This window comes from Dyella psychrodurans, assembly GCF_003363265.1.
Taxonomy (GTDB): domain Bacteria; phylum Pseudomonadota; class Gammaproteobacteria; order Xanthomonadales; family Rhodanobacteraceae; genus Dyella_B; species Dyella_B psychrodurans.
In genome coordinates this window covers 115,344-173,014 of record NZ_QRBF01000007.1, presented here as the reverse complement: position 1 = coordinate 173,014, position 57,671 = coordinate 115,344, and the positions used below count along the sequence as shown (strand labels likewise).

General features: G+C 62.4%; 39 protein-coding genes and 1 riboswitch (2 of these 40 cut by a window edge). Of the genes, 23 read left to right on the top strand and 16 right to left on the bottom strand.

Annotated elements, in window-relative coordinates; genetic code table 11:
* A protein-coding gene (locus DWU99_RS17370; RefSeq protein ID WP_115479340.1) for an efflux RND transporter periplasmic adaptor subunit crosses the window boundary here: on the bottom strand, positions 1-1,170 show its 5' portion. It extends 87 nt beyond the left edge of the window; only the first 1,170 of its 1,257 coding nucleotides appear in the window; it begins with the start codon at positions 1,168-1,170; the stop codon falls past the left edge of the window.
* A gap of 143 nt (positions 1,171-1,313) precedes the next feature.
* Here DWU99_RS17370 and DWU99_RS17365 point away from each other — a divergent pair, with 143 nt between their 5' ends.
* Positions 1,314-2,288 carry a LysR family transcriptional regulator gene (locus DWU99_RS17365; protein ID WP_115479339.1) on the top strand — a complete coding sequence of 325 codons (975 nt, stop codon included), beginning with the start codon at positions 1,314-1,316 and terminating at the stop codon, positions 2,286-2,288.
* Between the two features lie 6 nt (positions 2,289-2,294).
* On the opposite strand, the gene DWU99_RS17360 is transcribed toward DWU99_RS17365, so the two are convergent.
* On the bottom strand, positions 2,295-3,092 hold the full coding sequence (locus DWU99_RS17360; protein ID WP_115479338.1) for an undecaprenyl-diphosphate phosphatase: 798 nt from the start codon (positions 3,090-3,092) through the stop codon (positions 2,295-2,297).
* Positions 3,093-3,374: 282 nt separating this feature from the next.
* Here DWU99_RS17360 and glnA point away from each other — a divergent pair, with 282 nt between their 5' ends.
* The 6 genes from glnA to DWU99_RS17330 all read left to right on the top strand — a co-directional run bounded on the left by glnA (position 3,375) and on the right by DWU99_RS17330 (position 12,047).
* Positions 3,375-4,784 (top strand): type I glutamate--ammonia ligase, encoded by a 1,410-nt coding sequence (gene glnA / locus DWU99_RS17355; protein ID WP_115479337.1) that lies wholly within the window; start codon positions 3,375-3,377, stop codon positions 4,782-4,784.
* Positions 4,785-5,159: 375 nt separating this feature from the next.
* Positions 5,160-6,800: a multicopper oxidase family protein gene (locus DWU99_RS17350; RefSeq protein ID WP_115479336.1), complete on the top strand. Its 1,641-nt coding sequence runs from the start codon at positions 5,160-5,162 to the stop codon at positions 6,798-6,800.
* A gap of 229 nt (positions 6,801-7,029) precedes the next feature.
* On the top strand, positions 7,030-9,066 hold the full coding sequence (locus DWU99_RS17345) for an alkaline phosphatase family protein (protein ID WP_115479335.1): 2,037 nt from the start codon (positions 7,030-7,032) through the stop codon (positions 9,064-9,066).
* A gap of 74 nt (positions 9,067-9,140) precedes the next feature.
* A complete protein-coding gene (locus DWU99_RS17340; protein WP_115479334.1) occupies positions 9,141-9,608 on the top strand; it encodes a DUF3617 domain-containing protein in 468 nt (155 codons plus the stop codon).
* 206 nt (positions 9,609-9,814) lie between these two features.
* The gene (locus DWU99_RS17335; protein ID WP_115479333.1) at positions 9,815-11,161 is read left to right on the top strand and encodes a hypothetical protein; all 1,347 of its coding nucleotides are present in this window, start codon (positions 9,815-9,817) and stop codon (positions 11,159-11,161) included.
* Between the two features lie 418 nt (positions 11,162-11,579).
* On the top strand, positions 11,580-12,047 hold the full coding sequence (locus DWU99_RS17330; RefSeq protein WP_115479332.1) for a hypothetical protein: 468 nt from the start codon (positions 11,580-11,582) through the stop codon (positions 12,045-12,047).
* A 21-nt stretch (positions 12,048-12,068) separates the two neighbouring features.
* Here the strand turns inward: DWU99_RS17330 and DWU99_RS17325 are convergent, their stop codons facing one another.
* Positions 12,069-13,724 carry an MASE1 domain-containing protein gene (locus DWU99_RS17325; protein WP_115479331.1) on the bottom strand — a complete coding sequence of 552 codons (1,656 nt, stop codon included), beginning with the start codon at positions 13,722-13,724 and terminating at the stop codon, positions 12,069-12,071.
* Positions 13,725-14,149: 425 nt separating this feature from the next.
* Complete coding sequence (locus DWU99_RS17320) at positions 14,150-19,450, bottom strand: putative Ig domain-containing protein (protein ID WP_115479330.1); 5,301 nt, start codon at positions 19,448-19,450, stop codon at positions 14,150-14,152.
* A 209-nt stretch (positions 19,451-19,659) separates the two neighbouring features.
* Between DWU99_RS17320 and DWU99_RS17315 the strand changes: the two genes are divergently transcribed.
* The 4 genes from DWU99_RS17315 to DWU99_RS17300 all read left to right on the top strand — a co-directional run bounded on the left by DWU99_RS17315 (position 19,660) and on the right by DWU99_RS17300 (position 21,915).
* Positions 19,660-20,166 carry a phage tail protein gene (locus DWU99_RS17315; RefSeq protein WP_115479329.1) on the top strand — a complete coding sequence of 169 codons (507 nt, stop codon included), beginning with the start codon at positions 19,660-19,662 and terminating at the stop codon, positions 20,164-20,166.
* Between the two features lie 41 nt (positions 20,167-20,207).
* Positions 20,208-20,753: a phage tail protein gene (locus tag DWU99_RS17310; RefSeq protein WP_115479437.1), complete on the top strand. Its 546-nt coding sequence runs from the start codon at positions 20,208-20,210 to the stop codon at positions 20,751-20,753.
* A gap of 53 nt (positions 20,754-20,806) precedes the next feature.
* Positions 20,807-21,349 (top strand): phage tail protein, encoded by a 543-nt coding sequence (locus tag DWU99_RS17305; protein ID WP_115479328.1) that lies wholly within the window; start codon positions 20,807-20,809, stop codon positions 21,347-21,349.
* A gap of 86 nt (positions 21,350-21,435) precedes the next feature.
* A complete protein-coding gene (locus DWU99_RS17300) occupies positions 21,436-21,915 on the top strand; it encodes a GNAT family N-acetyltransferase (protein WP_158543346.1) in 480 nt (159 codons plus the stop codon).
* On the opposite strand, the gene DWU99_RS17295 is transcribed toward DWU99_RS17300, so the two are convergent.
* The 4 genes from DWU99_RS17295 to DWU99_RS17280 all read right to left on the bottom strand — a co-directional run bounded on the left by DWU99_RS17295 (position 21,897) and on the right by DWU99_RS17280 (position 31,043).
* Positions 21,897-22,190 (bottom strand): DUF6916 family protein, encoded by a 294-nt coding sequence (locus DWU99_RS17295; RefSeq protein WP_115479326.1) that lies wholly within the window; start codon positions 22,188-22,190, stop codon positions 21,897-21,899. The genes DWU99_RS17300 and DWU99_RS17295 overlap by 19 nt on opposite strands.
* A gap of 74 nt (positions 22,191-22,264) precedes the next feature.
* Complete coding sequence (locus DWU99_RS17290) at positions 22,265-25,435, bottom strand: efflux RND transporter permease subunit (protein WP_115479325.1); 3,171 nt, start codon at positions 25,433-25,435, stop codon at positions 22,265-22,267.
* Positions 25,436-25,722: 287 nt separating this feature from the next.
* Positions 25,723-28,887, bottom strand: coding sequence for an efflux RND transporter permease subunit (locus tag DWU99_RS17285; protein WP_115479324.1), 3,165 nt, complete (start codon positions 28,885-28,887; stop codon positions 25,723-25,725).
* Positions 28,888-29,129: 242 nt separating this feature from the next.
* Positions 29,130-31,043: a TonB-dependent receptor domain-containing protein gene (locus DWU99_RS17280; RefSeq protein ID WP_233511201.1), complete on the bottom strand. Its 1,914-nt coding sequence runs from the start codon at positions 31,041-31,043 to the stop codon at positions 29,130-29,132.
* A gap of 133 nt (positions 31,044-31,176) precedes the next feature.
* Positions 31,177-31,409: riboswitch (cobalamin riboswitch) on the bottom strand.
* Positions 31,410-31,522: 113 nt separating this feature from the next.
* On the opposite strand from DWU99_RS17280, the gene DWU99_RS17275 reads away from it, so the two are divergent.
* Positions 31,523-33,352 (top strand): alpha-L-fucosidase, encoded by a 1,830-nt coding sequence (locus tag DWU99_RS17275; RefSeq protein ID WP_233511200.1) that lies wholly within the window; start codon positions 31,523-31,525, stop codon positions 33,350-33,352.
* A gap of 103 nt (positions 33,353-33,455) precedes the next feature.
* Here DWU99_RS17275 and DWU99_RS17270 read toward each other — a convergent pair whose 3' ends face one another.
* Together DWU99_RS17270 and DWU99_RS17265 are read right to left on the bottom strand one after the other, a co-directional pair.
* The gene (locus DWU99_RS17270; protein WP_115479323.1) at positions 33,456-36,329 is read right to left on the bottom strand and encodes a ligand-binding sensor domain-containing diguanylate cyclase; all 2,874 of its coding nucleotides are present in this window, start codon (positions 36,327-36,329) and stop codon (positions 33,456-33,458) included.
* 288 nt (positions 36,330-36,617) lie between these two features.
* Positions 36,618-37,370 (bottom strand): GntR family transcriptional regulator, encoded by a 753-nt coding sequence (locus DWU99_RS17265; RefSeq protein ID WP_115479322.1) that lies wholly within the window; start codon positions 37,368-37,370, stop codon positions 36,618-36,620.
* A gap of 191 nt (positions 37,371-37,561) precedes the next feature.
* Between DWU99_RS17265 and zwf the strand changes: the two genes are divergently transcribed.
* The 6 genes from zwf (at position 37,562) to DWU99_RS17235 (ending at position 44,652) form a co-directional block, all read left to right on the top strand.
* Positions 37,562-39,049, top strand: a complete 1,488-nt coding sequence (gene zwf / locus DWU99_RS17260) for a glucose-6-phosphate dehydrogenase (RefSeq protein WP_115479321.1) — start codon at positions 37,562-37,564, stop codon at positions 39,047-39,049.
* 5 nt (positions 39,050-39,054) lie between these two features.
* Positions 39,055-39,744 carry a 6-phosphogluconolactonase gene (pgl, locus tag DWU99_RS17255; protein ID WP_115479320.1) on the top strand — a complete coding sequence of 230 codons (690 nt, stop codon included), beginning with the start codon at positions 39,055-39,057 and terminating at the stop codon, positions 39,742-39,744.
* Positions 39,745-39,940: 196 nt separating this feature from the next.
* Positions 39,941-41,752, top strand: a complete 1,812-nt coding sequence (gene edd, locus DWU99_RS17250; protein ID WP_115479319.1) for a phosphogluconate dehydratase — start codon at positions 39,941-39,943, stop codon at positions 41,750-41,752.
* A gap of 55 nt (positions 41,753-41,807) precedes the next feature.
* Positions 41,808-42,461: a bifunctional 4-hydroxy-2-oxoglutarate aldolase/2-dehydro-3-deoxy-phosphogluconate aldolase gene (gene eda, locus DWU99_RS17245; protein WP_115479318.1), complete on the top strand. Its 654-nt coding sequence runs from the start codon at positions 41,808-41,810 to the stop codon at positions 42,459-42,461.
* 145 nt (positions 42,462-42,606) lie between these two features.
* On the top strand, positions 42,607-44,190 hold the full coding sequence (locus DWU99_RS17240; protein ID WP_115479317.1) for a S10 family peptidase: 1,584 nt from the start codon (positions 42,607-42,609) through the stop codon (positions 44,188-44,190).
* A gap of 90 nt (positions 44,191-44,280) precedes the next feature.
* Positions 44,281-44,652, top strand: a complete 372-nt coding sequence (locus DWU99_RS17235) for a nuclear transport factor 2 family protein (protein ID WP_115479316.1) — start codon at positions 44,281-44,283, stop codon at positions 44,650-44,652.
* A 9-nt stretch (positions 44,653-44,661) separates the two neighbouring features.
* On the opposite strand, the gene DWU99_RS17230 is transcribed toward DWU99_RS17235, so the two are convergent.
* The 6 genes from DWU99_RS17230 to DWU99_RS17200 form a co-directional block, all read right to left on the bottom strand.
* Complete coding sequence (locus tag DWU99_RS17230) at positions 44,662-45,060, bottom strand: VOC family protein (RefSeq protein ID WP_115479315.1); 399 nt, start codon at positions 45,058-45,060, stop codon at positions 44,662-44,664.
* A 46-nt stretch (positions 45,061-45,106) separates the two neighbouring features.
* A complete protein-coding gene (locus tag DWU99_RS17225; RefSeq protein WP_115479314.1) occupies positions 45,107-45,634 on the bottom strand; it encodes a dihydrofolate reductase family protein in 528 nt (175 codons plus the stop codon).
* 42 nt (positions 45,635-45,676) lie between these two features.
* The gene (locus DWU99_RS17220; protein WP_158543342.1) at positions 45,677-46,057 is read right to left on the bottom strand and encodes a VOC family protein; all 381 of its coding nucleotides are present in this window, start codon (positions 46,055-46,057) and stop codon (positions 45,677-45,679) included.
* Positions 46,058-46,100: 43 nt separating this feature from the next.
* A complete protein-coding gene (locus DWU99_RS17215) occupies positions 46,101-46,613 on the bottom strand; it encodes a GNAT family N-acetyltransferase (RefSeq protein WP_199535846.1) in 513 nt (170 codons plus the stop codon).
* On the bottom strand, positions 46,600-51,171 hold the full coding sequence (locus DWU99_RS17210; protein WP_115479433.1) for a DEAD/DEAH box helicase: 4,572 nt from the start codon (positions 51,169-51,171) through the stop codon (positions 46,600-46,602). The genes DWU99_RS17215 and DWU99_RS17210 overlap by 14 nt, the downstream gene beginning before the upstream one ends.
* A gap of 324 nt (positions 51,172-51,495) precedes the next feature.
* Positions 51,496-52,305: an AraC family transcriptional regulator gene (locus DWU99_RS17200; RefSeq protein WP_115479312.1), complete on the bottom strand. Its 810-nt coding sequence runs from the start codon at positions 52,303-52,305 to the stop codon at positions 51,496-51,498.
* 303 nt (positions 52,306-52,608) lie between these two features.
* Here DWU99_RS17200 and DWU99_RS17195 point away from each other — a divergent pair, with 303 nt between their 5' ends.
* The 5 genes from DWU99_RS17195 to DWU99_RS17175 form a co-directional block, all read left to right on the top strand.
* Positions 52,609-52,866: a hypothetical protein gene (locus DWU99_RS17195; protein ID WP_115479311.1), complete on the top strand. Its 258-nt coding sequence runs from the start codon at positions 52,609-52,611 to the stop codon at positions 52,864-52,866.
* A gap of 86 nt (positions 52,867-52,952) precedes the next feature.
* Positions 52,953-53,411, top strand: coding sequence for a MarR family winged helix-turn-helix transcriptional regulator (locus DWU99_RS17190; RefSeq protein ID WP_115479310.1), 459 nt, complete (start codon positions 52,953-52,955; stop codon positions 53,409-53,411).
* A gap of 26 nt (positions 53,412-53,437) precedes the next feature.
* Complete coding sequence (locus DWU99_RS17185) at positions 53,438-54,877, top strand: efflux transporter outer membrane subunit (protein ID WP_115479309.1); 1,440 nt, start codon at positions 53,438-53,440, stop codon at positions 54,875-54,877.
* A gap of 25 nt (positions 54,878-54,902) precedes the next feature.
* Positions 54,903-56,093, top strand: a complete 1,191-nt coding sequence (locus DWU99_RS17180; protein WP_115479308.1) for an HlyD/EmrA/EmrK family protein — start codon at positions 54,903-54,905, stop codon at positions 56,091-56,093.
* A gap of 97 nt (positions 56,094-56,190) precedes the next feature.
* Positions 56,191-57,671, top strand: partial view of a DHA2 family efflux MFS transporter permease subunit gene (locus DWU99_RS17175; RefSeq protein ID WP_115479307.1) — the 5' portion only. Its footprint extends 40 nt past the window's final position; the window shows 1,481 of its 1,521 coding nt (coding positions 1-1,481); it begins with the start codon at positions 56,191-56,193; its stop codon lies beyond the right edge, outside the window.

Here is a 57,671-nt window from a genome sequence, read left to right as displayed (position 1 = left end):
CAGCGCCTTGTCTTGCGGATCGAGGCGCGCATCCATGGCGACCTGGGTCGGTGCCACCTCGGCGCCGGGCCGCACGTGCTGCAATCCGTTGATCACGACAACCTCGCCGGGGCTGATCCCGTTCTCGATCACGCGCAAGCCGTGGAACAGCGCACCGGTATCGACCTTGCGGTACTCCACCTTGTGTTGCCCATCCACCACATAGACGAACTGATTGCTCAGATCGGTGCCGATGGCGCGGTCGTCGACCAGCAGACGCGGATGCGGCTGGCCGCTCTGCAAACGCACATGCGCATACAGGCCTGGCGTGAGCAAACCGTCTTCGTCGTCGAACACCGCGCGCAAGCGCATGGTGCCGGAGCCGACACGCACCTGGTTGTCGACGAAGTCGATGCGTCCGATGTGCGGATAGCCTTGCTCGTCGGCCAGGCCCATCGTCGCCTCGATACGCGCGGTGCGACCGTTGCGGGTGGCGTCGCGACGCAGGCGGTCCAACTTCAGCCAGGTCTGTTCGTCCACGTCGAAGTACACGTAGATCGGATTCACCGACACCACGCTGGTAAGCACATCCGAACTGCTCACCAGATTGCCGCGCAGGATGCGCGCGTTGCTGACGCGGCCGTCGATCGGCGCGCGCACCTGCGTCCAGTCGAGATTGAGTTTCGCGTTGGCCAACGCAGCCGTAGCGGCAGCCAGCGTGGCCGCGGCACTCTGCTCGCCTGTGTTCAAGCTGTCGGCATCTTCCTGCGAGATCGCGTGCTGCGCGAGCAGTCGGCGGGCGCGTGCGGCATTGGCCTGCGCCAGTCCGAGCTGAGCCTGGGCCTGGGCGCGATTGGCGCTCAGGCGGTCGACCTCGGCCTGGAACGGACGCGGGTCGATGCGGAACAGCACATCGCCCTGGTGCACCTCGGCCCCTTCCTTGAACTGCACGGCGTCCACATATCCACCTACGCGCGGACGCACGTCGACGGTGTCGACCGCCTGCAGCTGGCCGGTGAAATCGGCGCTGTCGCTGATCGGCCGAAGCATGGCCTGGGCGACGGTGACTTCGGGCAGGCCGTTGCCTGCGATGGCGGATTGCGCCTGGGCGCCGCCGTGATGGCCTAAAAGGGCCCAGCTGCCGGCAATGGCTGCAACGACGAGGCCGGCAAGGATCGTTTTCTTCAACATCGTTTCGCTCCCTGGAGAAGGTCGTGCCGCAATGCAGCACGGTGGGGGAAACGGATAATGGGTGTACTGTCCAGTTTAGAAAATCCGTTTCTTGCGCAAGCCACTCGTGACAGCCAGTCACGAATAGGCGCATAATCGACCCCATGGAAGACTTTTCAGCTATATCTGCCTTTGTCCGCGTCGTCGAGGCGAAAAGTTTTGCGAGCGCGGCGGCCCAACTGGGCATGACTCCGTCCGGCGTCAGCCGGGCCGTATCCCGCCTGGAAGAGCAGCTGGGTGCCCGGCTGCTGTTCCGCTCGACCCGCGCGTTGCGGTTAACCGACGATGGGGCCTCGTTCTACGCACGTTGCAAGGAGATCCTCGCCGATCTCACCGAAGCGACCGAGGCGCTGGGCTACGCCAACCGCAAGCCGAAGGGCAAGTTGCGGGTGGGCATGTCGGTGTCCGTGGGCCGGGCGGCGATCATCCCCCAGCTCAACGACTTCGAGCGCCGCTACCCCGACATCCGCCTTGAACTGATGATGTGCGACTACCCCTACGACCTCAACGAGGAAGGGGTGGACTGCGCCATCCGCATGGGCGAGCTGGAAGACTCCAACCTCATCGCGCGCAAGATCGGCTATTTCCGCAACGTGCTGCTGGCCTCGCCCGAGTACCTGCAGAAACACGGCGCGCCCGGAAGCATCGAAGATCTCAAGAACCACCGCTGCATCAACTATGTGTATCCGAACGGCCGGCCGCGGCAGTGGCAGTTCGATACGCCCGGTGGACGTCTCGAAGTCGACATCGACGCGCACATGCTGATCAACGACGGCGAATCGGTGATCCAGGCTGCCGTCGCCGGACTCGGCATCATCCAGGCACCGCACGTGCTCGCCGCATGCATGCTCGACCTCGGCAAGCTTGAGCCCGTGATGACCGACATCCCCTCCACCGGCAAATCGGTGTGGATCGTCTATCCGCAAAAGAAGCACCTGTCCGCGCGCGTGCAGGCATTCATCGAATGGGCGCGCGGGTTGTTCGAGCGCCCGTTCGAATCGATGGGGTATATCGTGCCGCCGGTTGTCGATGGGTTCCGGCCATCTTCACGCGAGAAGCAGAGTTCGCGCGCGCAGTAGCCGTCATCAGGCGCTGGCTGGAATCAGCAACAACAAGGCTGCACCCAGCGCGATGCGGTAGATCGCAAACCAGGTGAAGCGGTGCGTGCGGATGTAGCCGAGCAACCATTTCACCGCGATAAACGCCACGATCAGCGACACCACGAAGCCGACGATCAGTGCGTTCCAGTCTTCATGTGCGGCGCCGCTGCTCTTGAGCACTTTCAGTAATTCATAAGCGGTCGCCGCATACATCGTCGGTATGCCGACGAGAAATGAAAACTCAGTCGCGGCAGGACGGTTGCCGGTGCCCGCAAGCATCGCCGTGAAGATCGTGGCACCCGAACGGGATGTGCCGGGAAAAATACCCGCGACGATTTGCGCGATGCCGACCAGGATCGCCACGCGCCATGTCACGGTTGAGCGTTCGACTTGTTTCGCGGCGATCGCTTCGGCAGCCAGCATCCAAAAGCCGCCGATCAACAGTGCCCAGGCAATGGGCGCGATCGTCTCCGGCAATTTGAATCCGTAATGCGTCACGATCGCGCCGAGCACGCAGGTGATCAGGAACGCGGCAAGAAGTTTGAAGAGATAGTCGCGCTGGCTGGGTTCGCGCCACTGCGTGAGCAATTGCCAGATGCGTTGCCAGTAGATCAGCGTGATCGCCAGGATCGCACCCGCCTGGATGCCCACGTTGAACAAATCCGAGCGCGCGCCCAGCCCGAATTTTTCCGCGATCAGCAGATGCCCGGTACTGGAGATCGGCAGGAATTCGGTAATACCCTCGACGACGCCTAGCAGCATGACGCGGATCAGGTCAGGCATGGGAATAGGGCTCCGGAAGGTTGCGCGAGTTCACGTGCAGTCGGACACGAAACGGCATAGCTTAGGTGGAATGATCAACGGAAGACGGCTGGGCTCGGGGTGGGCGGGAGGATGCGGAAAATTGCACCATCTCGATGCAAAGCTCGCAACAAAATGGTGCGTCACGAGCCTCCGTTCGTGACATATCAAACATCAAGTAATTGATACATCAGCACTTTTTGACTTGGTACAGTGCTTGCAATCATGCACGCGCGATCAACATCCTGACCCCGAGGTTTATCCATGTCCGCCAAGAAAGTACTCGACCTGATCCAAGAACATGACGTCGAGTTCGTCGACCTGCGTTTTGCCGACATGCTCGGCAAGCACCACCACGTGACCTTCCCCGCCCACGCCATCGACGAGTCGACCTTCGAGGACGGCAAGATGTTCGACGGTTCGTCGATCTCGGGCTGGAAGGGCATCAACGAGTCGGACATGGTGCTGTTGCCCGATCCGAACACGGCTTACCTCGATCCGTTCAGCGGCCACACCCAGCTGGTTCTGCATTGCGACGTGCTGGAACCCAGCACCATGCAGGCCTATGGCCGCGATCCGCGCTCCATCGCCAAGCGCGGCGAGGCGTTCCTGAAGTCGACCGGCATCGCCGACACCGCTTTCTTCGGCCCGGAGCCGGAATTTTTCATCTTCGATTCCGTGCGCTGGCAGAACGACATGGGCCGCGTGTTCTACGAAATCGAATCGCAGGAAGCCGCGTGGAGCTCGCGCTTCAAGTACGACGAAGGCAACAGCGGCCATCGTCCGGGCGTGAAGGGCGGCTATTTCCCCGTTAGCCCGGTCGACTCGTTGGGCGACCTGCGCGCCGACATGTGCAAAGTGCTCGAATCGCTCGGCCAGGTGGTGGAAGTGCATCACCACGAAGTGGCCAATGCCGGCCAGTGCGAAATCGGCACCAAGTTCAACACGCTGGTGCAGAAGGCCGACGAGCTGATGACGATGAAGTACGTCATCAAGAACGTGGCGCACCAGAACGGCAAGACCGTCACCTTCATGCCCAAGCCGATCGTCGGCGACAACGGCAGCGGCATGCACGTGCACCAATCGCTGAGCAAGGACGGCAAGAACCTGTTCTCGGGCGATCTCTACGGCGGCCTGTCGCAGATCGCGCTGTGGTACATCGGCGGCATCTTCAAGCACGCCAAGGCCATCAACGCGTTCGCCAACTCCACCACCAACAGCTACAAGCGCCTGGTGCCGGGCTTCGAAGCGCCGGTGATGCTGGCTTACTCCGCACGCAATCGTTCGGCGAGCTGCCGCATTCCGTTCGTGTCGAATCCGAAGGGCCGCCGCATCGAAGTGCGCTTCCCCGATCCAATGCAGTCGGGTTACCTCACCTTCACCGCGCTGATGATGGCCGGCCTCGACGGCATCCTGAACAAGATCGACCCGGGTGCGCCGGCCGACAAGGATCTCTACGATCTGCCGCCGGAAGAAGAGAAGAACATCCCGCAGGTATGCTCCAGCCTCGACGCCGCACTGGAAGCGCTCGACAAGGACCGCGACTTCCTCAAGGCCGGCGGCGTGTTCACCGACGACTTCATCGATGCCTACATCGAACTGAAGATGCAGGAAGTGACGCGTTACCGTGCCAGCACGCATCCGCTGGAGTTCCAGATGTACTACGCGATCTGATCGCGGAGGCATCGATGGTGTGAAAGACGACGGGCGCTTCGGCGCCCGCTGTTGTTTGTGCATAGGGTACCGCTCCGCTCCACGCTTTTCGCCCGTCATTCCGGCGCAGGCCGGAATCCAGTAGCGAGAGCGTATGGGGAGTGATCGCGTTTCACATGTTCTCTCGTCACTGGATTCCGGCCTGCGCCGGAATGACGGTGAAGGGAGTGGGTGGTGAGGGTATATAAGCCGTAGCTAAAAACTCGCCGCCACATTTCTGTCATCTAGCCACTTTAGGGTGAGTGGAATGACTCACGCATTCCACGCTTGCGGGCAGTCCGCTGCCTGTCGTCGTACGTTTGTCGCTGCAAAATGCGGCAGTCCGGGAGACCGGTCATGGCGCTGACGCGACGCGGATTCCTGCGCACCACGAGTGGCTTGCTCGGCGCATACGCGTTTGCAGGCATCTGGCGGCCAGCGCGGGCGCAGATGAAGATGCCCATGCGCACCGCGGCGCCGACCTTGGCTGCACCCAAGGTTCCGCTGATCAATCCCAAGTCGCTGGCGCGTTTCGTCGATCCGCTGCCGATACTGCCCGTCGCACGCATGGCGGGAAAACGCCCGGATCCCACGCAGCACGGTCATGAGCTTCCGTACTACCGGATGGAAATGCGCGCGTTCAAAGCAAAACTCCATCGCGACATTCCTTCCACGCCGCTGTGGGGCTACGACGGCCTGTTTCCCGGCCCCACGTTTGAAACCCAACGCGACGAACCGTTGTTGATCGAATGGGTCAATGCATTGCCGACGAAGCATTTTCTCCCCATCGACCACAACATCCACGGTGCCGAACGCGACAAGCCCGAAGTGCGCGCGGTGACTCACGTGCACGGTGCACGCGTGCCGGCGAATGCCGATGGCTATCCGGAAGACTGGTACGCACCGGGCCGCTCGGCGCTCTATCGCTATCCGAACGGGCAGGACGCCGCCACGCTGTGGTATCACGATCACGCCATGGGCATCACCCGGCTCAACATCTATGCCGGACTGGTCGGTGCCTTCATCGTGCGCGATAAAGAAGAGCAGGCGCTTGGCCTACCCTCGGGCGATTACGACATTCCTCTGATCCTCTGCGATCGTCTCGTCGCGCAGGATGGTCAGTTGTATTACCCCGTGTCGGACGATCCCGATGCGCCGTGGGTCATGCAATGCAACGGTAATCTTCCACTCTGCAACGGCAAGATCTTCCCGTATCTCGACGTCGAGCCGCGACGCTATCGGTTCCGCATCATCAACGTAGCCAACACCAGCTTCTTCGATCTATCGCTTTCGCAGGAGCAAGCGTTTCAGCAGATCGGCACCGATCAAGGCCTGTTGCCCGCCCCGCTCGAGCGCACGCGCGTGGAGCTGTATCCCGCCGAACGCGCCGATGTGATCGTCGATTTCTCCAAGCTCGCCGGGAAATCCGTGCAGCTTCGTCACCAGGCGCAAGGCATCGTGGAATTTCGGGTGCGCGGCCACGGTGGTCGCGATACGTCTGTATTGCCAACCACGTTGCGCAAGGTTCCGCGCATCGATCCCGCCAGCGCCACGCGCGAACGCATCCTGACATTGAACGAAATCGACGACGCCAGCGGCAACGCGTTGACGATGTTGCTCGACGGCAAGCGCTGGTCCGATCCGATCACGGAAAATCCGCGCCAGAACGCCGTGGAGACGTGGAGCTTCGTCAATCTCACCGGCGATGCGCATCCCATCCATCTGCATCTGGTGCGCTTCCAGATTCTGGATCGGCGGCCCTTCGACCTCTTCGCGTGGAATGCGCACCGCACGCTCACGTTCACCGGACCCGCACAACCGCCCGAATCGCATGAAGCGGGCTGGAAAGACACCGTGCGCGCCGATCCCGGCATGGTGACGCGCATTGCCATGCGCTTCGAAGGCGAGCCGGGCCGCTACGTATGGCATTGCCATTTCCTGGAACACGAGGACAACGAAATGATGCGGCCTTACGAGGTATTGGCCGCGCAAACGTAAATGCGGCGTCAATGCGCAGTGGTGCGCACGATCACGTTTGTCGCATCACTGTCATCACACGGTGACGATATGTCGCGGCGCTGCCAACGCCGCGTCATCTAGCAGGCTCACACTTCTGGGCGGTCCGCGGGGACAGCGACGACACGCTCTTGCGCGCGGACCGTAATCCAAATCAGGGGGATTACGCGATTGCAGGCTCTCGTAAGATCGCCAGCAGGAGACACCAGTCATGCCCACGAAGTTTGGCCGTACCCGGTTGAAACCCTTTGTACTAGGCGCGCTCATCACCAGCCTTGTCGGACTGGCCAACGCGCAATCCACTGATCCATCCAATGACGCCGGTTTCCGCACGAATGTACCGAACTCGGCGACCAGACCCGTGAACGGTCAGCCTGGCGGCGTCGTCACGCTCTACAGCCCCGGTTCCAATCGGGACAACAGCAATCGCACACGCACGCCCATCAAGCACGTCATCCTGCTGATCGGCGAAAACCGCACTTTCGATCATGTGTTCGCCACCTATACGCCGCCGGCCGGCCAGAAGGTGAACAATCTGCTGTCCGAAGGCATCGTGAATGCCGACGGCACGCCGGGTCCGAATATGGCCAAGGCGCAGCAATGGCAGGCGAACCAGTCGGGCGACTACACGAACTCGCCGACGCACACCAGCGCCTATGCCAACCTCCCGCAGATGAATACCGGCGGTGCGCCGACACAGCCGTACCTCGCTTCGGTCGCGCAGGCTGAAGCCATCGAACCGGCACTGCCGACCGCTTACTATCCGTACCTCGCCGAAGGCGGCACCGGTCTGCCGAACGATGTGGTCGACACGCGCTTCCCGTCGACGCTGGTCAATGCACCCGTCGATATGCATGCGTCGATCAGCTACAACGATTACGCCAACAGCCCGGTGCACCGCTTCTTCCAGATGTGGCAGCAGCTGGACTGCAACGTGAGCAACGCAACGAGGAAAAACCCGAGCGGTTGCCTCGCCGACCTGTTCCCCTGGGTGGAAGTGACCATGGGCGCGGGCAACAACGGCAAGACGCAGCCCGCCGGCTTCACGGATGAAAGCACGGGCGAAGGCTCCACCTCGATGCAGTTCCTCAACATGGCTCAAGGCGATGCGCCGTATTTCAAGCAACTCGCCCAGCAGTATGCGTTGAGCGACAACTTCCACCAGTCGGTGATGGGCGGCACGGGTGCCAACCACATCATGCTGGGCTTCGGCGATGCGATCTATTACGCGGACGCCAACGGCAACCCCGCCGTGCCGCCGACCAATCAGATCGAAAACCCGAACTCGCAATCCGGCACCAACAACTGGTGGGTACAGGACGGCTACAGCGGCGGTTCCTACGTGAACTGCGCGGATGATACCCAGCCGGGCGTCGCTTCGGTCCGCGGCTATCTGAAGAGCCTGCCGTATCGCACCTTCCATGGCACGGATTGCAAATCGGGTGCGTACTACCTCGTCAACAACTACAACCCTGGCTACTTCGGCGATGGCACGCCCGCTCCGCTGGGCTCCACGCAGTTCACCATTCCGCCGACCACGCAGCAGAACCTCGCGCTGTTGCTGACGCGTCATAACGTGAGCTGGAAGTACTACGGCGAAGGCTGGGCCAATGGCACGGAAGACGGCGAAGCCGGCACCTTCTGCAACATCTGCGATCCGTTCCTGTATTCCAAGCAGGTCATGACCAACGCGACCCTGCGTGCGAACAACCAGGACATCAACAACCTCTACAGCGACATCCAGAACGGCACGCTGCCGGCGGTCTCCATCGCCAAGCCGGACGGACTGCTGGACGGCCATCCGGCTTCGTCCAAGCTGGAGCTGTTCGAAGGCTATGCGCAGAAGATCATTCAGATGGTCCAGGCCAATCCGCAGCTGTGGGATAACACCGCCGTCATGATCACCTTCGACGAAGGCGGCGGTTACTACGACTCCGGTTACGTGCAGCCGATCGACTTCTTCGGCGACGGCACGCGCATCCCGCTGCTGGTGGTGTCCAAGTACTCCCAGGGCGGTCGCGTCGTGCACACGTACTACGACCATGTGTCCTTCGACAAATTCGTCGAAGCCAACTGGGATCTCGACGAGACGATCTCGCACCGCAGCCGCGACAACCTGCCCAATCCGGTCCAGTTCCCGAACAATCCGTATGTGCCGGTCAACGCACCTGCGATCGGCGACTTGATGGATATGTTCAACTTCCGCGGATGGAACCGCGACGTCAACGTTGCTGCAACACAGAACTGAGTATTCTGCCGACATGCCCCGCCCGCGCTGGCGGGCGGGGCATCTTGTTTCTGCTGATGGGAACGATAAAGACGATGAGTTCGCTCGCGCATTCCACCGCTCGCTGGCACCGCTGGTCCAATCCGATTGCCGCGCTGGTGCTGCTTGGCGCATCTGGCAGCTTCAGTCCGCGCGCGCATGCCGATCCTGGCGATTTCCAGGCGATGCCGGGCCTTTGGAAGATCACTTTGCACACGCTCAAAGACGGGCGTCCCGGTCCTGATTCCGTACACTGGAAATGCCTGTATGACGGCGGCGATCCGTGGGCGACGTTTGTCGATGCGATGGTTGCGGACAAGCAGTGCCAGCGCAGCAGTGAACACCGCACCAGCACAGCGCTGGCGTGGAACGTCAGTTGCAACAGCACGCCGACGCAGGCGGGTCATGGCCGCATCCAGCTGGATTCGCCCGAGCACTACACCGGCGAGGTGAAGCTGGACGGACACGATGTAGTTCAGGTCGAAGGCAAGCGATACGCCGCCTGCACCAGTCCTAGCGATTGAAGCATCCCACTGGGTTCGTTGGCGTATCGGCGCAGCAAACGCTGTCGCCCGCCCATCGTTTCATTCACGCCATCCCCACACCCCCCAAGTCAACGTAGCCGCGCTGGATCGTGAATGGCCAGTCCGGGCCAGTGTCACACCGGACACGGTCGTACAGGGCGCAACACCCTGATACGGACTTACGTATTCAGAAAGGGGGTTCGATCATGCTTTTTGGAAAAAGCAGGATCACGAGTGCCTTTGCGGCATTCGTGATGATGACCGGTGCTGCATATGCAGGCACTTTTCCGGATTACGGCTATCAGCCGCCGGACAGCTACAAAGGACCGATATTCCAGTTGAGTCAGGATTATCCGAAGACTTTGCCGAAGGAACCGCTGCCCGCGTTTTTTAGATTGCTTCCACCCAAGCTGACCAACGATTTCGAACAGTGGCGGCCGTACGTGGATGCGGTGAAGAAATACTGCCTGGAAGGCAATGTCGAAAGCGACTGGTACGTGCAGAAGAACACAGTTCGCAAGTGGTACCACGCGCCGTGGCAGCATTACGGACCGCTGGGCCGCGAAGGCATTCACGGCCTCACCAAGGAAGCGCAGATCCAGTCGCAGCAACTCGCCCCGACGCAGACCACCACCGGACAAACCTTTGCCGTCGGCATCTATAACGACATCGGCGGCTACACCATCGGCCAGGTGTGGAAGGATCCGCAGAATCCCGATCCTTCGGTCACGTCAAAGCCCAACAGCTTTCATGACGGCACGGTGGTGTGCAAACCGCTTTTCGCCGATGTGGATCTGAAGCAGGTGCCGTTCCTGGCCAATCCGGTGTTGTGGCAGGCCTACGTCACTGACGATTTCAATTCGGCCAACCGCGAAATCAAGAACGTAGCGCTGATCCAGATGGATTTCGCCGTGCGCGACACGCGAATTCCCGGAACCGGCTGGATCTTCGGCACCTTCCAGTACAACGGCGCGATGAGCGACAAGCCCAGCTGGGACAACCTGGTGCCGGTCGGTGTGATGTGGGGCAACGATCCGGAAAACACCGGCAACGACTACACCAATCCCAAGCCCTCGGTGACCAAGATCAATCCGAAGATCCTGGAGTCGGCCATCAACGCCAAGACCTCCGAATTGCCTCCCACACACCTGGGCTGGAACGGACGTCTGGACGGCCCGGTAGACAATCCGGTCAGCGCCTGCATGAGTTGCCACATGACGGGTGAAAGCCCGCAGCTATCCATCATGAATCCCACCTTCCAGGCTCCGGACAAAGTCCCGCCGGTGGGTTCGCCGGCATGGATGCGCTGGTTCCAGAACGAACCCGCAGGCGTGCCCTTCGACGCCGCCGCGCTCAGCACCGACTACAGCCTGCAACTTGCCGGCGGCATCCAGAACTTCTACGACTGGAAGTGCACGCAGGACGGTGTCTTTGTGAACGGTGGCAACGCCTGCCAGCAGCGCGAGATCAAGCTCAAGCTGCTGAAAGCGGCGAAGCCGCCGGCCAAGATCTACAAGGTCGAACGCGATCCCGCGCTCAACAACATTCACTGAGCCGTCGCACGACGATCCAGCATCGCGTCGGAACGGATTGCCCAGCAATCCGTTCCGGTGCCGATCCAGCCCTAGAATTTCTTCTGCACGTTGATCAGGACCGACTGATCGTTCTGATCGCCCGCGTTGATCTGGTTCTGATACTCCAGCCGCAGCAGCCATCAATGCTGCGATTGCGCGCGACGGGGCCTTCCATGGCGGTGATCGCTTCCGCTTCTTTCTGATAGTGGCACCGCCAGCAAGCGACGCAGTCTTGTTTGTCTTATCGGATGCATCGGCCGAAGGTGTGCTGAGTTACGCCTCATCGCTGACAGGGAAAACGTACGCGTTAGCACTGCCGAATCTTCTCTGCAGTGTGCCTTTCCGCTGCTAGGGTCTTGCCTAACAGGGGAAACCATCCTTCCATTGAGGGCGCACCATGTCTCGCATTCGTCGCACTTTGTTTTGCCAAACACTCGTGTTGGGTTTAGCCGCTTTGGGCTCCACCACGGCCACCCTTGCACAAACCGCCGCGCCCGCCACCGGCCTGGGCCAGGCGTGGCCCAACGCCAAGGATCACAGTCGCAGTCCGTACTGGCATGTGTACGTGTTCGAGCGCGATGGCATGCGCTATATCCAGATCAACGATCGCCAAGGCACCGTGCATGCCGCGCTGGGGCGTGCGGGCGACATGGTCTTTGCGTTGCCGGTGGGTGTGGACGCCGCCGACGTGACGATGTCGTCGTCGGAACAAACCAGCACGTCGGCACTGCCGATTTATCAAGATGAGGCGATCAGTGTGATGGCGGTGCCGCAAAGCAATGGCACTGTCCAGATCACCGTGCAAATGACGGGATGTGAACCCGTGGGCTGCATAGGCGGTAGCGTGGCCGCGCAAGCCCAATAATTCGCGCCTGGCCAGCACGGCTCACTCCACCCATAACCGGATCGGCGCCGCGGGCACGGTGGCATTCGGTGCCTGGTCGTACAACAACAGGGAAATGCGTTTGCCGTCCGGCACCGTACGCAAGTCCAGCAGTCCGTCGAACAGACGGACCAGTTGGCGGGCTTCCTCAACGGTGCGAAGGCTCGCGCCCAAGGCGGTCGCGATGCCTTCGCGCGAGCGGCCCTGCACCATGGCCGCTGCCACGCGCTGGGGGTTTTCCATGCTACGGATGCGCAACACCACCCAGCGTCCGCTGGGACGGCGCCCGGTACGTATCCCCATGTGTAGGCCGATGCAGGCCGGCGACGTGCTGAGCGCCGTCACCGCATCGCAGGCTACGCGGTAAAGCACAGACTGACAGGCCGGACTGAGAAAGCGCAGCTCGCGTCCGACCGTGTCGCAGTCGTAGGTGATGTCTGCCTCGCGCAAGACCTTGCCGAGGGTTTCGTGCAGCGCCGCGCCCAGCCCACGTTCCCGCCACGCGCTGGGGTACAGGCTCTCGGCCAGGTGTCGCACATGCCTGCGCAAGTGCTCGGCCTCTTGATGAAAGGATGTGTACTCCTCCGGCGGTACGTAACGCGTCAGCACATCCATGTAGTCCATACGCAACAGCGTCGCCAGATAATCCAGCGCCTGGGACGTGCGCTGCAGGCGTGCTTCGCCCAAGGCCAGTGCACTGCGCGCCACATCCTTATCTTCACGAGCATCCTGACGGGCCTGACCATACGCGCGCCCCTGCTCGGAAATGCGCGCACCGAAGAAATACAAACTGGTGATGGCCATGTCCATCAACGTCTCTGCTTGCAGGTGGTAGGCATCGGAGGTCCACATTAACAGGTTGCTTGCACAGGCTAATGAGACAAGCGATAGCGTTCCGCCTAAAACCGACGCTCGCCACCCATGCTTAAGCGTCAGCCACACTGCAGGCAGGAACATGGCCATTAAAGGGGTCGATTGCGTGTCAGTGCCGGCGACGCGATACCAGCCCATCAGTCCCAGGAGGATCAGCAGCGCAACTCCTGCATCGCGCACGAGTGGATGCGTCATCTGCGTACGTAACGGCAGTAGCGGCCAAAGGTGCCTACGCCCGCGAATACGGATCATGATGACCCAAGGCACCACTAAAAGTAGGACTGTGTAGATGCCAATGGCATACTTCCACGCCGCGCCTTCGGGGATGTGATATGGCCCCGAGGGTAGATGCACCGTTGAAAGAATGGCGTATTTGATCGATGCCCACAGCGCCGACAACGCCAGCATGCAACCAAGCAGCCGCGTCAGATTGACCATCCCCGGCGTGGGAAACAGGCCGGCGCGATTGCGGAACCAGCTTATGACTGGCATGCCTACGGCAATAAGTGGCATGGAATTTAAAACCATGGCCAACAGCCCAAAGTCATCCAGGCATAGGGCATTGAAATACGCCAACGGAATCACTTCACCCACCACCAGCGCCGGCCAGTAGCGGCGTGGCGTGAGCATCAAGCAAGCCACGCGCAAACCGAAAACAAACGGCCAATACGTCACCGAAAAAGGCCGTACCGTCACATAGGCCAACGCATACCCCAACGCCACCGCTACATGCATCAGCCAACGCTTGTTGGTACTCGAACCTGCAACACTCTTCGCCTCGCTCATACGCTCCCCACGATGATGATGGAAAGCCTTGCCGCCCACCCTCCGTCGGCGCAGCTTCCCGGCCTTTATGTTGAAGGGCCAGCATGGTGGCGCGTGTTTTGAGCAAGTAAGTCGGATACGGCGCGTTGTGTTATCAGGCAATGCTGATGATGGGTGCGGGCGCGAAGGGTGGCTTCGATCCTTTGCCTCTGTTTCAGGCCGTCGATGCCAAATGCAGTTCGGTTATCCGAAGCGGCTGGAAGCTATCTCAAAGGCGAAAGCGCTTGCGTGAATGTATGTTCCGTAGCCGTATGTTCCGTCGCCCCGGCGAAAGCCGGGGCCCAGTGTCTTGAGTGGTGCAAAACTGAAGTCGCTGGGCCCCGGCTTTCGCCGGGGCGACGGTGCTGTTTCATGGCACGGCCGATGTTGGGCTACTTCGAAACGTTCTAGAACTTCTTCTGCACGTTGATCAGGACCGACTGATCGTTCTGATCGCCCGCGTTGATCTGGTTCTGATACTCCAGCCGCAGCAGCCATTGATGGACGAGCTGCCAGTTCACGCCGATGCCGATCGTGAAGTGGTTCTGGGTGAGCGGATCGACCTGCGCGCGATAGATGGGGCCTGCCAGCAAATCGGCATACGTCATCGTTGCCTGGCTGGAACCCTGGAAATCGTGTCCGTACTCCAGGCGCAGTTGCGGCATCACCGTGCCGTAATCTTCCTTGATCAGGTAATTCATGCGCACGCCGAGGCTGGCAGTCGTCGTCCTGACCATTTCGTTGCCGTAGCTCAATGCGTAGATCGCGTCGCCCTGTTCGGTGTACCGATCCAGCCGTGCGGATGCGTCGTCGATGCGACCGTACGGCGATATCAGCCATTGTTCGTTGCGATATTCGTAACCGGCGGCAAGCGATGCGAATACCTGGTGACCGTCGCGGCTGCCGTTCACCATGTTGCCGTCGGCGGTGACATAGCGGCGTGCATCGAACGACAGCCATTGATAGCTGACAAGCCCGTCGATAAAGGTCGATTCGCTCGGGCTGAAGCTGCCGTACCACGCGACGTTGTAGCTGTCGGCCGTACTGCGGCTGCCGTTGTGGCCGACATCCGTATCGTCATGGCCGTAACCGACGCCCACGCCCATCGCAAACGACGAGGATATGCGCCGATCGACGCCCACGCTGATCCCTGCGGTGGTGAAGTCGAAACCGCTGGCCGTGGCCGTGGTATCGCGCGATCCGAAATTCACCGCGCCACCGGTCCACAGCACGAAACCGTCCGGCAACGGCGAGGACGATGTGGTCGTCGGGTTGGCCGGCGTCTGCGGATCCACCAGATAGCGGCGGTTGAGATTGCCCGCCATGTTCTGCGTGTTGTTGTAGGGCCACTGCGGTGCGAGCCCGGCGTTGTTGCTGTCGCCGGACATGAAGGTCAGGTTGTTCTGGAAGCCGCCGTTGCTGCCGCCACCGCCGCCATGCAGGTTTTCCAGGCGTTGCTGGAAGTTCTCGATCTGGCCTTGCGCGAACTCCCTCGTCGCGTCGGCTTGCGCGCCGAGCACACCGAGCACTTCGGCGTCCTTCGACGGATCGGGCCGCGCGGTCACGGCGATGGTGATGGTCGCGGGCGCCGACGTCGCATACGCATTGCTCAGCGTAAAGGTCACCACCGCAGCCCCGCTGAATGTCGGCGCCGCCGTGAAGTCGAGCTGGTAGCCGCCCGCGCTTTGCACGATCTGCGCCGTGCCTGCCGAAGCCGGCGACAGCGATACCAGCGTTGCCGCCGTGAACGGTCCGCCCGTCGCACCCTGGGTGAGGTTGACTTGCACCGATCGACCGGCGATGGATGAAATGTTTTGCGAAGCGATGCCAGGCCTCGGATCGACCGTGATCGTCGCCGTCGCAGGCAGCGAAACGCCGAATGCATTGGCCAGCGTGTACGTGAACGTGACTTGCCCCGAGCCGCTCGGATCGGCGCTGTAGTTGATCGCACTGCCCGCCACGGTAGCCGTGCCGGACGATGGCGCCTTGACGATGGCGATGGCCGTAAACGGTCCGCCGGTAGCACCCGCCGTGGGATTGATGCTCACCGCGTTGCCTGCCAGTACCGTCGCGCTTTGCGCGGTGACCGTGGGCACGGCAAGCGGCGTCACCGTGATCGTGACCGTCGCCGGCGCGGACGTACCGCCCGGACCGGTCGCGGTATAGGTCAACGTATCGGTGCCGTAGAAATCGTGCGTCGGCGTGTAGACGATCGCCATGCCGCTTACCGTCGCACTGCCGTGCGATGGCGACGAAGAAATCGCGATGCTGGTGATCGGACCCGTATCCACCGAGGTGACATTGATCGTTACCGCCTGATTCGCCGGCGTGCTCGATGTGTCGTTGCGTGCGATGGGCTTGGGCTGTTGCGCGCTGACCGTATAAGCCTGCGTGCCCGAGAAGTTCAGGCTGTCCTTGGCCGACACGCTAAAACTGTAATTGCCCGCCGTCGTGGGCGTGCCCGATAGCAAGCCCGACGTACTCAAGGTCAAGCCGGGTGGCAGGGCACCCGCGCTGATGCTGAAACTGTAACTGCCATTGCCGCCGCTCGCGGTGAGCTGCTGACTGTACGCCGCAGACACTTGCAGATTCGGCAACGTCGTCGGGCTGATGGTGACGCTCGGTGCGTTGATCTGCAGCGTGTACGACACGGTGGTGAAGAACGGCGCACCGGTGCCGGTACTGCTGTCCGTGCTGCGCACGACGAAGGTGTACGAACCCGCCGCCGTCGGCGTGCCGCTCAACACGCCGGACGTGCTCAAACTGAGTCCTGGTGGAAGCGAACCACTCGCCAACGTATACGTATACGGTTGCGTGCCCCCGGTCGTGGTGAAGCTTTGGCTGTACGCCGTTTCTGCCGTGGTGGAAGGCAACGTCGACGGGCTGAGCGTGAGTGTCGGCGCTGCCACCGAGATGCTGTACGGTTGCGTGCCACTTGCATTGTTTGCATCGGTGGCCTGTACGGAGAAGTTGAACGTGCCCGCCGAGGTTGGCGTGCCGCTGAGCGTGCCGGACGAACTCAGCGTCAATCCTGCAGGCAAACTGCCGGAACTGATCGCATAGTGATAAGGCGCGATGCCGCCGCTGGCGGTAAAGGTCGTACTGTTGTAGGCCGTTCCGATCGATCCCGAAGGCAACGTGCTGGGCGTGAACGTGATCACCGCCGTGCTGACGTTGAGCGTGTACGTTTTCGAGCCGGTGAAGGTGCCGCCCGTGCTGTGATCCTGCGCGTTGATGGTGAAGGTAAAGGTACCCGACTGAATCGGCACGCCTGACAGCGTTGCCGTGGCGGCGTTGAAACTCAATCCGGCGGGCAGCGGGCCGCCCGACAAGGTGTAGGTATACGGTGCGGTGCCGCCGCTCGCCGTAAAGGTCTGCGTATACGCCTGGCCGTAAGCAGCATTCGGCGTGACGGACGGCGACACGGTGATGACGGGAGCGGCGACCGTGCCGGAATACGTCTGCGTGGCGGTATACGGTCCGGTGCCGGTACTGCTGTCTCTCGCCTGGATGGTGAAATTGTAGGAGCCCGAATAAGTGGGCGTACCCGACAACGTGCCGGTGCTTGCATTCAAGCTGAGGCCGGCCGGCAGACTGCCGGATGACACCGAGTACGTGTAAGGACTGTTTCCGCCTGACGCACTAAACGTCTGGCTGAAGGCCACGCCATCTTGCATCGGCGGTAGCGATGTTGGAGAAAGCGTGACCGTTGCGGCGTTGATGGTGAGGTTATAAGCCTGCGTACCGGTTTTCGTAGCAGCATCCGTCACCAGGACGGTGAATGCATACAACGTACCGCCCGCCGTTGGCGTACCCGACAGCACACCACCGCTGCTGAGCGTCATGCCAGGCGGCAAGCTACCCGCGCTCAAGCTAAACGAATACGGCGGCGTTCCTCCGCTGGCGGCGATGGTCTGGTTGTAAGCCGTTCCGTCCGTGCCTGCCGGAAGGGTGGCGGTAGTGATCACCGGCGACGCGGAAATCACGGTGAGCGTGTAATTGATTTGCCGAGTGTAAGGTCCCGTGCCGGTACTGCTGTCGACAACGGTTACCGTAAAGGGGAACGCGCCATAGACGGTGGGCGTGCCGCTCAGCACGCCATTCGACGACAGCGTCATTCCCGTCGGCAGCGCGCCGCTCGACACTGCGTAGGTATACGGCGCAGTGCCGCCGCTGGTGGTCATGGTTTGACTATAGGCGGCGTTCTGCGTGGCATTCGGCAACGTTGCCGGCGATGTCGACAACGTTGGCGCGGCGATTGTCATCGAGAAGGTGCTTGAGGTAATCGACGCACCATTCGCATCGGTCACCTTGAATGCGACACTGAACGTGCCGCCGGCGGTGGGCGTACCTGTGATCGCGCCGCTCGCACTGTTCAACGACAAGCCCGCCGGCAACGAACCGCTGCTGACGCTATACGTATATGGCGTGCCGCCGCCGCTCGCCGTTGCCAATGTGGTGCTGTATGACAGGCCGACCGTGCCGCCGGGCGGGTTGCTTGGTGCCCAGCTCAATGGCGGATCGATCGTGATGCTGTAGTTCGCTGCGCTGGAAGTAAAACCGTGCGCATCCGTGGCGGTGACGCTAAACGAGAACGTGCCGCTGCTGGTAGGCGTGCCGCTCAGCACGCCGCTGCTCGATAGCGTCATGCCACCTGGCAACGAGCCGGAGGTAATCGCAAAGGTATACGGCGATGTTCCGCCGCTGGCGGTCAGCGTTTGCGAAGGATACGTTGCGTTTTGCTCGCCGATTGGCAGTGTGGGCGACGATAGGGTGATCGTCGGCGCTACGACCTGCAGCGAATAACTGAGCTGCGTCGAGATGCTGGCGGAATCGGTCACTTCCACCGAAAAGGTAGTGGTTCCCAGCACGGTGGCGGTACCGGATATCGTTCCGTTCGAGCCGATCGTGATGCCGCTGGGCGGTGCGGTTCCGGGGACTTGCGCATAGGTGTATGGCGCGGTGCCGCCGCTGGCAGCAAGCGTCACGCTGTAGGCCGCGTATGCCGTGGCGTTCGGCAAGCTGGAAGGCGTAACACTGATCGTGCCGCCGTTGATGACCAATGTGACGGTTTGTTGACCGACATTGTTCGCCGAGTCGGTTGCGGTTTCGGTGAAGGTGAAACTACCGCTCTCGGTCGGCGTACCTGAAATGAGCCCGGACGAGTTGTCGCTCACGCCGGCCGGCAGAACGCCCGAACTGATGACATACGTGTACGGCCCGCCGACGCCGCCCGATGCAGTGAACTGCAGTGAGTAAGCTTGACCGAGCGTACCGGCGGGTGCCGTCGTGGGGCTGATGGTCACGGGCGTTACCGCGCCGATGGTGACGGCGACGGTGATCGCCTCGCCTTTGTCGTCGTACCACGCGAAAGAGTCGGACGTCGCGCCATCGCCATTGTTGGTGTAGCTGATATCCGCGTCGTTCGCGCTGACGGTAGCCGAGCCGTGCGATGGCTGTGTTGCGATGCCGGGAGTGCCCGGCGCATTAGCGCCGGTGGGAGAACAGGCAGGCACGGCAAACGTGTACGTTTGATTCGATGGCGCGGTGATCGACATGTTGGGACATTCGTTCGCACGCGCGACAGCGGGAATCAGATTCGCGCAAATCAACAGCACGAACATCAACAAGCTACGCAACAAGAACGCACGACGGCGCGCAGCCTCGTGCGGACGCATAAGCGTCGCCTTGCACAGACGAATCATCATCCCCTTGTCCCCTGACTTCGCCGCGGCACTTTACATTCGCCGCGCGTCGCGCGATAAACGTTAACTGCAACTCAGTTTGCTGGCGCGACTCTATCACTAACGCATCACGTCCGTTGATGTCCCAACGGCGCGCGGTGTGAAGGTCGCGTGAAGACGTCTATATGGTTGTCTATGTGACAGTCATGGGTTCGACCACAGGGGATCCGACGATGTCTGAACAATTCATGGGGCAGATCATGCTCTTCAGCGGCAACTTTGCGCCGCGAAATTTTGCGATGTGCAACGGGCAGCTCCTGCCGATCAATCAGAGCACCGCGCTCTTCTCGTTGCTGGGCACGTATTACGGCGGCAACGGCACTACGAACTTCCAGCTTCCCGATCTGCGTGGGCGCACGCCAGTGGGTTACGGCCAAAGCTATGGCATTGGCACCGGCTTCGGCGTCGATTCGGTGACGATCGACACCAGCCAGTTTCCGTCGCACACGCATGCGATCAACGCCACGACGACGCAAGGCACGGGCCGCAATCCAACCAACTCCATCTATGGCGCGCCACCTAGCGGGCAGATCTACGCCAACGCCGGCAGCGGCGCTGTCCAGCTCAACAACGGGCAGATGCAGCCCGCGGGCGGGAGTCAGCCGCATCCGAACATGCAACCGTTCAGCGTGATGACGTTCTGCATCTGCACGGCAGGCATCTATCCCTCGCGCAGTTAAATGCGATTCCTTCATCAGATCGTTTCCATCGGGAGATGGTGATCATGAGTCCTTACGTGGGTGAAATCCGGATGTTTAGTTTCAGCAAGGTGCCGGTTAACTGGGCACTCTGCGATGGCAGGTTGCTGCAGATAGCGCAGTACAACGCGCTCTACAACTTGTTGGGCACCAATTTTGGAGGCGATGGCATCACCACCTTTGCGATACCCAATTTGAGTGGCCGGGTACCGATGCACCAGGGGCGGGGGGGCGGGCGCCCGTTGTACGTCATCGGTCAAATTGGCGGCGACGAAACCGTCACGTTAAACACTACGCAGATACCGGCTCATACGCACCCGGTGTACGCCACCACCAATGCTGCCAGCAGCGGCACACCCGGCAACACCGTCATGCCCGGTGCATTGACCAACACCGACACGATGTATGCCACGGATTTGACTGGCGCGACCCAGCTTGCGCTGCAATCCAGTACTGTCGCCTCAGCCCCGGCGTCACCAAACGCCAACCTCCCGCACGACAACACCATGCCGACTTTGACGGTGTCCTACTGCATTTCCCTCGTCGGCATTTATCCGTCACAGAGCTGATCCATGCTGGGACAAGACGCGCGTCAGACCACTATGTCATTCCGGAGCAAACCATGACTGATTCTTTCATCGGCGAGATCCAGATCTACGGGTTCGACTTTGCACCGATCAACTGGGCGAAATGCAACGGCGCAACGCTGGCCATCCAGCAAAATACCCGGCTCTTTTCGTTGATCGGCACAACGTACGGCGGCAACGGCACCAGCAATTTTCAACTTCCGAACCTGTTGGATCGCGCCGCATGCAGCCAAGGTCAAGGCGTGGGACTGACCCCGCGTGTACTTGGCCAGGTATTCGGTGCCGCGCAAGTCACCTTGCTGTCCAACCAGACACCGTCGCACAGCCACGGTTTTGTGTTGTGGAACCAGGAAGATACGACCAAACGCACTAACACGCCTAAGAATGGCGTTGCGATGGTGCCACCGTTTCAGGCACATCCTTTCCCGGCGTCCAACACACCAGCCAATACGACGTTTTCACCCAACATGGCCGGTCCAGGCGGAACAGCGGCGCCACAACCGCACGAAAATCGCCAACCGGCGTTGGCGATCAACTATTGCATTTGCTTGAACGGAGTCCCTCCGACATTCAGCTGATGCTTGCATCCGAGCGGCTTCCTGGATTTCCTCCGGCGTCACCCGCGATCGGTATAAGCGAGCCGATGCGGGCCCGGAGTATTCAGTTGCGAGCAGCAAGGACGGATGACCTGCCTTACCTGCGCGGGCTCTATCGTGCGTTGAGAAGTGAGGAATTGTCGCTCGCAGATTGGCCCGAGGCGTTCAAGCAGACGTTTCTGGATGACCAGTTCGCCTTGCAACACATGCATTACGTCAACAGCTACGCCGACGCGGACTTCTGGGTGATCGAGCGCCACCAGCAGGCGATCGGCCGATACTATCTGCTGCGCGAACCGCCGTGTTATCACATCGTCGACATCACGCTCGACCCGGCATGGCGCAGTCGTGGCGTCGGCAGTCTGCTGCTGGATTGGACTCAATCGCTAGTACGACAACATGACGCAGCGGCTATCGGCTTGCATGTGGACGAGCGCAACGTAGGTGCACAGCGCCTTTACGCACGACATGGATTCGCCGAAACCTCGCGTGAAGCGCCTTATATCGCCATGCGATGGAACAACGTGGCTCAGTTGAACACGGCCTGATAAAGGAAACCGTCCTGGTTGCGTCCGATAGGCACCAGGAAAATGCCGAACTGGCCCATGTCCGGGTTGGCCATCTGATAAATGCGCTGCGGAAACAGCACCGGCGAGGTGTTGTGGAAGACCAGCGAAAACGGAGCACGGACCATGCCGTGCATGGGCCGGAACGGCAACGGCGTGGCTTCCACCAGCACGAAGGGTGTGCGCCCCTGATCCACGTCGACGACGAACGTTTGGTTGAGTCGACCCGCGAAATCTTCCAGTTGCAGAAACTGCATGTCCGTGCCCCTGTTATCCAACCCCGCGCGAGTTTCACACATTCAGGAATGGCTTGCGACAGCCAGGATCGGCATCAGGTTGCAGGGGCCACTTTACCCAGTTTTCGCAGGCGCAATTTCTCCGCGCGGCGCGCCTTGCGTACTGCCTTGCGTTCACGCCGGTCGTGCTGCCACAGATAAATGGCCGGTGTGCTGAGCAGTGTCAGCAATTGCGACACGAACAGGCCGCCCAGAATGGCGATACCCAGCGGCTGGCGCATTTCTTCGCCGATGCCGAAGCCAACGGCCAAGGGCAGCGCGGCGCCCATGGCGACCAGCGTCGTCATGGTAATGGGGCGGAAGCGCACCAATGCCGCTTCGCGAATGGCTTCCGGTGGCGAGAGATGGTCATCGCGCTCGGCGACCAGCGCGAAATCCACCATCAGGATCGCATTCTTCTTCACGATGCCGATCAGCATCAGCACCGCGATGACTGACATGGTCGACAGTTGCGTATGCGTGATCAGCATCGCCAGGAATGCGCCCATGCCCGCCGCGGGAAGCGTGGAAAGAATCGTCAGTGGATGGATGAGGCTTTCGTACAGCATGCCAAGGACGATGTACATGGCAAGGATGACCGCGATGAAAATGATCCCCGCATTGGTCGCCGCCTCCACCATCTTCTGGTTGTCGCCGGTGAATTTCTTCATTACGCCGGGCGGCAGCTGCGCCGCGAACATGGCCTGATCGACCAGCTTCAGGCCATCGGCCTGCGTTATGCCGTCGGCAAGGTTGTAGTGGATGGTGCCTGATTCGAGCTGGTTGTAGTGCTGGATGTCGATCGGTTCGATGTAAGGCTTGATATGCGCAATCGCCGAGAGCGGAACCATCCTGTTCTGATTGTTGCGCACATACAGGTTCAATAACGTTTCAGGGCTGACCGAATTGGCGTTGTCGGCGCTCAATATCACCTGGTATTGATTGATATCCGAATAGATCACCGAGACGGGCGTCTGCCCGAAGCCGTTGGCGAGCGCCTGGTCAATCTGGCCCATGCCGACCTGCATGCGCGAGGCGGCATTGCGGTCCACTTCCAGCAACTGCTGTTTGCCGATGCTGTCGAAGCTGGTGCTCACATCGTGGAATGGCTTCATCTTGCGCATCACCTGCGCCAGCCGAAGCGTCGGTTCCTGCAAGGGTTGGCCGCCGGTGCTCGCCAGATCGAAATCGTATTTTCCTTTGGCCTTGGTGCTGGTGGTGCCGTTGAACAAGTCGAGGCTGGTGATCGCAATGGTGACATCCGTCAGCGACTTGTAGCGCTCGTTGAGCCGCGCGACCACCTTCTCAGCGGGCTCCGGCCGCTCACCCGGACCCGTGCCACGCGGCTTCAGGTCGATGAAGTAGGTCGCTTCGTTGCTCACCGCGCCGTTGGTGTTGTTGCCGCCCAGGAAAGACGTCACATCGGACACGGCAGGATCGGCCAGCATGGTGGCTTCAACGGCCTTGGTCCGCTGCGCAAGCAGATCGGGCGAAATGTTCGGATCCGCGACCAGATCCACCTCGACCAGGCCGATATCGCTGCTTGGCATCAACGAACCGCCTGCGGTCTTGGCGACAGCCATCGCAAGCGCCACGGTCAGGAACAACAGGATCAGCGGTTGCCAGCGCATGATGCGCCGATGGCGCATGGCCCAGTTCAGTCCACTCTCGTAAATGCGCAGCAACGTGCGATCGAAGCGTTCGATGGCGGATTCGAACTTGCCTGGCTTGTACTGACCGGGCGCTTCCCTTGTCAGGTATCGGCCGCACAACGCAGGCGTGAGCGTCAACGACACGATGGCCGATATCACGATCGTCGCGATCAGCGTGACGGAGAACTCGCGCATCAGCAGCACCATCGTGTTCTTGCCGAACACCATCGGCGCGAACACCGCGACCAGCGACAGCGTGATCGATATCACCGTAAAGCCGATTTCCCGCACCCCGATCATGGATGCATTCAGCGGGTCGGACCCTTTCTCCATGTGACGAAAGATGTTTTCTATCACCACGATGGCGTCGTCCACCACGAAGCCGATGCACAGCACCAGTGCGATCAGCGACAGCATGTTCAGCGTGAAACCCAGCGCGTACATCAGCACGAATGCGCCCGCGAGCGAGAGCGGCACGCTGAACATGGCGATCACCATCGGGCGCACGCGACGCAGAAACACCAGCATCACCACCGCGACCATCACAATGCTGAGCAGCAGCGCCACTTCCACTTCGTGCAGCGCGGATTTGGTGCCCGCGGTGAGATCGAAAATCGGGGTGATCTTCACGTCGGCGGGCACCATCGCCTGAAGTCTTGGAAGGGTATCGCGAATGGTCTGGACCAACTGGACCGCGTTGGCTTCGGGCCGCTTCATCACCTGCATGACCGCGGCATGCTGGTTGTTGAACCATGCCGCCTGATACGCATCCTGCTGGCCGTTGGTGACGGTCGCCACGTCGGACAACCGCACTGGTACGCCTTTCTGATTGGCGATCACCAGCGTGGCGAAGTCTTGTGCGGTCTCAAGCCCGTCGCTGGCGGTCACCGTCATCTGCGTGACGCCGTCGCTCAGGATGCCCTGTGGCGACATGACATTGGCGGCGCGCAATGCGTTGGCCACATCATTGGCCGTGAGTCCTTTGGCGGTGAGCGCGCCGTTGTTCAGCGACACGCGTATCGCGTGCGGCGCACCACCGATCAGCTGTGCCTGCGCGACGCCCGTGATCTGCGATATCGCCGGACGCATCAGCGTATCGGCCAGATCGTAGAGCTTGTCCGGCGGCATGCTGGTGGACGTCATGGTAAGCAGCAGCACGGGAATCTGCGTCGTATCCGCCTTGAAATACTGCGGCGGGGACAGCGCCATGACCGCGGGCAGGTCGGGCAGCGCCGCATTGATCGCCTGCTGCACATCCCGCGCCACTTGATCCGCGTTACGCGACAAATCGAAGAGAATTTGAATCTGCGTGCCGCCCGGATTGGCATCGGAGGTCATTTGCTGAATGCCGGGGATGCGCCCCAGTTGCCGTTCCAGCGGTGCAGTGACTGTCGCCGCCACCGTTTGCGCATCGGCACCCGGTACCAGCGCCTGCACGGTGATCGCGGGAAACTGCAAGGACGGGAACGCGGCCAGTCCCAGCACCAGATAGGCGCAGAAACCCGCAATGACCAGGCCGATCGCCAGCAACGACGTGGCGACGGGGCGCCGGATGATGGGCTCGAAGATGTTCATGCCACCCTCCGCCAGCCGAACGCAGGACGACTTACCGCGAGGTGCATACGGGGCGAACGAAGATTGAGCGCGTGAGATCCATTCATAAGCATCTCATACGCTGATGCTTATGCATGCAAATGTGCCTGAAGTCCGGCCATGCCAGAAGGCATGAGGAAGCTTGCGTGAAGCTGCCGCGTCACCTTGCGCGCCCGTCATTCCGGTGCAAGCCGGAATGACGATGAGGAAAACAGGTGTTTCGGAAAGTTTACAGTCGCGTTCGCTGTTAAAGAGAAGTAATCAGCACGTCAATCCGTCACCGCCACCTGCTTGCCCAACTGCCGCAAGCGCCGTTTCTCTTCGCGACGCGCTTTGCGCGCGGCCTTGCGCACGCGGCGGTCGTGCTGCCACAGATAAATCGCCGGCGTGCTGAGCAGGGTAAGCAGCTGCGACACCGACAATCCGCCCAGAATCGCGATACCCAAGGGCTGGCGCATCTCCGATCCCATGCCGAAGCCGACCGCCAGCGGCAGCGCCGCGCCCATCGCCACCAGCGTGGTCATGGTGATCGGGCGGAAGCGCACCAGCGCCGCTTCGCGAATCGCATCAGGCGGCGACAGCTTGTGGTCGCGCTCGGCGACCAGGGCGAAGTCCACCATCAGGATGGCGTTCTTCTTCACGATGCCGATCAGCATCAGCACCGCGATCACCGACATGATGGTGAGCTGCGTGTGCGTGATCAGCATCGCCAGGAAGGCACCCATGCCCGCGGCCGGCAGCGTGGAAAGAATCGTCAGCGGATGGATCAGGCTTTCGTAAAGAATGCCCAGCACGATGTACATCACGATGATCACCGCCGCGAACACGATCAGCGCATTTTCCAGCGCTTCGACCAGCTTCTGGTTGTCGCCGGTGTAACGCCGGGTGATGCCTGCGGGCAGCTGTGCGGCGAATATCGCCTGATCGATGAACTTCAAACCATCGCCCTGCGTGATGCCATCGGCCAGGTTGTAGCTGATCGTGGACGATTCCGTCTGATTGAAGTGCTGGACTTCCACCGGCGCGATGTTTGCCCGTATATGCGATAACGCCGAGAGCGGAATCATCTTCCCCTGAGTATTGCGAACATAGGTGTTCAGCAAGGTGTCGGGGCTCAGCGAATCGGCGTTGCTGGCGGCCAGCACGACACGGTATTGGTTGATATCCGAATAGATCACCGACACGGGATTCTGGCCGAAGGCGTCGACCAGCGCCTGGTCGATCTGTCCCACGCCAATCTGCAGGCGCGAGGCGGCATCGCGATCGATGTCCAGCAGCTGTTGCTTGCCGATGCTGTCGTAGCTGGTGGTAACGTTCTTGAACTGTTTCATCTTGCGCATCACCTGCGCGAGACGCAGCGTCGCCTGCTGCAGCGGCGCACCCGTGGTGCTGTCCAGGTCGAAGGCGTATTCGCCGCCGCCCTTGTTGTTGCCGCCGCCGAGGAACTGCAGGCCGCGCATCGTCACGGTCATGTCCGGCAGCTTCTTGTACTGCTTGTCCAGTCGCTCGATCACTTTCTCAAGCGGATCATGACGCTGGCCCGGCCCCTTGCCCAGCGGCTTGAGGTCGACGAACAGCGTGGAACTGTTGCCGACCGCGCCGTTGTTGTTGTTGCCGCCGAGTATCGTCGTCACGTCGGACACGGCAGGATCGGCCTGCATCACGGCCGCCACCGCCTGGGTGCGCTTGGCCATCAATTCGGGCGAGATGTTTGCATCGGCGGACATCTGCGCGATCAGCATGCCGGTATCTTCCTTCGGCATGATGCCGCCGCCGGCGGTCTTGGCGACAAACACCGCGAGCAGGCCGGTGAGCAACAGCAGGATCAGCGGTTGCCAGCGCATGACGCGGCGATGGTGCATCGCCCAATCCAGGCCGCGTTGGTAGATGCGGAGCATCCATCGGTCGAAACGCTCGATCGTCGCTTCGAGCTTGCCGGGTTTGCGTTCCCCTGGTTTTTCCTCGAGCAGATAGCGACCGCACAGCGCCGGTGTGAGCGTGAGCGATACCACGGCGGAAATCACGATCGTCGCGATCAGCGTGACCGAGAACTCGCGCATCAGCATCACCAGCGTGTTGTTGCCGAACACCATCGGTGCGAACACCGCCACCAGCGATACGGTGATCGAGATCACCGTGAAGCCGATCTCGCGCACGCCGAGCAAGGCTGCATCGAGCGCCTCCATGCCATGCTCCATGTGGCGCACGATGTTCTCGATCACCACGATGGCGTCGTCCACCACGAAGCCGATGCACAGCACCAGGGCGATCAACGACAGCGTGTTGAGCGTGAAGCCCAGCGCGTACATCACCACGAATGCGCCGGCCAGCGACAGCGGCACGCTGATCATCGCGATCAGCGTGGGACGCAGGCGCCGCAGGAACACCAGCATCACCAGCGCCACCATCACGATACTGAGCAGCAACGCGATTTCCACTTCGTGCAGCGCGGACTTGGTGCCCTGGGTGAGGTCGAAGATCGGCGTGATCGTCACATCCGCCGCCACAAGGTTGCGTAGTGCCGGCAGGCGCGAGCGAATTTCCTGCACCAGCGCGACGGAGTTCGCCTCGGGCCGCTTGCTGATCTGCATCGATACCGCGCGCTGGCCGTTGAACCAGGCCGCCTGGTATTTGTCCTGCTCGCCGCTGGTGATGGTGGCGACATCCGACAGGCGCACCGGCACGGTCTTCTGGCTGGCGATCACCAGCGATGCGAAATCCTGGGGTGTCTGCAGCGCATCGTTGGCGGTCACCGTCATCTGGCGGATGCCGTCGCTGAGGATGCCTTGCGGCGAGGTCACGTTCGCCGCACGCAGCGTGTTGGCGATGTCGTTCGCCGTAATCCCCTTGGCGGTGAGCGCCATGTTGTTCAGCGTGACGCGCACCGCGTGCGGCGTGCCGCCGAACACCTGCACCTGTGCCACTCCCGGTATCTGCGACACGGCCGGCTTCAGCAAGGTATCGGTGAGGTCGTACAGCTTGTCCGGCGGCATGCCGGTCGAGGTCAGCGAGATCAGCAGGACCGGAATCGACGCGGTATCGAACTTGAAATACTGCGGCGGCAGCATGCCGATCGGCAGGTCCGGCTGCGCGGCGTTGATCGCGGCCTGCACGTCGCGCGCGGCCTTGTCCGCGTTGCGGCCGAAGTCGAACAGGATCTGGATCTGCGTACCGCCGGCATTGCTGTCGGAGGTCATCTGCTGAATGCCCGGAATGCGTCCCAGCTGGCGTTCCAGCGGCGCCACCACCGTGGCCGCCATGGTTTGCGCATCGGCGCCCGGGTATTGGGCGATCACGACCAGCCCAGGGAAATCCAGCGACGGCAGCGCGGCCACGCCCAGCAGCAGATAAGCGCAGAAGCCCGCAATGGTCAGGCCGATCGCCAGTAGCGACGTGCCGATAGGTCTTCGAATAATCGGTTCAAAGATATTCACGGCGCTACCTGAACGTCGTCAGGAAAGCGCAAGCTGCGCACGCGCGAATCCGGCGCGTGCGTCGGCGCATCGAAAGAGAAGGGCACATTCATGGGCACCTTATGCCTTGGCGGGCGATCAGTGCGAATGTGCCTGAAGTCCGACCCTGCCGGAAGACATGGGCGCGGATTTTCCTGCCCAGGCAATTATCCGTTCAGCCAATCCCTCGTCGCGGTGTGTGCCGAGACGAGGGGGCGTATTGGTCAGTGAATCGACGGGCTGTAACGAAAGGTGAGATACCAGGTGCGGCCGAGCTGGTTGTAGTAGTAGGCCGTCTCGTAGTTGTGATCGAATGCGTTCGCGAGCTTGCCTTCCACCTGCCAGCCGGGCGCAAACGTGTAGCTGGCGCGCAGATCCGTGGTGGCGTAGCCGCCCATGCGGTACACATTCGCCGTGTCGTCGTAGCGCTTGCCCGAGGCAAAGAACGTCGCGCCGACCGCGAACTTGCCAAAGCTGCGATCCACGTCGACGCGTGCGGTGTCCCTGGCGCGGCGGGGCAGCAGGTTGCCGTCGCCGGGGCCGATGCCATCGTTCTTCGGCTGCATCAGCGTCAGGTAGCTCTGCACGCGCCAGTCGGCCACCTTGAAACCGAGCTGGCTTTCGATGCCGCGGATCACGGCGCGGCTGATGTTCACGGGAACGAATGCCTCGTTGAAGGCGATCAGATCGTCGATGCGTGTCTGGTAGGCATTCACGCCCCAGTTCCAGCCGTTCAGCTGCTGCGAAAGTCCGATCTCGGCGCTGCGCGAGGTTTCCGGTTGCAGGTTGGGGTTGGCCGTTGGCACGCCACCGAAAGCAGGAAAGTAGAGGTCATCGAACGTCGGCGCGTGGAAGGCGGTGCCATAACTCACCGACAGTACCGGCCCCTGGTCGAAGTGATAACCCCATGCGGCGGAGCCGGTGTTGTGGTTGCCGAATTGATCGTTGTGATCGTGGCGTGCGGAAAGCTGCACTTCGTTCTGGCCGAACGTGCCCTGATACAGCGCGAATGTGCCGGTGTCGCCGCGGGTGGTCTGCTGGAAATCCGTGTCGCTGTAGATATGTTCCTGCTGATAATCCACGCCGACTGTCAGCAACTGATTGGTGGCGAGCGTGATGTCGTTCTGCCACGAGGCCTGGTTGCGACGCGAATCGAAGTAACCCGTCGCCATGCGCGGGTAGTACGCGCCGAAATACGAGCCCTGGTAGAACGTGCTGTCGTCGTCGCGGCTTTGTCCGGCGTTGAGCGTGACCTTCCAGATGGCAAGCGGCGAGAAACTCAGGCGCGCGCCGGCTACGTGCTGCTCTTCGATCGCATCGTTGCCGCCATACGGCGTGCCGGCGAATTCCACATCGCTCTTGCTGCGCAACCAGTCGAACGCCAGCTCGGTGCCGTTATCCCAGCGATAGCCGACATTGGCCAGGCCATTCCAGTTGCGATACGCATCGTTGCGCGGATCGTCCACGAAACATGCCACGCCCAGCTCCGCCGCACCGTTGCGGCACGCGGGAATGCCGGCGGTGTATTCGCCGCCGAGGTTGGCGTTGTACCAAAGGTGCGAATCGCCGCCCGAAACGCCGGCCTCGCCGCTGACAAAGTTGTGACTGCCGCCCGTCACGCTGACGGACGGTGCAATGCCGCCGTTCGGCTGGCCATGGCGCGTGAAGATCTGGATCACGCCACCAATCGCATCCGAGCCGTACAGGCTGGCACGCGGACCGCGCACCAGTTCAATGCGTTCGATCGCTCCCACCGGAATCTGCTCCAGCGCCGGCAAGCCCGCGCTGACCGAGCCGATGCGCACGCCATCGATCAGCACCAGCACATGCGTGGCGTTCGTGCCGCGCAAATACAGCGACGATTGCTGCCCGATGCCGCCGGTCTGTGTGATGGATACGCCCGGCAGGCCGGTCAGCAGATCCAGGACGGAGGTCGGCTGCAGGCGATCGATATCGTCGCGCGTGATCACGGTGACCGACGACAGCGCGTTGTTTTCGCTGACTGCGGTACGCGTCGCGGTGACGACTACGGTTTCCAATGTGTTGCCTTGATCGCTGGCGGCGGTTTGCGCGTAGCTGGCTTGAGCTGTCAGCCCGAGCCCGATCAGCGCCACGGTCAGCGAAGTTTTCTTCAACATGATGTCGGTTCCCCTGCCACGCGTCCCCGCGCGGCATAAGTGAATAAGCCGGCAACCGTGCGAAGAAGGAACGGAAAAGCGGGCAGGCGATGGACGTCGCAGCACGCGATCCGAGCCTCGCCCACCGCGAGTTGCCAGAACAATGAATCAGGCCGGTCTCCGGACTCGCGAGTGGCATGCGATGGAGCTACATGCCGTCGAACGATGCCTTCCCATGCGATACAGCACAGTGGCGCGTGATCGTTCGTAAAAACGCTCGCTTACCGTTGCGGGGGCAGTGCCGGCCTTGCTGCGTGAACAGCGCACCGGCTTCCCGTTTCATCCCCTTGGATCGACCTTGGGGACACCCGAAACGCGCAAACTGTAGCGGGTGGGGGTTTTCCTAGCAATCTTTGGGCGTTTGTACTTGGCACGGCAAAACGGTCAAACCTGTACAGTCCGCGCCTCGTTCGTCCGACATGAACCCAGGTGCGAAGCGCATGAAGAAGGTTGTTTCCGGCAAACGTGCCGTGTTGTGGTTGGCCATGGGCATGGTGTGCTGGTCGCAGGGCATCCTGGCTGGACCGCCATCCACCGGGACAACCGATGCCGTTGCCGCCGTGCGGCGCCCGCTCGATCAGCCCCAACCGCCCGTCGGCCCGGGCCCGAGCGCGGAAACCATCAAGGCTTGGCAGGACCGCAAGTTCGGCATGTTCATCCACTTCGGCCTGTATTCCATCGCGGGCGGCATGTGGAACGGAAAGCGCGTGGACAACGGCTACAGCGAGCAGATTTTTGCCAACGGGCCGATTCCTCCGAAAGATTATGAGGCCCTGGCATCGCGCTTTGATCCGGAGCACTTCGACGCCGATGCGATCGTGGCGCTGGCCAAGGCGGCGGGCATGAAATTCATCGTCATCACCGCCAAGCATCACGACGGCTTCAATTTGTTCCAGACCGCGGAAACGACATACAACGCCGTCGATGGCACGCCGTATCACAAGGACATCGTCAAGGAACTGGCCGATGCCTGCGCGCGCGGCGGCCTGAAATTCGGCGTTTATTACTCGACGATCGATTGGCATCATCCCGGTGGCAACACGTACATCGAAGGCAACAGCAATCCGATTACGCCTTCCCAAGAGGCCTTCAATGTCGCCCAGCTCAAGGAGCTGCTGAGCCACTACGGTCCTATCGCCGAAATCTGGTTCGACATGGGCAAACCAACGCCTGCGCAGAGCGCGCATTTCGCGCATACCGTGCACGCCTTGCAGCCGCAGACGATGATTTCCGGCCGCGTGTGGAACTACGACGGCGACTTCGCCGTGATGGGTGACAACAGCGAACCCGACGTGGCAATGGAATTGCCCTGGCAGTCGCCGGCGTCGATGTTTCCGGAAACCTGGGGTTATCGCTCGTGGCAGGCGCGAACCGATCTGCCGGGCAAGATTCGCGAGAACATCACGCGCCTGGTTCGCGTGGTCAGCCAGGGCGGCAACTACATCCTCAATATCGGCCCGGAAGGCGATGGTTCCGTCGTGCCATTCGAATCACAGGTGCTGCATGGCATCGGCGACTGGCTGAAGCGCAACGGCGAGGCCATTTACGGCACGCGCAAACAGCCCTTCGCGGCATTGGATTTCGGCTACGCGACGGTCGGGCCCCACGCGATCTATCTGTTCGTATCCAAGATGCCGGCCGATCATCAGCTTCGCGTGCCGGGTGTGGCCGATACCGCGCTGGGTCGTGCGTATCGACTGGGTTCGCCGCATGACACGGTCGATGTTCAACGCAAGGGCGACGACATCAGCATTGCGCTGGATCGCCTTGCCGACTGGCCGGCGACCGATGCCGGCAACGCCAACGTGGATGCGTTCATGCCCGTCGTCGTGCTGCCTTTCAAGGGAGCGCTGCGGGTTCGTCCCGCCGTCATCGCTGCGGCTTCCGATGGAAGTTTTCACTTGCAGCCGACGCAAGCGGAGCACTACCTCAATTACAACGGCGAAGGCTACGAAGCGCCCGCCACGCTCTACAAGCTGAGCTGGCATCTCGATGCAAAGGCTACGAATTACTCGCTCACGGTCAGCTACATGCCCTGGCCTACTGACAGTCGCATGGATGTGTGGGTCGACGGCCGGCGCTATCCGCTTGACCTTGCGGGCACCACTTCAGGGAAGCAAGGTGTCATGAGCCAGACCGTAAACGTACACAGCGATCGCATGACGCATCCTTACGCCATGCAGCTGGAGCTGACGCCGTCTGCGCCATTCATACAGGGCAGCAAGCTTCCGGTGACCGTGCAATCTGTTGAGTTGTCGCCGATGCAGTGAGCAAAGAGTGGCGAGGACGATACTCGCACCGCAAAAGGTTGTCGCAAATCCCCAGGCCGCGCGCGCCCGGTTCGACGTGCAGAAACGTTCGCATCGCGGGGTGTCAGGCGGCTTCCCAGTTGTCGTCCGCGAGCACCACACGGTTTCGTCCCGCCGTTTTGGCCAGGTACAGCGCCGTATCGGCGCGCCGAATGAGATCGAAGCCATCGTGGTCTTTTGGCCGCAGCCAAGCTGCGCCGATCGAGCAGGTGACCGTCACGTGTGCGCCATCGCCATCGAAAGGACTGTTGGCGATGTACTGGCGCAGCGTTTCAAAAGGGGCGGGATCGTCGAGGGACGCTCCGGGCACCACGGCCAGGATCTCCTCGCCACCGTAGCGGCCCAGGGTGGCGCCGGGCGGCAGCATTTGGCACAGCCGCGTGGCAGCTTCGATCAATACCGCGTCGCCGGCGAGGTGGCCGTAGTGATCGTTGATGCGCTTGAAATGGTCGAGGTCGATCAGCGCCACGGCCAGCGACCGGTTACTTTGCCGCGCTTCGCCGATCGCCGATGCCAGGATCTCCAGCACGCGCGAGCGATTGGGCAGGCCCGTCAACGCGTCGTGCGTGGCTTGATGCCAGAGTGCGGCGCGAGCATCTTCCAAAGCCTGCTTGTCCACCTCCAGCTCGCGCGTACGCAGGGCGACCAACTGTTCGAGCCTATGCGCGCGCGCGCGTAGATGCCGCGTGCGCAGTTGCCAGACCAGCACGATGCCCAAGGCGAGCAACGACAATCCGCCCAACACGGCAGGTGTTCGCTGCCACCAGGGAGGCACGATGTGCAGCGGCAGCTGCACGACCGGCGAAAACTGTCGGCTGTCCGGATCGTAAGCCATCGCTTCAAACACGAAGTCGCCGGGTGGCAGCGTTGGGTAGTCGACCTGCGGCCGATCCGAATTCACCCAGCTGTGTTCCAAGCCTCGCAGTCGGTAGCGATATTGCAAAGTGCTACGCGTGGGCGCGCCCTGCGTGGCAAGGCGCAGGGTGATGGGCTGGTCGGGTGCGTAGTCGAAGCGATAAGCGGAAGCGGGTGCCTGCATGACGCCGCCACGGCGCAATCCGGTGATGACGATCTGCGCGGGATCGGACGTCGCCAGCGACGATGGATGCAGAATCTGGGAGATGCCGTTGCTGGTGCCGATCCACACCGAGCCATCGTCATCGGCGAAGAAGGCATTCTCGGCGATGTCATCCCAGATCAATCCGTCGTCCTCGGTGAGGCGACGCCAATGCTGTCCGTTGAACAACTCCACGCCGTCCGTGCCGCCGATCCACAGCCAGCCGCGACGATCGTGCTGGATGAAATAGATGCGCGTGCTGTCGAGGAGATCGTCACCCGCGTGCCGCACGGTCAGGGCATCGTCGTCGGTGACGCGACCGTGCCACAGACCGCCGAAATTGCTGGCCAGGTAGAGGTCGCCATTCGGTTCCACGTCCAGATGCGTGAATTGCTCATCGGACGGCGCGCCTTCGACGCGAATACGTGTCCAACGGCCGTGGGCAAGACGGAACAGGCCAGGTTCGCCGCTGAACCATAGCCGGCCCTGCGCATCCTCTTTCGCGTCGGAGAACACGTTGTCGGGAACCACGTCCCCGCCTGCGCGTTGCAGCGCATGGCCATCGTAGAGGTACATCCCACGTTCGGTGCAAAGCCACACCTGCCCATGGCGGTCGACCAGCATCTCGCGAATGTAGGCGGGCGAATGCGCAAGTGTGTCTGTGGTGCCCTGGCGAGCGCGATAACGCACCAGCTCGCCGGAGTAGTACGCCACGAGCATGTCGCCCTCGGGCAATGCAGACAGTCCCGTGGCTTCCTGCGCCAGCGGCGGTGCTTTCAGAGGCCAGGCGGTGAGGCGCGAGGCGCCGGGTGCGAGCACGCTGCCGCCCAGCTCATCGCCGACCCAAAGTGCGCCGCTGCTGGCGCGTGCGATCACCCAGCTCGGATTGCTGTCCAGGCCTTGCAAGGTTTGCCAGCTCTGGATTTGATCGTAACCGCGCCATTGCAGGACACCGCGACCGTACGTGCCGATCCAAAGCACATGATTGCGGTCGTACAACAATGCATCGATGCCGATATCGGGCAGGCCGTTGCTTGCATCGAAGGTGCGCCAACCGTGACCGTCCCAGCGCGCCAGGCCATCGTTGGCGCGAGTGAGCAGACGCCCATCGTCGTCTTCGATCATGTCCAGATACGCCGTGACGACGCGCGCACCAGGCAGGTCATGATCGGCGAACATCGCGTCGCCGGGAGACAGTGTGCGAATGTGATAAGGACTGCGGACCCAGAGTGTGCCGTCGCGAGCGCGAAGGTAGGAGGTCCAGGTGTCCGAAGGGATGCCATCGCGCTCGCTCCAAACGCGCAGTTGGTCTCCCGCGAGCTGGCACAGCGACTTGCCGCAACCGAACCACAGCGTGTGTCCATCGGCGAAGACACTGGTGATGTCCGATAGCGCTGGCGTCGTGCGCTGCGCCGTTGCGTCGAAACGCGGACGTGCGCGCCATGCCGTTCCGCTGGACTCGATCAGCCACAAGCGATGTTGACTCACCGCATACAGCCGGCCTTCCAGATCGGCGAGCATGGCGCCCGCGTCGATCGGTAGCGGACGTCCTTGCGCAGTGATGATGGGCGTGAAGCGCTGACCATCGCCCACATAGAGCCCGGTCCGCGTGCCCACCCACAAGCGGCCCGGGGCATCCTGATGCACGGCGCCGATGTAGCTGCCTAGCAGGCCGTTCTCGGCGCCGATGCGCTGGAAAGCGTGACCGTCGAAACGAAACAGCCCGTTCTCGGTGCAGACGTATACAAAGCCGCGGCGATCCTGGACCAGGCAGTTGTCTTCCAGACTCCCCAGGCCCTGCGCTTGGGTGAAACTCGCCAGGCTGATGGCTTGGCCGTGGGCGCCAGTCGTCATGACCAGCATGGCAAGCCAGGCGACCACCGCGCATGCCCCATGCCAGCGGCGGAAAATCCGCGAGGATTCGCCCCTCAAGTCATTCGCCACTGCGTTCAATGTTCCATGGCCCCCGTTCGCCTTACGCGATGGCGCATCCGTGCGCGCGACGTGTATTCGGATCGAACAATAGCGTAGGTTCGCGTTCCGGCGCAGGCGCCTGACGCGGCTCGTCCATCAGGATCGGCAGCCCGCGGACGACCTCGCGCGGACAGTCACCGTAAGCCAGTCAAAAGAAGGCCATGTGAAGAAGCCGGCGCCTGCCGCGCCCGGCCATCAGTCAGTTTGCAGTTCGGCCACGAAATCGTAGATATCGCCGCGATACCACGAGGTGGTGAACTCCACCACGCGGCCGTCGTCGAGAAAACCGCGACGTTCGATATGCAGGCCGGCGCTGCCGGCCGTCACGTGCAGCAGGCGGGCCTGGCGTGCGCCGAGCAGTACCGCGCGCAGGCGCTGCAAGGCGCGGACGGGGCGGCAATTGTGGTGTTCCAGCGCTTCGTAGAGCGAATCGTGCACTTCGTGCGGATCGGCCAGCACGCTGGCGGGCACCACGCTTCGCTCGATCGCCAACGGCTCGTCTTCGGCATAGCGCACGCGGTGCAGGCGCGCGACCAGCACGCCGGGCGACAGGTTGAGCGCCATGGATTCTTCCGGCGTCACCTCGCCCACGCTGCGTTCGAAGAATTCGGAACGCGGATGCAGGCCGCGGGCGCGCAGGTCTTCGGTGAAGCTGGTCAGCCGGGACATCGGCTTGATGATGCGCTCGGCCACGAAGGTGCCGGCGCCGTGGCGCTGGGTCAGCAGGCCTTCCTCGACCAGGCCGGAAATGGCCTTGCGTACCGTGACCCGGGAAAGCCCCAGGGCCAGGGACAGATCCCGTTCGCTGGGCAGGGTTTGACCCGGTTCAATATCCCGATGCTGTATCACGTTACGAATAGCCCGGCGCAGTCGCAGGTAGGCCAGCGGCTGGTGGGTGGTCGTGTCGCGGCTGAGGCGCCGGTATTCGTCGGCCAGGGCGTTTTGCATCCCTGCACAATACCAATGCCGAACCACTGGTACAACTGGTGCCATACGCCAGCGCCCGGTGAGCTTAGGAAAAATTTGCATACGAATGCACCCCAAGGGGGACTGGTATTACCTGGTATGTCATTGGTACGATCCAGCTTCCCCCGGCGGCTGCACCCCCGTGGCCAGCCAGTATCAGCAAGAGGTGAGTTGTGACTGCACCTGCTCTACCGGTCGACACCTTCGACCTGGTGATTTTCGGCGGCACTGGCGACCTGGCCGTGCGCAAATTGCTCCCTGCCCTGTTCCACCGCTTCGTCGACGGCCAGATCCAGCCCGGCAGCCGCATCCTCGGCGTGGCCCGCGAAGGACTGGACGACGACGGCTATCGCGCCCAGATCCGCGCCGCGCTCAACGGCGCGGCCGAATCGCAGCCCGACAAGCTCGCGGCGTTCCTCAAGCTGGTCGGCTACCGCCCGCTCGATGCCCGCAAGGACGACGGCTGGGACGACTTCGCCAAGCTGCTGGCCGAGCGGCCCGGCAACGTGCGCGTGTTCTATCTGTCCACGTCGCCGGAATTGTTCGTCGACATCTGCCAGCGCCTGGGTCACTACGGGCTCAACCAGGGCGAGTCGCGCGTGGTGCTGGAAAAGCCGATCGGCCACGATCTGGTCAGCGCCAACCGCATCAACGACGACGTCGGCCGCGTCTTCGCCGAATCGCAGACGTTCCGCATCGATCACTATCTCGGCAAGGAAACGGTGCAGAACCTGCTGGCGTTGCGTTTCGGCAACGCGTTGTTCGAGCCGCTGTGGAACGCCGGGCACATCGATCACGTGCAGATCACCGTGGCCGAAACGTTGGGCGTCGAGAAGCGCGGGCCGTATTACGACCACGCCGGCGCGCTGCGCGACATGGTGCAGAACCACATGCTGCAGCTGTTGTGCATGGTGGCGATGGAGCCGCCCGCGTCGATGTCGCCCGATGCGGTTCGCGATGAAAAACTGAAGGTGCTGCATTCGCTCAAGCGCATCGACGAAGGCAATGCGTCGCAGCTCACCGTGCGCGGCCAGTACCGTGCCGGCGCGGCCGAAGGGCACAGCGTGCCGGGCTATATCGAAGACCTCAACAGCACCGCCAAGACGAAGGTGGAGAAATCCAACACCGAAACCTTCGTGGCGCTGAAAGCCGAGATCGGCAACTGGCGCTGGGCCGGCGTGCCGTTCTATCTGCGTACCGGCAAGCGTCTTGCCGAGCGCGTGTCGGAAATCGTGGTGGCCTTCAAACCCGTTCCGCACTCCATTTTCACTGCCGCTGCAGGCCCGCTGGCGCAAAATCGCCTGGTGCTGAGGCTGCAGCCGGACGAAGGCGTGAAGCTGTGGCTCACGATCAAGCATCCGGGGCCGGGCGGCCTGCGTCTGCGCCATGTGCCGCTGGACATGAGCTTCGCCGAAGCGTTCGGCGCGCAACAGCCGGATGCGTACGAGCGGCTGCTGCTCGATGTGGTGCGTGGCAATCCCACGCTGTTCATGCGTCGCGACGAAGTCGAAGCCGCATGGCGCTGGGCCGATCCGATTCTGGCGGCGTGGGCGGCCAGCGGCGAAGCGCCGCGTCCGTACACGTCCGGTACGTGGGGGCCCAGCGCTTCAGTGGCCCTGATCGAACGCGACGGCCGCACCTGGGACGAGGACAACGAATAGTGTCAGTGCAACCCACCGTGCATGCGTTTGAAGACAACCAGGCGCTGGCCGCCGCGCTGTCGGCGCGCATCGCCAACGATCTGCGCGCGGCGATTGCCGCGCGCGGCGAAGCATGGATGGCGGTATCCGGCGGCAGCACGCCCAAGCGACTGTTCGAGCGGTTGTCGCACGAGGCGCTGGATTGGTCGCGCGTCACCGTCACCCTGGTCGATGAACGCTGGGTGCCGGATACCGACGAACGTTCCAACGCGCGTCTCATCGAATCTTTGCTGTTGCGCCACAACGCCGCGGACGCGGAATTCGTGCCGCTGTACGTGGAGGCCGCGACGCCGGAAGCCGGTATCGGCGAAGTGCGTACGCGCATTTCCGCGATGAAGCTGCCGTTCGACGTTGTCGTGCTCGGCATGGGGCCGGACGGGCACACCGCGTCCTTTTTCCCCGGTGGCGACCGCCTCGCCGAAGCGCTCGATCCGGCTAACGCCGCGCAGGTGCTGCCGATGCGCGCACCGGGCGCGGGCGAGCCGCGCATCACCTTCACCCTGCCCGTGCTGCTGAAAGCGCGAGCGCTGTATCTGCATATCGAAGGTGCCGACAAACGCGTGGTGCTGCAACATGCCGAACAATCCGGCAGTCAGTTGCCCATCGCCAGCGTGTTGCGCCGAGCATCTCATTTGGACGTCTATTGGTGCCCGTAATGAATCGCTTCACATCGCCATCCACTCCCTCTCCTGCGTGCAGCAGGGGAGGACTGGGGTGGGATGAAGCCCTTCATATTGAGGCAAGTGTGTGTGACCCCCTCCCAGCCTCCCCCTGCTTGCAGGGGGAGGAGATTCACGTTCCCGCCCATCGGCCGGAAAAGTTTGCGCCGCGTAACACCGGCTGGAGTTGAAGATGAGTTTGCATCCCGTCGTAGCCGAAGTCACCGAACGCCTGCGCGAACGCAGCCGCGACACGCGTGCTGCTTATCTCGATCGCATCGGCGGTGTCGCCATCGAAGGCACGCATCGCTCGCGCCTTTCCTGTGGCAATCTTGCGCATGGTTTTGCCGCGTGCGGCACGCACGACAAAGCCGCGTTGCGCGAAGGTCATGCGCCGAATATCGGCATCGTCACGGCGTATAACGACATGCTGTCGGCGCATCAGCCGTACGAGCGCTATCCCGCCTTCATCCGCGACGTCGCGCGCGAATCGGGCTTCACCGCACAGGTGGCCGGCGGCGTGCCGGCGATGTGCGATGGCGTCACGCAAGGTCGCTCGGGCATGGAACTGTCGTTGTTCTCGCGTGACCTCATCGCGATGGCCACCGCTGTCGCGTTGTCGCACGACATGTTCGACGGCGCGCTGTACCTGGGCATCTGCGACAAGATCGTGCCGGGCCTGCTGATCGGTGCCTTGAGCTTCGGCCATCTGCCCGGCGTGTTCGTGCCCAGCGGCCCGATGCCCAGCGGTATCAGCAACGAACAGAAATCGAAGGTCCGCCAGGCCTATGCCGAAGGCAAGGCGAGCCGCGCGGAGTTGCTGGAAGCGGAAGCGGCGTCCTATCACACGGCCGGTACCTGCACGTTCTACGGCACCGCCAACTCCAACCAGATGCTTATGGAGATCATGGGCCTGCATTTGCCAGGCGCCAGTTTCGTTGCGCCGGATACGCCTCTGCGCGACGCGCTCACCGCCGAAGCCGTGCGTCGCTGCGCAGCGTTGGGCAAGGCGGGCGAGAACTTGGCCATCGGCCACATCATCGACGAACGCGCGATCATCAACGGCGTGATCGGTCTGCACGCCACGGGTGGTTCCACCAATCATCTGCTGCACCTCGTCGCGATTGCGCAGGCCGCAGGCATTGCGTTGCGCTGGGAAGACTTCGATGCGCTCTCCGCGGTCATCCCGCTGCTGGCGCGCGTCTATCCCAACGGCTACGCGGACGTGAACCAGTTCCACGACGCCGGCGGCATGGGGTTCCTCATCGACCAATTGCTGAGCGCCGGCCTGCTGCACGGCGACGCACGCACCATCGCGGGTTGCACGATGTCCGAGTACGGCAAGGTGCCCACGCTCGACGAATCCGGCAACCTGATGTGGACGCCGGTGCTGAAGGAAAGCGGCAATCGCGGCGTGTTGCGCGGCGTGAACGAACCCTTCCGTCCCGACGGTGGACTCCGGATGGTGCACGGCAATCTCGGTCGCGGCGTGATCAAGGTGTCGTCGGTGCCGGACGATCGCCTGGTGATCGAAGCGCCGGCCATCGTGTTTCACGATCAGGACGACATCAAGCGCGCGTTCGATCGCGGCGAGCTGAGCCGCGATTTCATCGCGGTCGTGCGCTTCCAGGGACCGCGCGCCATCGGCATGCCGGAATTGCACAAGCTCACGCCGACGCTGGCCGTGCTGCAGGATCGCGGCCACCGCATCGCGCTGGTGACCGACGGTCGCATGTCCGGTGCGAGCGGACGCGTGCCGGCGGCCATCCACGTAACGCCGGAAGCCGATGACGGCGGTCCGATCGCGAAAGTCCGCGATGGCGACATCATTCGTCTCGACGCCGTGCACGGCACGCTCGAGGTGTTGGTCGACGCCGCGGAATTCGCATCGCGCACGCCCGTCATCGAAGACCTCTCCCGGCACCAGCACGGCATGGGTCGCGAGCTGTTCGGCATGTTCCGTCGCAACGCGGCCGCAGCCGATCTCGGCGCCGGCGTGCTCTGACATCCTCTCCCCTTTGGGGAGGGGAGTAACCCCATCGAAAATTAGGCTTGAAGCCATGAACATCGAAACCAAGCAGCAGCACGTCGAAACCACCATGCGTCTGGCGCCCGTGATTCCGGTGGTCATCATCCACGACGCCAGGCATGCCGTGCCGATGGCGCGCGCACTCGTGGCCGGCGGCACGCCGGCGATCGAAGTGACCTTGCGCACACCCGCCGCGCTCGATGCGATTCGTGCCATCGCTGCGGAAGTGGAAAGCGCCGTGGTCGGCGTGGGCACTGTGCTCACCGCCAAGGATTTTCATGCCGCCGAACAAGCGGGTGCGCGTTTTGCCGTGTCGCCCGGCGTATCGCCGAACCTGCTTGCGGCCGCGGACGACAGCGCGCTGCCGTTGTTGCCCGGCGTGGCGACGGCGAGCGAAGCGATGAACCTGCTCGAACGCGGTTATCGCCATCTGAAATTCTTCCCCGCCGTACCCGCCGGCGGTGCGAAACTGCTCGGCGCATGGGCCAGCCCGCTGCCGCAGCTGCGCTTCTGCCCCACCGGCGGCATTTCACTCGCCAGCGCGCCGGACTTCCTCAGCTTGCCGAACGTTCTGTGCGTGGGCGGCTCGTGGCTGACGCCGAGCGACAAACTCAACAGCGGCGACTGGGCTGGTATCGAACGGCTGGCGCGCGACGCGGCGTTGTTGCGCGGCGTGGCCGCCTGATCACGTTGTCTCTGTTGACTCCCTCTCCCCTCGGGGGAGAGGGAACGGGCACACGCTGCGTGACTTCTGGGGCGCGAAACCCTTCCGAGGCCTGCCTAAGCTGAGCGGTCGGCGCGTCGCGCCTGTTTCTTGGGAACCGTCATCCATGCGCAAGCTACCACTCGTTATCGCCCTCACTGCGCTTCTGCTCGGCAACGCCGCCGCTGCCGACAAGAAAGACAAGCCAGCCCAGGATGAGACAAAGCCCGACGCGGCACTGATCCATCCGCAAGCGTCGGACAGCGAAGGATCGGTGTCGGTCGAAGGCAGGCGCATCGCGTACAAGGCGGTCGCCGGCACCATCGTGCTGCACGGCAAGAACGAGAAGGAAAACGATCCGACCGTCAGCATGTTCTACGTCGCCTACTTCAAGAAAGGCGCGGACAGTGCGAAGCGGCCGATCACCTTCGTCTACAACGGCGGCCCGGGTTCGGCCACGGTGTGGCTGCACATGGGCGCGTTCGGTCCGCGCCGCGTGGTCACCAGGGACGACAGTCACACGCCCGCCGCGCCGTACCAGGTGGTCAACAACGACTACAGTTTGCTCGACGCGTCCGATCTCGTCTTCATCGACGCGCCGGGTGCGGGTTTCAGCCGCCTGATCGCCAACGACACGGACGCATCCAAGCGCGACGAGCAACTGAAGGATCGCCGCAAGGAAATCTACAGCGTCGACGGCGACGGTCACGCCTTCGCGCAATTCATCACCCAGTTCCTGTCGCGCTACGGCCGCTGGAATTCGCCGAAATACCTGTTCGGCGAAAGCTACGGCACCACGCGGTCGGCCGTGCTTGCCAACGATCTGGAAAACGACGACAGCGTCGACTTGAACGGCGTCATCCTGCTCTCGCAGATCCTCAACTTCGACACCAGCATCGACGGCCCCGACCAGAATCCCGGCGTCGACCTGCCCTACGAGCTGGCGCTTCCCACTTTCGCGGCCACGGCGTACTACCACCACAAGCTGCCGCAGACGCCCGCGGAGCTGGAGCCCTTCCTGCAGGAAGTGGAGCAGTTCGCGCTGGGCGACTACGCCGAGGCATTGATGGCCGGTTCGCGACTGGACGATGCGCGCAAGCAAGCTGTCGCGCAGAAACTGCACCAGTACACCGGCCTGCCGGTGGACTATCTGCTCAAAGCCAATCTGCGCGTGACCGGGGGCATGTTCGAGCACGAACTGCTCGGCGATTCGGGCGATACGACTGGCCGTCTGGACTCGCGTTTCTCGGGCCCGTCGCTCGATCCCTTGAGCAAGGAAGCCGAATACGACCCGCAATCCTCGGCGATCAGTTCCGCCTACATCGCAGCCTTCAACGACTACGTGCGCAAGGATCTCAAGTACGGGCAGAACCAGACTTATCACGAGTTCGCCCCCGACGCGACGGACTGGGATTTCAAGCACAACGGTCACGACGGCGCGGTCAACGTGATGCCCGACCTGGCGAAGGCGATGAAGACCAACCCGGATCTCAAGGTCCTGCTCAACGGTGGTTACTACGATCTCGCCACACCGTTCTTCGCCGCCGACTACGAAATGCATCACCTGCCCGTGCAACCGGCCCTGATGAACAACATCAGCTACGAATGGTATCCGTCAGGACACATGGTCTACGCGCACGAAGCCTCGCTGAAACTGCTGCACGACAACGTGTCGCGCTTCATCGAGCAGACGGACAACGTCAAGCAATAAGAAAGCCTGCGCTCCACCACCTCCTCCTGCTGGCCGGGGGAGGTTGGGAGGGGTAAGCTTTTCGCACCTCCCTTTCCCTATCGAACTCGCATGCGCGCCCTGATCGACCGCTATATCGACGCCTACAACCGCATGGACGTCGACGCCATGATGAAGACGATGCATCGCGAAGTCATCTTCGAGAACTACGCTGGCGGCACGCTGAGCGTGCGCACCATCGGCATCGACGAGCTGCGTCATCTGGCCGAAAGTTCGCGGCATCTGTTCTCCGCCCGCCACCAGACCATCGTCGGCTACGCCGAGGTGGCGGCCGTCGCGCATGCGCAGATCGCGTTCGAGGGCACCTTCGCCATCGATCTGCCCAATGGCATCCGCGCAGGCCAGAGCATTGCCATGCCGGGGCGCAGCGAATTTCGCGAGCGTGACGGCCTGCTGATCCATATCGCCGACTACAGCGACTGACGGCGCCGTTTACGCAGCCAGATTGAGCTGCCACGAAACCCCGAATCGATCGCTTACCCACGCGAACTTTCTGCTGAACCCATAGTTGTTGAGCGGCATGAATACCTTGCCGCCGTTCGCCAACTCGCAGAACGCATGCTCGATGCCGGTTTCGTCATCCAGATCGACGAAGATCGAGAGCGCTGGCGTGAAGCTGAAGTCGTGCTTCACCGCGCTGTCTATGCACATGAAAGAGCGGCCGCACACCGTGAAGGTCGCCTTCTTCACCGAACCCTCGACACCGGCCTCACGCGGTCCGTAGCGCTCGATCGCGGTAATCGCCGAATCGGGACAAAGCGATGTGTAGAAGCGCATCGCTTCTTCGGCCGATCCCCCGAACATCAGAAAAGGCGTGGCGCTTGATGTCATGTCATTGCTCCGAACGGCGCCGCAACGATGTGCCGGGCTACTGTCATCAAGCCGCGTTGACGACTTCGTATTGGCTCTGCACTAGCCCGCTCGCGTATGAGCGAGTGGCAACATGTTTGAGCGCGATGTCCTGCAGGGTGGCACCAAACAATGGGATTCCCGTACCGATCAGCACCGGTACGCGGGTGATGACGAGGCGCTGGATCAGCCCTTCGCGCAGAAATCCCTGGATGGTGATGCCACCGTCCACGTAGACGTGTCGGAAACCACGGGCTGCAAGCAGGAAGGCGATCTCTTTCGGCGTACCGGACAGATGCTCTAACACGGCGCCTGCGGGTGGTGACGGCAGCGCATGCGTGCTCAATACGAAGACCGGTTTGTCGGCATAAGGCCACGCCTCGAAGCCCAGCACGACTTCGTAGGTGTTGCGGCCGATCACCAGCGCATCGACGGTGGCCATGAAGTCGTCGTAGCCATGCGGCTCACCGCCTCCGGGTGGAAGAAAGTCGAGTGCGCCATCGAGCCTGGCCATGAAGCCATCGACACTGACGCCAACAAAGACCGACGCTTTCATGACATGCCTCCGCTGCTGTGGAGATGCCTGCGAAATAACGACCTATCGCTCGTAGCATCTGATTTCGAGCAGATGCTTGTTGGGATCGAAAAAATACAGCGTCGGCGCAAGTCCTCTCGCACCCGATTCTTCGCCGGGCCCTTCGTTCGACCCGACAGCGTCGAACGTCGGTCCGTACGGTATGCCCGCGCTTTTGATGCGATCAAAAATCTGCGCAAACTCGGCCCGTGACACGGCAAAGGCGTAATGTTCGATTCCCGAGGCGCCATGCGGCGCAAGCAGAAGCACGAAATTATCGTCGACGCGGATGACGGTGAACGGCCCATCCTGACCTTGCATCGCAAAACCCAGCACGCCCGTGTAGAAAGCAATGCTTGCTTCCAGGTCGTTCACCCGCAGGATGACGTGATCGAGCGTTGCCACCTCTAACTCGCTCCTGATTGTCCAAGGCGATGTCGATGATCGCTCACGTCGCCAGCGTCAGTGAGTAAAACCGAGTGCCTGGCAAATGCGTGTCGTTGTACGGCGGGATTTCGATGAAACCCAGCCTGCGGTAAAGCGCTTGCGCGGCGACCATGGTGGGCAGGGTATCCAGCCGCAGTTCGCGATATCCGGCGGCACGGGCAGTCTCGATGATCGCTTCAACCAGCCGCTGGCCAAGCCTCAGCTTTCGATAGTTCGAGCGCACATACAGGCGCTTCATCTCACCTACGTCCTTGTTCAACGGACGCAGAGCGACACAACCGGCCAGTTCGGCACCGACATCAGCAAGAAGCAGAGCGCCACGGGGCGGTATGTATGGATTCGGCAGTGCGTCGAGTTCAGCCGAAAATCCCTGATACTCGAGATTCGTGCCGATGGCGTCGGCATATTCGAGAAAAAGCTCGCGCGCTTGTGCGATCAGCTCGGGCGAGGCGGCTTGCTTGAGTAAGACGTCAGCCGGCGTCATGGCTTGAGAGTGATGGTCAGCGGTGAACATAGCTTACGTCACTGGTTCCATCTGGCTCCGGGCGGCGTAACAAGGCGTTATACCAGCGGCGCTGTTGCGTCAGATCGCTTTCGGCCAACCATTGTGGCTTGTTGGCAACGAGTGCGGCAACAGGAATGCCGTCTTCGTAGAGCACACGAGTGCCGGCCAGCGCGGGCAGGCGGTCGCCGGCGAGTACGGTGCCGACCAGGTTGAGGGGATCGCTGCCGCTGAGGCAGATGCATTGTTGTTCGAACGGGCGTTGCCGCACGCTGCGCAACTGGCCGATGGCTTCGGGCAGTGCGAATTGTTCGCCGACCAGGCCCTCCACGAAGCGGCCGCCGCGGATTTCTCCGCGCGCCTCCAGTCGATGATAGACCCGGAGCAGTTCGCGCCAGGAGGGTAGCCAGGGTGCTTCGCGTTCCAGCAGCTTCCAGAACACGACGCCGTAGCGGCGGAGCAGGACGCGGGCGATGTGTTCGATCACATCGGCCTGCCCTTCGCTGGGCGCATTCACAGCGGGCACTCGCACCAGCGACCAGCGCCCTGCGTCTTCGATCTCGCTCAGGGCATGACGACGTACGCGACGATGTCTCGGCGATTCGCGCTTGGCGGCGGGAACGAGCAATGCGCGCAAGCCGGCGAAGCTGTCGGCAGTGACGCGACCGGCGGAAACGAGTTCGCCCAGCGCGTCTTCCAGTTCCGTGCGCAGCAGACGCGTGGCATCGAGCAGTTCGTCGAAGAACAGCGCGCCTTGCGCGGCGAGCGCATCGAGCACGGCTTGTGCGCGTGACGACTGCAGTAGCGCTTGCTCCTGGTTGCGATCGGCCATGGATGTCCACGTCGCCAATTGGCGGCGCGGTAGTAAAACTATGGGCGTGGCGCGCACGGGACCGCCGCTGCCGCCTCCGTTGCGCAAACGATTCCAGCCGATGCGGCCGGCGCGGCACAGTTCGTCGAGCCAGCGGCTGGAATAGTCTTCGATGCGCGCATGAAGCAGTTCGCTTTCCCACGCACCGGCTGCGGCTTCGAAACCTTCGAGCTGGCCGAGCACGGCACCGAGTGCGTCGGGTCCGCTAAGTCGCGTGCCGGGTGTGGTGTGCTGCCATTCGAGCAGGAAACGCATCAGGTCGCGGCGGCTGACGGGCTCGATTTCGCGGCGCAGGCGACCGATGGTGTAGCGATGGATGCGCGCGAGCAGGTGACGTTCGCACCATTCCGTGTCGGTGGCATCCGGCGTGAAGCGGCCTTGCATCACGTAGCCTTCCGATTGCAGGCGGATCAACGCCAGTTCGATATCGGAAGTCTCAACATTCAAGGACGTCGCCAGTACGTTGACGGTGACAGGGCCAAGGCCGGTGAGTCGGCTGCGTACGAGTTCGATTAGCGCGTCTTCGCGTGTCCATGGCTGCGCGGCAAATTCGGCGGGTGCGGCAATGGGTGGCTGCATCGATGCCGTGCTGTATGCGGCTTGCCAAAGAGGGAGTTTCTCGGCGCAGACCCACACACCGTGCACACCTTGCTCCTCCCCCTGCTTGCAGGGGGAGGTTGGGAGGGGGTTGTCTGGGCTTGCCGTAACGTTGGGGGCTTCACCCCACCCCAGCCCTCCCCTGCTGCACGCAGGGGAGGGAGTTAGTTGCGTGGCACGGTGTGATTTCGCGAGCTTGTGCAACCAGTCGAGCCAGCCTGCATTGGTTTCAACGTCTTCGCGGGTAACGAAGCCCAATACGTTCAACGCTTCGTGCATCTCATCGGCGCTGCGTACCTCCGGCCATGCTTCGGCGCGCACGGCAGCGATGGCCTCCGGATCGAGCTTGGCCAGATCGTCGGTGTCTTCGATGCCGTTCCACTGGCGCGTCTGCACGGCGCGCGTGCGGCGTTCTTCCAGCGGCGCGTCGTCGAGGAAGGCGTAGGGCGCGGCGTTGAGCACTTCGCTGGCAAGCGGACTCGGTGCGGTGAGATCGCGTGCCACCACCGTGATGGCGCCGGATTCGAGTCCTTTCAGGACATCGAGCAGGCCGTCCACGTCCATCGCTTCGCGCAGGCAGTCGTGCAGCGTCTGGTTGACCAGCGGGTGGTCGGGAATCTGCCGTTCGCCAGTGATGTTTTCCAGGCAGGCGACCTGGTCGGGAAACACCGTGGCGAGCAGGTCTTCGCTCTTCATGCGCTGCAATGGCGCAGGCACTTTCTTGCCGCCGGCGTAGCGTGGCAGGGCGAGGGCGGTCACGGCGTTCCAGCGCCAGCGCACCGGGAACAATGGCGCATCGAGCAGCGCTTGAATCAGCACGTGTTCCGCGCTGCTGCTGTGCAGATAGCGCGCCACTTCTTCCAGCGGAAAACTGTGGCTGGTGGAGAGCGACAACACGATGGCGTTTTCGGTGGCAGCCGCCTGCAGTTCGAAGTTGAACTGGCGGCAGAAGCGCTTGCGCAGTGCCAACCCCCATGCGCGATTGATGCGGCTGCCCCAGGGCGTATGGATCACCAGCTGCGTGCCGCCCGATTCGTCGAAGAAGCGCTCGAACACCAGCGTGGATTGCGTCGGCAGCACGCCGAGCGCGGCCTTGGCCTTGGCGAGATATTCCGCGATCTGCTGTGCGGTGGATTCGTTCAACGCAAGCACGTCGCGCAACCAATCGAATGCGGCCTGCACGCCGCCGGCGTCGATGCGTTCGACGATTTCTTCGCGCAAGCGCGAAACGCCGAGCGACAATTCATTGCTGCGCCCGGGTGCTTCGCCCAGCCAGAATGGAATGCTGGGCGGTGCGCCGTGCGCATCTTCCACGCGAAGGCGGTCGCGTTCCACGCGCTGGATGCGATAGCTGGTGTTGCCGAGCTGGAAGATGTCGCCCGCCATGCTTTCGATGGCGAAATCTTCGTTGACCGTGCCGACGATGGTGGCCTGGGGTTCCAGCACCACGAGATAGTCAGCCATGTCGGGAATCGTGCCGCCCGACGTCACGGCGGTGAGCCGCGCGCCGCGCCGCGCACGCAGTTCATGATGCACGGCGTCGCGGTGGACATAGGCCGAGCGTGCGCCGCGTCGCGTGGTGAAACCATCCGCCAGCATGCGCACGATGGCGTCGAACTGCGCGCGCGGCAAGGTGCGATAGGGATGGGCGCGACGCACGAGGTCGAACAGCGCATCTTCGTTCCATTCCGCGCAGGCGACCTCGGCAACGATCTGTTGCGCCAGCACGTCGAGCGGTTGGGGCGGTTGCACCAGCGTGTCGAGTTCGCCACGGCGCACGCAGTCGAGCAGTGCGGCGCATTCGATCAGGTCGTCGCGGCTGGTCGGGAACAGGCGCGCTTTCGGCGTGCCGTTCACCGCGTGGCCGGATCGGCCGGCGCGCTGCAGGAAGGCGGCGATGGAGCGCGGCGATGCCAGCTGGCATACCAGGTCCACATCGCCGATGTCGATGCCGAGTTCCAGCGATGCCGTGGCGATCAATACTTTCAGTTCGCCGCGTTTGAGGCGTTGCTCGGCATCCAGCCGCTGTTCCTTGGCAAGACTGCCGTGGTGCGCGGCGACCGCTTCATGCCCTATTCGCTCCGACATGTGCCGCGCCACGCGCTCGGCCATGCGTCGCGTGTTGACGAAGACGAGCGTGGTGCGATGTTCGTCCACCAGTTGCGCGAGGCGGTTGTAAAGCAGCTCCCAGGTGTCGTTGGACATGACGGCTTCCAACGGCACGGGCGGCACTTCGATGGCGAGGTCGCGCTTGCGCGTGTGGCCCACGTCGATGATGGTGCAGCTTTTCTCCCTCTCCCCATTGGGGAGAGGGTCGGGGTGAGGGGTCGCTCTTGCGAAAAGGTCTGCCGTAAAAGGCGGTGGCTCTTTTGGGGTCTCTTGCGAGGTTGTCCCCTCACCCCAGCCCTCTCCCCGGAGGGGAGAGGGAGCCAAGCCGATGCCCTCCCCCACCAGGAACTTGGCGACATCCTCGATGGGTTTCTGCGTCGCCGACAAACCGATGCGCTGCAGCGGCCGTTGGCACAGCGCTTCGAGTCGTTCCAGCGTCAGCGCCAGATGCGCGCCACGTTTGCTGGTCGCGACGGCATGGATTTCGTCGACGATCACGCTGCGCACGCTTTTCAGCATCTCGCGCCCGGACAACGAACCCATCAGCACGTACAACGACTCGGGCGTGGTGACGAGGATATGCGGCGGCACCTTGCGCATCAGGTTGCGCTCGGGTTGCGGCGTGTCGCCGGTGCGCACGGCGGTGCGGATGGGCGCATCGGGCAGGCCGAGTTTCTGCAGTTGTGCGCGAATGCCTTCCAGCGGGGCTTCGAGATTGATGTGGATGTCGTTCGACAACGCCTTCAGCGGCGACACGTACACCACCCGCGTTTCGTCCGGCAGCGTGCCGCCGCGCGAGATGGCTTCCTGCGCCAAGGCATCGATGGCGGCGAGGAAGGCGGTGAGCGTTTTGCCCGAACCGGTCGGGGCGGCCACCAGTGTGTGGCGCCCTGCCCTGATCTGCGGCCACGCCTGTGCCTGCGCCGAGGTGGGCGCGGGAAACGTGGCGTCGAACCACGCGGAAACGGCGGGATGGAAATCGCGCAATGGCATCGTCGATGGCCCGCGGTCGAGCGGGAGCGGTTCGTCGATCATACATAGGGCCTGGTAGCAGCGCGGTAAAGGCCTGCCCTGGCGACCCGCGTCCCGCTCCGCCGGCTGTCGACGATGCTGTGGCGCGGGCGTCTCAGGAGATGAGACGCCCGTGCATTCCGCCCGGTTCCACCGAGGTGACTTTGACGCCGAATGGGCGCGGCTTCCCTGGCCAGCACTTCAGTGAGGCCGCCAACCGCCCCTCTGGCGGCCTGGTATGCGCTGAGCCCTGGCGTGCCCATGCGGCCACCGACCGAAGAGGGGCTCCCGGGAAAATGGTTTGCCCTAGACGGCCCGCTGGCCGAAATACCGTGCGGGCGAATGGCCGAAAGAGCGCCGGAACATGGCGATGAACGCGCTGGTACTCGCATAACCGAGTGCATCGGCGACCGAGGCGACCGGAGTGCCATCGGCCAGTTGTTCCAGTCCGCGGGCGAGCCGCGCCTGCTGTCGCCATTGCGCAAAACTCAAAGCCGTTTCGGCGCGGAACAATCGACTCAAGCTGCGCGGCGAAAGTCCGCCCCAGGCAGCCCATTCCTCCAGGCTGCGGTTGTCCTGCGGCTGCTCGATCACGGCTTGAGCAATACGCAACAGCCGTCGATCGATCGGCATCGGCAGGTGCAGGGGCTCGTGCGCGGTGTGGTGCATTTCATCCAGCAGCACATCCATCAACCGCTGCTGTCGTGCATCCAGCTCCGCGTTCCACGTCCACGAGCTGGCGCGATGGACCAGTTCGCGCATCAACGGGGTCACGCCGATCACGCAAGGGTGGTCGGGCAGCTGGCCGCAGATGTCCGGTGTGAGAAAGACGCCCCAGCCGCTCATGACGCCGCTGATGGTGACGGTATGCATTTCGCCCGGCGGCATCCAGCCCGCGCGATGGGGCGGCAACAGCCATGAACCGCGCGCCGTGTGCACATGGACCAGGCCGCTTTCCACGCACCAGAACTGACCGCGCACATGGCTGTGCCAGTCGTATTTGTGGGTCTCCTGGCTGTATTCGCTGGCCGCTTCCCCTTCATTCCAGTACGTAATGATGGGTGGTCCGCCGGCCTGTTCAATGAATTCGTAGAACGTGTCTTGGGAGTTCGCCATGGCCGGTTCTCGACATTTTTTGACCAAATAACGTTATCAGCTTGTGACGAGATTTGCCTAAGCTTTCCCATACCCCGGTCCATGCGCCGGGCTCCCTCGCCGCTGCCGCCGCTCGCGGCTTCTCCAGGAACGCATAGCCAGGGGCTGTGCTTGCACGCGTTCGCTGTGTCCTAAGAACTGGACGCGGCCGTCGAATGTCACATTCGAAGCCGCTGATTCGTCCATTCGAAGCGCCCCTGTTCGTCGAAAAAGAAGAAAAAGCTCATCCAGAGCCCACCAGCAACTGATTCAAAGGATCGCCTCATGTCCCCTATCCAGTTGATTTCATTCAGTTCTCACGTGTCCAAATCACCTCTCGAAACCTTTGTCGCCTGTGCTCACCAAATGCTCGATCCTGCCACGCCCGAACCCGTACGCCGGGCGATGGAGCCCCGTTTGCTGGCGCAGCTGCCAGCTCTGCGGGCCCTGGGCGTGTTCGAGTTGTTCGAATTGCGCGACCCGGCCTTGCGGGCCTGGTTGGGCGACGAGCTGGCGGAGCTGACGTCCGTACCCCTCAGATAGTCCATTTCTGACAATTTGCTGAAACAATAGATGTCTAAAACATATTTGCCTTGACAAATATTATAAGGGCAATAGAATGCGCTCCCATGACTACGGGACCGCTCATAACCCCTACCGCCCAAGAGAGTCTTGGCGTGCTGATTGGCCTCGTCCGCGCCGAACTGGTGCGCGGTATCGAGGCGGAGATTGCCGCCAAGGGTCTCGATCTGCGCTTTACCCAATTTCTGATCCTCAAGCGGCTGTATCTATTGGGGCCGATGTCCGCCACCGAGCTGGCCCGCTCGGTGGAACTGGACGGCGGCGCCATGACGCGTCAGCTCGATCAACTGGAGAGCAGGGGGCTTTTGCGTCGTCGCCCGCATGAGCAAGACCGTCGCGCCTTGCGCATCGAGCTCACTGACGCCGGTAGCGAGATCTGGAAGGAACTGACAGGTTGCAACGAGCGCGTCCTGCAAGCAGCACAGCGTTCATTGAGCGACATCGAGAGCAAGCGTCTGCACGACTACCTGGAGCGCGTGTTGCTCGCGCTCCGCGACAAGAACTGATTCACCTTATTCGAGATTTGAAAGCCATGCGTCTGCATATACTTGCGGCTGCTGTCGGACTGACCTTCGCGCTCGCTGGCTGCGCCACGAGCGGCGGCCTTCATACGAACGGCACGTCGATCGATCCGTCTTCGCTCAAGGCCGAGCGAAGCCTTGCGAACGTGCAGGTGTCCGATGCGGCGTGGCCGAAGGACGATTGGTGGACGGGCCTGGGCGATCCCCAGCTCAATACCCTGATCGCCGAAGCTTTGCACGACAACCCGACGCTTGCCATGGCCGACGCGCGTGCGCGTGAGGCGCAGGCCGAAGCCGGTGCTGCCGACGCGGCGCGCAAGCCTACCGTCGGCGTCGGCGCGAGCGTGGCCGAAGCGCGCATTCCCACTTCCATTCCCGTGCTCGGCACGGGGCATGCGGCGGCGGCCAAATATGTGTATGGCAGCTTCAAATGGGATCTGGACCTATGGGGCGGCCAACGCGCTGCGTGGGAAGCCGCGGTAGGTCAGTCGCGCGCTGCCCAGGTCGATGCGCAAGCGGCGCGCATCGAGGTGTCGACCAATGTCGCGCGTGCCTATGTGCAGCTCGGTTATGCCTATGCGCTGCAGGATGTCGCCACCGCCGAACTCAAGCGCGCAAGCGACGTGCGCGACCTCACGCGCAAGCGCGTGGCGGCCGGCATCGATAGCCAGATCCAGCTCAAGCAGAGCGATTCCGAAGTGGCCAGCGCGGAAGGGCAGAAGGCGCTGGCCGATCGCGCGATCGATGCGGCACGTTCGGCCTTGTCGGTGTTGCTCGGCAAGGGTCCCGATCGTGGATTGGATATCGGCCGTCCGCAGTTGCTGCCGCCGGGCGCGCTGACGGTGCCGTCCAATCTGCCGGTCGACCTCGTCGGCCATCGCGCGGATCTGGTCGCGGCGCGCTGGCGCGTGGAAGCCACGACCAAGAACATCAAGGCCGCCAAGACCGAGTTCCTGCCGAACGTGAACATCGGCGCGCTGGCGGGTCTGGTCAGCCTGGGTGGCGGCAATCTGTTCTCGCTGCAGAACCGCTTCTATGAAGTGGCGCCGGCGGTGAGTCTGCCGATCTTCGATGGCGGTCGTCGTCGCGCCAACCTCGACAGCAAGGACGCGCAATACGATCTCGCGGTCGCGCAGTACAACCAGACACTGGTGTCGGCGGTCAACGAAGTGTCGGACGACTATGACGCCATCGCATCGGCACAGCAGCAGATCGACGCGCAGCAGCGCGCGGTCGATGCCGCCAGCGATGCGTGGAAGCTCGCAGAGCAACGCTACAAGTCGGGCATCGGCAGTTATCTCGAAGCGTTGAGCGTGCGCCAGGAATTGCTGGCCGCCGAACAGCGCATGGCGCAGCTGCATGCGCAGCAATCCGATCTCAACGTGCAACTGATCCAGGCGCTCGGCGGCGGCTACCGTCCGCAAGCCGACGCTGAACTTTCCTCCAAATAATTCTTATCGTTCCTGAGGCAGCCCCATGTCCAGTCCGAATCCCAATATCGCCGACGCTACTGTGCAGGCGCCTCCGGTTAACAACCGGCGCGGTTTCCTGCTGCGCGCGTTGGGCGTGATCGTCGTTCTTGCCCTCATCGGCTGGACGGCGTGGTATTTCCTCGATGGCCGTTGGTACGAAGGCACCGATGACGCGTACGTCAACGGCAACATCGTGCAGATCACGCCGCGCATCGCCGGCACCGTTACCAGCATTCGCGCCGATGACGGCGACCTGGTGAAGCAGGGCGACGTGCTGGTGACGCTCGACAAAGCCGACGCCGACGTCGGACTGCAGCGCGCCGCCGCCGACCTCGGCAGCACGGTGCGCAAGGTGCGCGGCCTTTACAGCACCGTGCAAGGTGCGCAGGCGCAGCTGGCCGTGCAGAGAGTGGCGCTGGCAAAGGCACAGGCCGACTACAACCGTCGTCGCGATCTGGCCAAGAGCGGTGCGATCTCCGCCGAAGAACTGTCGCACGCGCAGGATGCGTTGAACGCTGCGCAGAACGGGCTCACCAACGCCCAGCAGCAGTTGCAGACCAACAAGGTGCTGGTGGACGACACCGTGGTCGCCTCGCATCCGGACGTGATGGCCGCTGCCGCCGCGTATCGCGCTGCATATCTGGACGACATACGCGCCACGATGGTGGCGCCGGTGACGGGCTATGTGGCCAAGCGCACCGTGCAGGTCGGCCAGCGCGTGCAGCCGGGTACGGCGCTGATGGCAGTAGTGCCGCTGCACGAAGTGTGGGTGGATGCCAACTTCAAGGAAACGCAGCTCACGCAGATGCGCATCGGCCAGTCGGTGGAAATCACCTCCGACGTCTACGGCGGCGCGGTGAAGTACAAGGGTCAGGTGGAAAGCCTCGGCGTGGGCACGGGCAGTGCGTTCTCGCTGCTGCCGGCGCAGAACGCCACCGGCAACTGGATCAAGATCGTGCAGCGCATTCCGGTGCGCGTGGTGTTCACCGATCCGTCGCAGCTCGACAAATACCCGCTGCGCATCGGCATGTCGCTCGACACCGAAGTGAATCTGCACGACCAGAACGGTCCGACACTCGCGCAGCAGCCGCGTACCGAAGGGCGCTTCAGTACGGACGTCTACCAGAACGAACTGGCTGAAGCGAACGTGCAGATCGAAAAGATCATCCACGCCAATACGGCGGGGCAGCAATAAAAGGGCAGGGAAGGGTCGCGCCGCCTGTGAACCCGTTCGGCAGCGACTCATTCCTTCCACGGCCGACATTGCCCACACACACCCATATCCGCATCCCATGAACACCCATTTCCGTCCACCCAACCTGGTTCTAGCGACGATCGGCTTGTCGCTGGCCACGTTCATGCAGGTGCTGGACACCACCATTGCCAACGTGTCGCTGCCGACCATCGCGGGCAACCTTGGCGTGAGTCAGGATCAGAGCACCTGGGTGATTACCTCGTTCGCCGTGAGCAACGCCATCGCGTTGCCGCTCACGGGCTTTCTCACGCGCCGTTTCGGCGAGGTGAAGCTGTTCGTGTGGGCGACGCTGTTGTTCTCGCTCGCCTCGTTCCTGTGCGGCATCGCGCAGAGCATGAGCATGCTGATCCTGTTCCGCACCATCCAGGGCGCGGTGGCGGGTCCGATGTATCCGATCACGCAGGCGCTGCTGATCTCGATCTATCCACCCGCCAAGCGAAGCATGGCGCTGGCGCTGCTCGCGATGGTGACGGTGGTGGCGCCGATCGCCGGTCCGATTCTCGGCGGTTTGATTACCGACAATTATTCGTGGCCGTGGATCTTCTTCATCAACGTGCCGATCGGCATCTTCGCCAGCATGGTGGTGGCCAACCAGATGCGCTTGCGCGCCGTGGTCACGCAAAGGCCGAAGATCGACTACGTGGGTCTCATCACGCTGGTGATCGGCGTGGGTGCCTTGCAGGTGGTGCTGGACAAGGGCAACGACGACGACTGGTTCAACTCCACGTTCATTGTCGTCACCGCGATCATCTCGGCCATCGCCATCGTGATCTTCCTGATCTGGGAATTGACCGACAAGGATCCGATCGTCGACCTGAAGCTATTCCGTCACCGCAATTTCCGCATGGGCACGATTGCGCTGGTGCTGGCCTATGCGGCGTTCTTCGCGATCGGTCTGCTGATACCACAATGGTTGCAGTTGAACCTGGGCTACACGGCGACGTGGGCAGGCTTCGCTTCCGCGCCACTGGGTGTGCTGCCGGTGCTGCTCACCTTCATCGTGGGCAAGTACGCGCCGCGTTTCGACCTGCGTGCGTTGACCAGCGGCGCGTTCCTGATCATGGGCGCCACCTGCTTCCTGCGTTCGAACTTCTACATCGGCATCGACTTCACGCACGTCGCGCTGGTGCAGTTGCTGCAGGGCCTTGGCGTGGCGTTCTTCTTCATGCCGGTGACCACGATCCTCTTGTCCGACCTGCAACCTCATGAAATTGCCGCGGGCGGCGGCGTGGCGACCTTCCTGCGTACGGTGGGCGCAAGCTTCTCCGCGTCGCTGACCACTTTCATGTGGGAGCATCGCGGCATCCTGCATCACTCGCACCTGGCCGAACAGATCACGCCTTACAACCCGGATGTGCAGCAGGCGATGAACCAGGCCGGCGATTCGCAATCGGTCGCGGCTTTGTTGAATCAGGCGATCACCCTGCAGGGCCTGCAGATTTCGTTCAACGAAATCTTCCATCTGCTCGGCTGGATCTTCCTCTCGCTGATCGTGGTGATCTGGATGGCCAAGCCGCC

Bases quoted from the DNA above. Each gene is read 5' to 3' on its own strand.
- DWU99_RS17365 (WP_115479339.1), top strand. From the start codon at position 1,314: ATGGAAGACTTTTCAGCTATATCTGCCTTTGTCCGCGTCGTCGAGGCG.
- DWU99_RS17360 (WP_115479338.1), bottom strand. From the start codon at position 3,092: ATGCCTGACCTGATCCGCGTCATGCTGCTAGGCGTCGTCGAGGGTATT.
- glnA (WP_115479337.1), top strand. From the start codon at position 3,375: ATGTCCGCCAAGAAAGTACTCGACCTGATCCAAGAACATGACGTCGAG.
- DWU99_RS17350 (WP_115479336.1), top strand. From the start codon at position 5,160: ATGGCGCTGACGCGACGCGGATTCCTGCGCACCACGAGTGGCTTGCTC.
- DWU99_RS17345 (WP_115479335.1), top strand. From the start codon at position 7,030: ATGCCCACGAAGTTTGGCCGTACCCGGTTGAAACCCTTTGTACTAGGC.
- DWU99_RS17340 (WP_115479334.1), top strand. From the start codon at position 9,141: ATGAGTTCGCTCGCGCATTCCACCGCTCGCTGGCACCGCTGGTCCAAT.
- DWU99_RS17335 (WP_115479333.1), top strand. From the start codon at position 9,815: ATGCTTTTTGGAAAAAGCAGGATCACGAGTGCCTTTGCGGCATTCGTG.
- DWU99_RS17330 (WP_115479332.1), top strand. From the start codon at position 11,580: ATGTCTCGCATTCGTCGCACTTTGTTTTGCCAAACACTCGTGTTGGGT.
- DWU99_RS17325 (WP_115479331.1), bottom strand. From the start codon at position 13,724: ATGAGCGAGGCGAAGAGTGTTGCAGGTTCGAGTACCAACAAGCGTTGG.
- DWU99_RS17320 (WP_115479330.1), bottom strand. From the start codon at position 19,450: ATGATGATTCGTCTGTGCAAGGCGACGCTTATGCGTCCGCACGAGGCT.
- DWU99_RS17315 (WP_115479329.1), top strand. From the start codon at position 19,660: ATGTCTGAACAATTCATGGGGCAGATCATGCTCTTCAGCGGCAACTTT.
- DWU99_RS17305 (WP_115479328.1), top strand. From the start codon at position 20,807: ATGACTGATTCTTTCATCGGCGAGATCCAGATCTACGGGTTCGACTTT.
- DWU99_RS17295 (WP_115479326.1), bottom strand. From the start codon at position 22,190: ATGCAGTTTCTGCAACTGGAAGATTTCGCGGGTCGACTCAACCAAACG.
- DWU99_RS17290 (WP_115479325.1), bottom strand. From the start codon at position 25,435: ATGAACATCTTCGAGCCCATCATCCGGCGCCCCGTCGCCACGTCGTTG.
- DWU99_RS17280 (WP_233511201.1), bottom strand. From the start codon at position 31,043: ATGTTGAAGAAAACTTCGCTGACCGTGGCGCTGATCGGGCTCGGGCTG.
- DWU99_RS17275 (WP_233511200.1), top strand. From the start codon at position 31,523: ATGAAGAAGGTTGTTTCCGGCAAACGTGCCGTGTTGTGGTTGGCCATG.
- DWU99_RS17265 (WP_115479322.1), bottom strand. From the start codon at position 37,370: ATGCAAAACGCCCTGGCCGACGAATACCGGCGCCTCAGCCGCGACACG.
- edd (WP_115479319.1), top strand. From the start codon at position 39,941: ATGAGTTTGCATCCCGTCGTAGCCGAAGTCACCGAACGCCTGCGCGAA.
- eda (WP_115479318.1), top strand. From the start codon at position 41,808: ATGAACATCGAAACCAAGCAGCAGCACGTCGAAACCACCATGCGTCTG.
- DWU99_RS17240 (WP_115479317.1), top strand. From the start codon at position 42,607: ATGCGCAAGCTACCACTCGTTATCGCCCTCACTGCGCTTCTGCTCGGC.
- DWU99_RS17235 (WP_115479316.1), top strand. From the start codon at position 44,281: ATGCGCGCCCTGATCGACCGCTATATCGACGCCTACAACCGCATGGAC.
- DWU99_RS17230 (WP_115479315.1), bottom strand. From the start codon at position 45,060: ATGACATCAAGCGCCACGCCTTTTCTGATGTTCGGGGGATCGGCCGAA.
- DWU99_RS17225 (WP_115479314.1), bottom strand. From the start codon at position 45,634: ATGAAAGCGTCGGTCTTTGTTGGCGTCAGTGTCGATGGCTTCATGGCC.
- DWU99_RS17215 (WP_199535846.1), bottom strand. From the start codon at position 46,613: ATGTTCACCGCTGACCATCACTCTCAAGCCATGACGCCGGCTGACGTC.
- DWU99_RS17210 (WP_115479433.1), bottom strand. From the start codon at position 51,171: ATGCCATTGCGCGATTTCCATCCCGCCGTTTCCGCGTGGTTCGACGCC.
- DWU99_RS17200 (WP_115479312.1), bottom strand. From the start codon at position 52,305: ATGGCGAACTCCCAAGACACGTTCTACGAATTCATTGAACAGGCCGGC.
- DWU99_RS17195 (WP_115479311.1), top strand. From the start codon at position 52,609: ATGTCCCCTATCCAGTTGATTTCATTCAGTTCTCACGTGTCCAAATCA.
- DWU99_RS17190 (WP_115479310.1), top strand. From the start codon at position 52,953: ATGACTACGGGACCGCTCATAACCCCTACCGCCCAAGAGAGTCTTGGC.
- DWU99_RS17185 (WP_115479309.1), top strand. From the start codon at position 53,438: ATGCGTCTGCATATACTTGCGGCTGCTGTCGGACTGACCTTCGCGCTC.
- DWU99_RS17180 (WP_115479308.1), top strand. From the start codon at position 54,903: ATGTCCAGTCCGAATCCCAATATCGCCGACGCTACTGTGCAGGCGCCT.